We start from the raw sequence: 57671 nt of genomic DNA on the forward strand, positions 1-57671 counted from the left end.
TTATGACCATGTTGTTCCGTTTCGGGAGGGTGGTCGGACGTCGGCGGAGAATATTCAGGGGTTGTGCGAGGCCTGTAATCAGGCCAAGGAAGCACCGGGCTGGAACACTCGAACATCCATATGTCGGATGATGTGCCGGATGGCCTGCACCACGGCCCGGCCTCCGATCGAACACATTCGGCGAAACGAGGCGATCCCGGCAGGCACGCAGTCATCACCACTACGCCCACGGGCCATGTCTACCGATCCACCGCGCCTCCTCCACCAGCAATATGAGAGCTGAGCTGGCCGGATGAAGCCCAAGGTTGCAGGGAGAGGCGGAAAGCGAACGCAGGTCAGCTAGTTGGTTTTTACCGCCAGCAACAGGCCGTCGCCGGTGGGTAGAAGCGACGAGACAAGGGCTTCATTTTCACGAATCGCTTTCCCGACCTTCCGCATGGTGTTGGTGGTCGCGTCGCGGATGGCCGGGTCGGAAACTTTGCCGTTGTCCAGGGCATCATTGACCACCAACAGGCCGCCGCGCTTGAGGAGGCGAACGGCCTGCGTCACATAAAGCGGAAAAGAGGGCTTGTCGGCGTCGATGAACACCATGTCATAGGCGCCGTCTGTGAGCCGGGGAAGAACTTCGGCGGCCCGTCCGGAGATGGTGCGGGTCCGGTTCCCGGGAATGCCTGCTTCCCGGTACGCCTCCCTCGCTGCGCGAAGGTGGTCCACATCGGAATCAATGGTTGTCAGGACAGACTGGCGGCCCAAACCTCGCAGCAGACAGACACCCGAGACTCCGGCTCCGGTTCCTACTTCCACCACTGTCTGTGCCTTGGAAGCTGCAGAAAGGACAGTCAGGGCGGCTCCCACCCCGGTGGATATTGGTGAGACGCCCAGTTCATATGAGCGCTCCCGCGCACGCAGCAGCACTTCATCCTCGAAGGGCAGTCCCTCCGTGTAGGACCAGCTGGTCTGCTTGTCGGCGCTCATTCGTGTCACTTTCATTGGAAGGGGAGGCATGCTCAGTCCAGCTTAAGGCCAAGCGGCTGCGTCCCCGGCATACGGGTACGGCGGCGCTGACTGTACCGCCGTTCCAGCCCTTGTGCGCTGACGCCGGGTCGTGCTAACAGCGAATTCCCAGATTGATGCTGCACCATTATTATGCAGGATCGCACACCAAGGGATTCGTTTCGCCATGAGCGCGATGGCATTACCTCAGGGAAGGAGGACGACCTTGACGACAACGTCCTCAGCGGCAGCCGGCGGCCCGGCTGAGTCCGAGTGGGTACGGCCCACCTGGGAAGAGGTGGTGACGGCGCATTCAGCCAAAGTGTATCGGCTGGCCTACCGCCTGACCGGAAACCGGCATGATGCCGAGGACCTCACCCAGGAAGTGTTCGTGCGCGTCTTCCGTTCTCTGGAGAACTTCCAGCCCGGCACCCTTGACGGATGGCTGCACCGGATCACCACCAATCTTTTCCTTGATCAGGCACGCCGAAAGAGCCGGATTAGGTTTGACGGTATGACCGAGGAAGCCGAAAGTCGGCTACCCAGCAACGGTCCCGGACCTGAACGCAGCTTCGAGTTCAACAATCTTGACGTGGACATTGCCCGAGCACTGGATGAACTTCCCCCGGATTTCCGGGCCGCCGTGGTTCTCTGTGACCTCGAAGGCCTTTCTTATGACGAGGTAGCCCGTGCCCTGGGGGTCAAATTGGGCACCGTGCGTTCGCGGATCCACCGCGGCAGAACAATGCTCAAAGAGAAGCTGGCGCATCGCAATCCCCAGCTCCGGGCCCGGACCGGTCCCCGGCTCAAGCTCCCACGTGTGGCAGGCGCCAGCTGACTCCATGCGACATCCCAAACGCCTTCTACAGGAGTACCTGGCCAACCAAGCAAGTCCAGCCCGTGCTGCGACGGTCCAGACGCACCTCTCACGGTGTGCAGAGTGCCGTGCCGAAGCAGCCCGGCAACGCCGGCTTCAGAGCCGTCTGCGGTCGTTGAAAGTTCCCGAGCCAAGCACGGATTTGCGCGAGCGTATTGAACGCATCACACAGTCTGCCGGTGACGGGAATTCCGGTGGATATGCCGCTGAACCGGAACCGTCGGCAAACGGGCCCAGAAGGCATAAGCTGCTGAAGGCCACGGGCGCGGTTGCCGCTGCAGTGGGTCTGGTTCTTTCCACCGCCTATCTGCTGGGCGGCTATGTTCAGGCCCCGTCGCTGCAAAAGGCCCCGGGCCTGGCCGCCGTGTGGAGCGACGTGACCGGTGGAGTCGAGAGGGAACAGCTGGCTCCTGAACAACTTGCGCAATTGCGGGCCCGCGGCTGGGTCTGCCCCGAGCTGACTGCCGCGGGAATGTCCCTGACGGGAGCAAGAGCGGCACGGGTTGACGGGCAGCCGGCGGTTGTCATGACGCTGGAAGGCATGGGAAGTACCGTTACCGTCTATGAGACGCATCCAGACTCCGAAGATGCTGTGGTGGACGGTGTGACCGGGCGTCCCGTGACGGAGGAGGGATTTATCCTCCGGGAGCAGAACCCGGGACACCCGCAGGTTTGGGTTCATCCGCAGCGTCCCCATCAGGCGGTGCTGGCTTCGCGCCGGGTTACGTACACCGTTGACGCGGCGCCTCCCGGGGATATCCTGGACGAAGCCGTCAGCGAGATCTCCCTCACGGAATCCTCCCGGCTGGTGGTGCGCGCCCCGGATACGGCGCAGGGCGTCCTGGAACGAATCCAGCGTGGATTGTCGGTCATGACGGGCACCGGAGGACAGGGGTGACGGGCGGATGGGGTTTTCAGCGACGCCGGCCCTCAAGTGGCCCGCAACGCCGCAGAAAAGGTAGTCTTCACAAGTGATCGGAATCAACGGCTATGAGCTGCTCGTCCTGGCAATCCTTGCCGTGGCGGTGCTTGGGCCTGAGCGGCTCCCCGAATATGCCTCCCAGCTGGCACGGCTTGTTCGTGAAGTGCGGCGGATGGCCACCGGAGCCAGGGAACAGCTGCGCGAAGAGGTAGGCCCGGAAATCGATGAGGTGGACTGGCGCAAGCTTGATCCGCGGCAGTACGATCCGCGCCGGATTATCAAAGAAGCCCTGCTGGACGACTTCGAAGATGCCGTCAAACCGGTCAGCGCCCATCCAACCCCGGCCGCTCCCCGGGGAAGCACCCGGTCGCCGGGTGCCGAGAGCGCGGCCGCACCTTCCGCACCGCCCGCTGTGAAGCCGCTGATGCGGCTGCAGAAGGGCGAACGTGCGCCCTTTGACACCGAAGCGACCTAGACTACCGCGGGGTAACGCCCAGCTTCAGCCCGGACAGTCCCCGGGGGCGCTTGGCCAGGGACGCAGCGATGCGGCGCAGTTCAGCGCCCGCTGAACCGTCCACCAGCGCTGCCTCCGAGAGCACCACAGGTGCTCCTGAATCCCCACCGGTGCGAAGATCAACATCGAGCGGGATGCTGCCCAGCAGGGGAATCTCCTTGCCGAGCGCATCGCTGAGCCGTTTGGCAACAATCTCTCCGCCGCCCGAGCCGAACAGCTCCATCCGTTCCCCCGTGGGCAGCTGCAGCCAGGACATGTTCTCAATGACTCCGGCAACACTTTGACCTGTTTGCGACGCTACCGTTCCGGCCCGTTCCGCTACGTCTGCCGCCGCCGCCTGGGGCGTGGTCACCACCAGGATTTCCGATTGCGGCAGAAGCTGCGCCACGGAAATCGCGATGTCTCCGGTGCCCGGAGGCAGGTCGAGGAAAAGGACATCCAGATCTCCGAAGTAGACATCGGTCAGGAACTGTTCCAGGGCGCGGTGCAGCATGGGCCCGCGCCAGGCTACCGGTGCATTGCCCGCCACGAACATGCCGATGGAAATGGTCTTGATGCCGTAGGCCACCGGCGGCAGGATCATCTCATCCACTCGGGTGGGCGGCTGCGTGATGCCCAGCAGTCCGGGAACGGAGAACCCGTGCACATCGGCGTCGACAATACCCACGCGCAGGCCGGCGGCGGCCATGGCGGCGGCGAGGTTTACCGTGACGCTGGATTTGCCCACACCGCCTTTGCCGCTGGCCACAGCATAGACACGGGTCAGTGAACCGGGACGGTTGAAGGGAATGTCTTTGGTTCCGCCGGGGCCGCGGAGCTTTTCCTTGAGCGCCGCCCGCTGGTCAGCGGTCATCACGCCCAAATCCACGTGGACGCCGGTGACGCCGTCAACCCCGGCCAGGACGCGCTCGACGTCGGCCGTGATGGTCTGGTGGAGCGGGCAGCCGGCAATGGTGAGCAGAACGCCCACGGTGGCAACGCCGTCGTCGTCCACGGATACGCCGCTGACCATCCCCAGCTCGGTGATGGGGCGCCGAAGCTCGGGGTCCAGAACCGCATCAAGAGCGGCAAGGGCGCGGTCGGCTGTGTGGTGCAGTGATTCCACGCCTTAGTTTTCCCTTCCGCCGGGATTGAGTTTGGGCAGAGTTCCCGGCGCCGCGCTGGACCCTGAGGTGTCAGCACGACGGCGCTGATTGCGTCTGGCGGGTGCGTCGTCGGACGCTTCATGATTGGCTTCGAGCAGTTCCTCGAGGAGGCTGCGGAGTTCGGAGCGGACGTAATCACGGGTGGCCACTTCACGCAGGGCGATTCGCAGCTCGGCGATTTCCCGGGTCAGGTACTCCGTGTCCATCAGGTTCCGCTCTGCGCGTTCACGGTCCTGCCGCACGGAAACCCGGTCCCGGTCATCCTGCCGGTTCTGGGCCAGCAGCAGCAGCGGTGCAGCGTAGGAGGCCTGCAGGGACAGCATGAGGGTCAGCAGCGTAAAACCCAGGGCAATGTCGTCAAAGCGCAGCGGCTCCGGGCCCCAGGTGTTCCAGATCAGCCAGACAGCACAAAACACCGTCATATAGAGCAGGAACTGCGGGGTGCCCATGAACCGGGCAAAATTCTCGGTGGCGTGGCCAAAAGCGTCCGGGTTGGGAGACAGGCGCGGAAGCCACCGGGTGCGGGCGGTCCGGGGCGTATCCAGGCCGGTGGTCTGCGACTTTACTTTTTCAGCCATGGGTCCTTCCCTGCGTCATGTCAGTGGGTGCGTCGTCGGAGGCACGCCAGTCGTCGGGGAGCAGGTGGTCCAGGACGTCGTCCACTGTCACCGCCCCCACCAGACGGCCGCCGTCGTTGACGACGGGGAGCGAATTGAGGTTGTAGGTGGCCAGCATCCGGGAGACTTCGCTGATACTCGCGTAGTCCCTCACCGGCTCCAAATCCGTATCAAGGATATTTCCCAACGCCTCGGGAGGAGCCGAGCGCAGCAGCTGCTGGATGTGGACGACGCCGAGATACCGTCCCGTGGGTGTCTCAAGCGGCGGCCGGCACACATAAATCGAGGAGGCCAAGGCAGGGGTCAGCTCCTCGCGGCGCACATGGGCCAGGGCCTCGGCGACCGTTGCCTCGGGCGGCAGGATCACCGGGACCGGCGTCATCAGGGAACCGGCGGTGTCCTCCTCGTAGTTCAGCAGGCGCCGGACATCGCGCGCGTCCTCCGGTTCCATCAGCTGCAGGAGTTCTTCCTTCTGTTCCTCCGGCAGCTCGTTGAGCAGATCAGCGGCATCGTCGGGGTCCATCTCCTCCAGGACGTCGGCTGCACGCTCTACATCCAGGGACTGCAGGATTTGGACCTGGTCGTCGTCCGGCAGCTCCTGCAGGACGTCCGCGAGACGTTCGTCCTGGAGTTCGCTGGCCACTTCAATGCGGCGCTTGCCGCTCATCTCATGCAGGGCGTCGGCGAAATCCGCAGCTTTGAGGTCATCGTTCTGCGCCACGAAGGAGGTGGCCGCCTGGGGTCCGGAGGTATCCCAGTGGATGATGTCCTTCCAGTCCACAATCATCTGTTCCCCGCGCCGGCGCAGGGGACGCAGGCGTGATTCCGCACCGCTGCGGCGGACGAAGAGGTTGGAAACATGCCAGTCACCTGCACGGTTCTGTTCAATCGCAATGTCTTCGATGGTCGCTTCGCCGCTGCCGTCGCGCAGCTTTACCCGCCGGTCAAAGAGTTCCCCGACCACCAGCATCTCCGCGCCGCGCTGTTCAAAACGGCGCAGGTTGACCAGTCCGGTGCAGATGATCTGGCTCGGGTCCATGGAGGTAATGCGGGTCAACGGAACAAAAACGCGTTTCTTGCCCGGTACCTCCACCACAATGCCTACCGCCTGGGGAGGCCGTCCCGGCCCGCGGTCCAGTACGACGGCGTCACGCAGGCGGCCCAGACGGTCACCCAAGGGGTCAAAAACGTCGAGGCCGAGCAGGCGTGCGATGAAGACGCGGGTAGGATTTTTGCTCACATTCTTAGGCTACGTGGTGCCCGGCCCTTCCGCCGTATCGGGGCGCTGCTGCAGCGCGGGCGGACGGGAACGTGCCTCCGGTCCGTATCCCGGCACCGGCCTGAGTTCACTTCGAGCGATACAGCCACCATGGAAGCGGTAAGTGGGACAGAATGGAAGAATGTCTAACCTTTTCGGTTCAAAGCCGCCACGTGATGAAGGCCGCGCCCTGCCCCAAGGCGAAACGGTGGGCCGCTATACCGCCTACCTGGATGCCCAAAAAGCGGTGGACTATCTGGCGGACAGCAAGTTTCCGGTCCAGATGGTCTCAATTATCGGCAGCGAACTGAAATCGGTGGAGCGTGTTACCGGCAGGCTCTCCTACCCCAAGGTGGCGCTGTCCTCGGCCGCCACCGGTGCCTGGTTCGGGTTGTTCGTAGGACTCGCTCTGATGCTCTTCGCCGGCGGAGAGAGCTATATTTCGCTACTCCCGTCCATGGCGCTGGGTGCGGTCTTCTGGCTGCTCTTCGGTGTGCTTGCCTATGCCCTCCAGCGCGGCCGGCGGGACTTCACCTCCACAAGCCAGGTTATTGCCACCAGTTATGACGTGATCGTGGCCCCGCAGGCCGCCAATGATGCCCGGCGCCTGCTGCAGCAGCTGCCGATGATTGGCCAGCACGGCCACCCGCAGCCTCCGCAGAACCGCCCCCCGTACCAGGGCGCGCAGCAGGGACCATACCAGGGCACTGCGCCCTACCAGGGTGCTCCGCCGTACCAGGGCCAGCAGCAGGGCGGGCCGGCGGGAAGCGCACCGGAACGTCCGGCCAGCTGGGCCAACCCCTACGGAGCGGCCACCGGCGGGCAGTCAAACCAGCCGGCAGGCGCAGGGCAGGACCAGGGCCGGGGGCAGGACCAGAACCCAGCGGGGCAGCCGGCCGGCGGCTCACACAGCGCAGGACCCAACGGTCCCGGTGAGCAGACACCTCAGGGGACCGTGCCGCGCGGACAGTTCCCGGACCTTCCGGACGGCCGCCCGCAGTACGGCGTCCGGCTTCCTCCCGCACCGCAGGCATCAGGCCCGGACAACGGGCCCCAGGAACAGGGCAGCCAGCAGGCAGTTCCGCCCGCAGGTGCCGGCCAGCCGGGCAGCGAGGGACAGGAACGCCGCGACAGCAACAGCGACGGCGAAGGCACCCACAGCAGCGACGAGCGGTAGCTCATCACCGGGGGCTTCAACCCCTGACACGATCCAGACCGGGTCCACGATCCAGACCGGATTTACACAGAGCAAAGGCTCCGCCCCCAAGAGGTGCGGAGCCTTTGCTCTTTGCGTTAGCAGCCGTCGCCGGCAACTGAAGGCAGCCTGCAGTTACTCTGCGGCGTACAGTCCGGCCATCCAGTTTTCAACATCATCCGGATTGCGCGGGAGTGCTGCGCTGAGGTTAACCGCGCCGTCGGCGGTGATCAGGATGTCATCCTCGATCCGCACGCCGATGCCCCGGTATTCCTCAGGGACGGACAAGTCCTCGTTCTTGAAGTAAAGACCCGGTTCGATGGTGAAGACCATGCCCTCGGTGATGATGCCGTCCAGGTACAGGTCCTTGCGGGCCTGCGCGCAGTCATGGACATCCAGGCCCAGGTGATGGCTGGTGCCGTGCGGCATCCAGCGGCGGTGCTGCTGGCCGTTGTCTGAGAGTGCTTCCTCCAGGGACACCGGCAGCAGACCCCAGCCGGCCAGCCGCTCGGCCAGAACCCGTACGGCAGCCTCATGGACATCGCGGAACTTCGCGCCCGGCTTGGCAACGGCAAAGCCTGCATCGGCTGCGTCAAGGACCGCCTGATAGATCTTGCGCTGGATCGGGGAGTAGGTGCCGTTGACCGGCACCGTGCGGGTGACGTCTGCGGTGTACAGGCTGTCTGCCTCCACGCCGGCGTCCAGGAGCAGCAGTTCGCCGGCGTTGACGGTCCCGTTGTTCCGGATCCAGTGCAGCACGGTGGCGTTGTTGCCGGCGGCTGCGATGGTGTCGTAGCCGAGGTCGTTGCCCTCTTCCCGTGCTCGGGCAAAGAACGCGCCTTCAACAACGCGTTCCCCGCGAGGGTGGGAAATGGCGCGGGGCAGTTCCTTGATGACTTCGGTGAAGCCGTTGACGGTGGCGGCAACCGCCGCCTCCATCTGCTTCACTTCCCAGGCGTCCTTGATCAGACGCAGTTCGGACAGGGCCTCGGTGAGCTCGCCGTCCAGGGCGTCCAGCGCGCTGAGATCGACATTTTCCGGGTCCTTGGCAGTGTTGTAGCGGACGGTGTCCACCAGCGCATCCACCATTTCGTCCACCTTGCGCAGCAGGCGGACGGAGATGCCGCCGAACTGCGGGTCGCCCACGTTGGAGGTGATGGCGGTTTCCGCCTCGTCCAGGTGGCGGGTGGGCAGGTCCAGCAGTGCGCTGACCTGCTCCAGACCCAGGCGTGAGCCAATCCAGAAGGCGCCGTAGCGGGCGTTGGAGTAGAACTCTTCGCTGTCTGTTCCGGCCAGGGGACGGAAGTAGAGCACGGTGGTGTGGTTGCCGCCGTCGTCGCCGGTTCCAGGCTCTACCGGCTCCATGACGAGGATGGCGTCGGGTTCCCGGTCCAGGCCAAGGCCGGTCAGGTGCGCAAAGCCGGAGTGCGGCCGGTACCGGTAATCAGTGTCATTGGAGCGCACCTTGAGCGGTCCGGCGGGGATCACGAGGCGTTCGCCCGGGAACCGCTCGGACAGGGCCCGCCGGCGCTTGGCAGCGTACGGGGCAACTTCGGAGCGGGCGGGGAGCTCGGCGTCGTCGTCGGCCCAGCCCGAAGCCATAAAGGCTTTGTAGGCCGCGTTGGACGGTTTCTGCGAGCGGTTGTTTACGCGGTCATCCAGGGGCTGCCCTTCGGACAGCTCCCCGATTCCCGACGTGTCTTCGGAGGTCAATGAATTCGCATCAGTAGTCACCCTTCCATGGTCTCACTGCGCGGACGGGGCGGCCAATCATGCTGAATTTGTTCTACCCGTGCCGCCAGTCCGCAGGCAGTGCTGAAGCAAGTAGATTGAGGGGGTGAGAATCGACCTGCACACGCACTCAACAGTCTCCGACGGAACCCAGCCACCGGCGGAGGTGATGCGCTCCGCCAAGGCAGCCGGGCTGGACGCCGTGGCCCTGACCGACCATGACTCCACAGCCGGGTGGCGGGAAGCCGCAGAGACCGCTCGGGAATTGGGGCTGACTCTGGTGCCGGGAATGGAGGTTTCCTGCCGGAGCAGCGAGGGGATCAGCGTGCATGTCCTCTCCTATCTCCATGACCCGTCCCATCCGGAACTGCTGGCCGAGATCGGCAAATCCAGGACGGCGCGGGTTTCTCGGGCGGAAATGATGGTCCAGCGGCTGGCCGAGGACTTTCCCATCAGCTGGGACCTGGTGCAGGAGCATGTTGCCCCCGGGGCAACCATAGGTCGGCCGCACATTGCCGACGCTCTGGTCACGGCGGGTGTGGTGCCCAACCGCTCCGCCGCGTTCTCCGGCATCCTCACCGCGCGTTCACGCTACTTTGTTGCCCACTATGCCCCGGACCCGGCCCGCGCCGTCGAACTGATCCGGCAGGCCGGGGGAGTGCCGGTCTTCGCTCATCCGGTGGCCTCCTCGCGGGGGCGCGTGGTGGGCGAATCGACGTTCCACGACATGATCGACGCCGGCCTCCTGGGTGTGGAAGTTAACCACCGTGATAATCCGGAGGACGGCCGGGCCTGGCTTCGCGGCCTGGCAGCGGAGAACTCTCTGCTGGTGACCGGATCCAGCGACTATCACGGCACGGGTAAGCCAAACCTGCTCGGTGAGTTCACTACAGATCCCGAGGTCCTGGATACAATCCAGTCGCTGGCCACCGGTTCCTCCGTCATTCATCCCTAAAAGTCGTTTCGCGTGTTTGGATTACTTTTTCATTACTGAGTAATGCAATAAAATCTGCTAGCTTGGAATTAGTTCGAAGGTGTCCTTGGGGGGACATCATCGGGCGGGATGCCCACAGCATCCCCCGGGCAGCAGGCAGCTGCCCGCCGCGGTTTGAGCCACAGCTCACCGCATTCCGGCGGCGCTTTGCGCGTCGCTGCCCCGATGCGCAGGCCTGCCGTGGCGGATATTTGGTGAGTTCCAACTCCGTTCGAGCGCGCCTGCCTAGTTAACAGGCCCGCCGGTATGCGGTTGACGGCCTTTGTGCAGCAGCGACCCGCGGCATGTTCTTCGCCGCGGAGGAGAGGAAACTGTGCCGAACGACGGATTGGATTTTTATCAGCTGGGGGGATGGGCGGTAATAGCACTGTTTGTCCTTTTTTATGGCGGAACATTTCTTATGTCCACGCTTATTGGGAAAAAGAACGAAAATGCCGACGGATACATGACCGCGGGAAACAACGTCGGTTTCGGCGTCTCGGCCGCCAGCATGACGGCTACCTGGATTTGGGCGTCCTCGATGTATGCCTCTGCCACCTCCGGGTTTACCTACGGCATATCCGGGCCCATTCACTACGGGCTGTGGGGTGCCCTGATGATTCTGTTCATCTATCCCTTCGGCAAGCGGATCCGCCAAGTGGCGCCGAAAGCCCATACCCTGGCCGAGGTCATGCGAGCCCGGCATGGAAAGTCCAGCCAGTTGATGCTGGCCGGTTCCAATGTAGTGGGCAGCGTCATTTCGCTAACCTCGAACTTCATCGCCGGAGGGGCGCTTGTGGCGCTGCTGTCGCCCTTCAGCTTCCAACAGGGGATTGTGGCAGTTGCTGCGGGTGTGCTCCTGTACACATTGTGGTCCGGGTTCAGGGCCTCGGTGCTGACGGACTTCGCGCAGGTCCTCGCCATGCTCGGCGCGGTGGTCATCATTATTCCCGTGGTTTTCTTCGCCGCCGGCGGACCGTCCATGTTTGAGGCCGGAACAGCGAACCTGACGCCCCAGCAGTCGAACTTCTTCTCCTCCGATGCTTTCCTCAACCAGGGCGCCCCCTACATTGCGGCGGTCCTGGCCTACGCCATCGGCAACCAGACCATTGCGCAGCGCCTGTTCGCAGTGCGCGAGGACATGATCAAGAAAACCTTCATTACCGCCACGGTGGGCTACGGGGCCACCGTCATCGGCATCGGAATGCTCGGAGTGATGGCCCTGTACCTGGGAATCACCCCGATGGACAACGACGTCAACAATCTGATTCCGCAGATGGCGTCCACTTACCTCGGCCCGATCCTGCTGGGGGTCTTCTTCATCATGATTCTTGGTTCGCTGTCATCGACCGCGGACTCAGATTTGTCTGCGCTGTCCTCGATCATGATGGCCGATGTTTACGGTCAGAACATCGCCAAGCGGGGAGAAGCCAACCCCAAGACCATGCTGCTGGTCGGTCGCCTGTCCATGGTGGTCGCAACCGGAGCCGGTTTGTATTTCGCCAGCGGACAGATGAATATTCTTGACCTTCTGGTCTTTGTTGGTGCGCTGTGGGGTGCGCTGGTCTTTCCGGTGCTGGCCAGCTTCTACTGGAAGAAGGTCACCAATTCGGCGTTCACCGTCTCCGTGCTGGCCGCCCTGGCAGCCTTCATTCCGGTGCGCTTTGCATGGTTTTCCATGGACGGCGCCACCGGCTACGTTTTCGACGCCGTATCCGTGCTGGGGATCGGAATCGTCCTTGGCCTGATGGTCTTTGGATTCCTGGGACTCAAACCCGCGCTCTTCGCGGGCGCCGCAGCTGCAGTTGCAGCTGCGCCGTTTGTCATGGGGTTCCTGCATGACTATGAAGTCCTTACCGGTTCCCTCGTGGCCTACGCCGTCAGTACCGTCGTTTGCTATCTCATGTCCGCACGCAGTTCCTCGGACTTCGATTTTGACCTGATCCAGCAGCGCATCGGCGATTTTGATCAGCGGCCGGCTGCGGAATCCGCTGCCGTCCAGTCCTGAACCCGTACAGCTGATCCTAGGAGAGCACCGCATGACAACATTTTGGCTTACCGTCTACGTCCTCGTCTGGCCCATCATCGTGGCAGGAGTCCTGGTGCAGATTAGCCGTGCCTTTTTCCGTGACTGGAGGCAATCGCGGAAGGAAGGCCGGAGCATCATTTAGCGGGCAGGATCGCGCACGCTACCCTCCGCAGGCTGGTTGGACACCAAAAAGCGCCGCTGCCGCAGGAACTTCCTGCGGCAGCGGCGCTTTGTGCGGAGCTAACTCACGGCGTCGGCCGCCACATCAGCCGCTGATGTATCCGCCGCAGCGGACACACCCTCGACCGAAACGATGTCGGCCGCATGTCCGAGCCGCTTTGCCATCACCTCGATGGCCTGCGGGTTGGCATCCACGCAGACAAACTTCCGGTTCAGCTTGGCGGCAACCGCCCCCAGGGTGCCGGAACCGGCAAAGAAGTCCAGGACCCAGTCGCCCTCGCGGCTGCTGGCAGCAACGGTGCGTCGCAGAAGGCCTTCGGGCTTCTGAGTGGGGTAGCCGGTTTTCTCCTTGCCGGTGGGGGAGACGATGGTGTGCCACCACACGTCGGTGGGCAGTTTTCCCAGCGCCACCTTTTCCGGCGTGACCAGGCCCGGTGCCATGTACGGCTCCCGGTCCACCTCGGCGTTGTCGAAGTGGTAGGCCGCAGGGTTTTTGACGTATACCAAGATGTTGTCGTGCTTAGCCGGCCAGCGGTTCTTTGCCCGTCCACCGTAGTCATAGGCCCAGATGATCTCGTTGAGGAAACAGTCCCGCCCAAAGAGTGCGTCCAGCATGACCTTTGCGTAGTGCACCTCGCGGTAGTCCAGGTGCACGTAGAGCGTGCCGTCATCGGCCAGCAACCTCCATGCTTCGGCCAGCCGCGGCTCCAGGAACGCCCAGTAGTCCTCAAACGCATCGTCGTAGCTGGAGAGCAGGCCCTTGACCGTGCTGTAGCTGCGGCCCTTGAACCCGATACGATCGCCGCTGCCGTCTGCGCTGCGGACCATGGTGGTCTGCTGCCGGCGCTGGGACCGGCCGGTGTTGAACGGTGGATCCACGTAGATCATGGTGAAGGCGCCGTCCGGCAGGGTTGGCAGGAACACGGCGTTGTCCGCGTGTACCACCAGCGATCTGCCGTCCGGTGACCAAAGGGGAATGCTCATGGGCTGTGGTGCTGCCCGGCTATTCGGCTGTGGGCGTGGAGTTGCCGACCACTTCGCCGTTGCGGCGGCGTGTGCGGCTCCGGCTGCGACGGGGACGCTCAGCTGAGGTTTCTGCTGCTCCTGCTGCTGACGACCCCGCTGTCGCGGTGGGCTCGGCAGCGCGGGCCGGTGCGGGCTGCTGATCCGTGGAACGGCGAGACCCTTCACGTGTCTCGGGACGTGCGCGGTCGCTGCTGCGGGGCCGGTCCCCCCGGGTGCCGCCGGCGCGGGCGCGGTCACGGCCGCGGGAACTGTCCCGGGACGGACCTGCGGCGTTCTTCTTGCCGGTCTCGCCCAGGTCCTCGATCTTCTCGGCGCTAATGCCTGCGTGCGTGCGCTTGTTGCGCGGCAGGCGGCCCTTGGTGCCCTCGGGGATGTTCAGATCGGTGTAGAGGTGCGGGGAGGAAGAGTACGTCTCCACGGGCTCCGCCTGGTCCAGGCCAAGGGCCTTGTTGATGAGGCCCCAGCGGGGAACGTCGTCCCAGTCAACGAAGGTCACGGCCGTGCCCTTGTTGCCGGCGCGGCCGGTGCGGCCCACGCGGTGCAGGTAGGTCTTCTCGTCTTCGGGGCACTGGTAGTTGATGACGTGGGTGACGTCGTCGACGTCGATCCCGCGGGCCGCCACATCGGTGGCCACCAGCACATCCACCTTCTCGTTGCGGAAGGCACGCATCGCCTGTTCACGGGCGCCCTGACCCAGGTCGCCGTGCATGGCCGCAACGGCAAAGCCGCGGTCAGCAAGCTCCTCGGACAGCTTGGCGGCGGTGCGCTTGGTTTTGGTGAAGATGATGGTGCGGCCGCGGCCCTCGGACTGCAGGATGCGGGACACAACCTCACTCTTGTCCAAGTTGTGGGCGCGGTAGACCACCTGGCGGATGTCCTTCTTCGTCAGGCCCTCGTCATCCGGGTCCGCTGCCCGGATGTGGGTGGGCTTGGTCATGTACCGGCGGGCCATGGCGACGACGGCGCCGGGCATGGTGGCGGAGAACAGCAGCGTCTGGCGCACGGCCGGGGTGGCAGCCATCAGGGTTTCCACGTCGGGCAGGAAGCCCAGGTCCAGCATTTCATCGGCCTCATCCAGGACAACGATGCGGACGTTTTTCAGCGAGAGGTGCTTCTTGTTGTACAGGTCGATCAGGCGCCCGGGGGTGCCGACGACGATTTCCACGCCCGCGGTGAGCGCTTCGATCTGCGGCTCGTAGGCGCGGCCGCCGTAGATCGTGACAATTCGGGCACCGCGCCGCTTGGCAGCAGTGGAAAGGTCCCCGGCCACCTGCACCGCGAGTTCACGGGTGGGGACAACGATCAGGGCCTGCGGCGCACCGGGAACCGCGAGGGAGGCGTAGGCCTCGTCGTCGGGGGCAATCACACGCTGGATGGCGGGAATGCCGAAGCCCAGCGTCTTGCCGGTGCCGGTCTTGGCCTGGCCAATAATGTCGTGGCCGCCCAAGGCCACCGGCAGGGTCATCGACTGAATGGGGAAGGGATGCGTGATCCCGGCCTCGGCCAGGGACTGCACGATGTCGGAGCGGACGCCGAAATCAGCGAAGGTCAGTTCCGGAATTTCGGCCGCCGCCTGCGTAGTGGCAAGGGTTTCGGCCACGTTCAAAGCTTCATTGCTGTCATCAGCGGTGAGGTGACGATTCTCGTCTACCTGGGAGAGTTCAGTGTTCAATTAAATACCGTTCAGTTAGGCATCGCGGCGCCATGCTCGACGAGTGGCTGTAGAAGCCCATACCGGAGCGGATGGCGCGCGCATGATGCGTCCAGCGGAAGCCGATCGCGGGCTAACAACTGCAGGTCCGCCGCGGTGCATCGGGCACGGGCGGCGGCCAAAATATCAAGATCGCGTAGGTATTGCGGGTCTGGCTAAGGTCTATCAGAGGTGTACAAGACGACCGGGCATCCTTTTACTACCCTTCAAGTCTACCCGGTGGGTGCCTTAGGCCGCGCATTGGAGCAAGCGGCGCGCGGTTGGTTCGGTACGGAAGGGATGCGGACGAAGCATCGGGCCCGTGACTGCGGTTTCCTCCTGCGCCGGCGGTACGCTGGGGTCCATGACAAACCGGAGCAGCCCCGACCTAGATTCTGCCCAGAGCCCGGTACCGTCGGACCCCGAAGATATCTACCGGCGTTTCCTGTCGGACCTTTTTGGCGTCATGGCGTACGGCGAGCTCTCCGCCTTTGAACGTATGTCCTCGGACGCCCGTTTTTCACCGACGCTGCATGACCGCACGGTCCTGGCCCGCCTGGCGGTGCGTGAATACGAGCATTTTGAACGCGTGAGTGACCATCTGCGGACACTGGGACTGGATCCCGAGACTGCTATGCTTCCGTTCCAGCCGTCGGTGGATGCCTTCCACGATCGGACCAGACCCGCGGATTGGTTTGAGTCGCTGATGAAGTTCTACGTCACTGATGCCATCTCCGATGATTTCTACCAGTCGGTGGCTGCCCGGCTGGATCCGGTCACTGCCGAGCTGGTGCTGGGGCTGCAGGAAGCCGAGCCCGCAGGGGAGGTGCTCGAAGCGAGGCTGCAGCAGGCGCTCTCCGATGATCCACGGCTCGCCTCCCGACTGGCCTTGTGGGGCCGGCGGCTTGTCGGCGAGGCCCTGACCCAGGCCCAGCGCGTGGTGCTCGAACGGGCGGTTCTGGGAGGGTTGCTGCAGGATACGGATCAGGGAGCCTACGAAGACGAGCTCAAAGCACTGTTCGCTGCGCTCACCCGCAACCATTCCCGCCGGATGAGCCGGCTTGGCCTCACCGCCTAGGCGCGGCCGCTCAACACGTGATTGGGGCCCTGAGCCTGCTCCCACGGCCTGAAAGTGGGTCTTCCGCGCGGCGCCACCGGGCTATACGCTGGGCAGGCCGGGAGAACACCGGCCGCAGCACGGTCTCGTCAGCCGGAGTGAACCGCAGATGGTCCCTGTAAGGGCGCCGGAAAGTCGTTGGGGTGGCATGGCCGGCTTATCTGTACCAAGGCGCGCTCTGTTGTGGGCCTGTGCAGGAGCGCTTCTCTTGGCCTTGGGTTTCATCTGTGGCCCGCTATGGAACCTGCCCGAGGTGCAGGCTGCGCTGTTGCCCTCCCCGTCTGGCAGCGCCGCAGAGGAACCCTCCCCGCGGGTTTCCGCGCAAACCGCCGAACCCGTCCATTCCGCCGAACCCGTCCAAACCGCAGTGCCCGCCCCTGCATTAGACCCGGCGGCAGCTGCACAAGTAGTGTCCATGGCCCAGGTGTTGTCCCTGGGAGCGCCCTTGAGAACGGAATATCCGTTCATGAAAGCGTTCCGCACTGACTTTGAGCACGGTTCGCTGATCCGGGTGCCGGAACTGAACCGGATTATGACCCTGGACAATGCCGTCGCGGAATCCGCCGTCGTCGTTGGCGATTCCCAGACCGGACCGGATACCTGGGTGGACCAGGGCTTGAAAGCGCTCGGCTACCGGACCATCCTGCGGGGCGCCGGAGGCACCGGCTACACCGTGGGCAACGGGAACGTGGGCAGTTACCGCACAGCACTTCTCCATCAGCAGTGGCTGCTTCCGTGGGGAGATCCCGCGCTGGTGGTCCTGGAGGGCGGGGGGAACGACGCCGGCACGTCCACCGATGGTCAAATCGCAGCGGCAGCCGCGGACATGATTGACGAAATGCGGCGGACCTACCCTCAGTCGCGACTGGTGATGGTGGGCGTCATTTCCTCACCGCTGACCGACTACGGGAGCCAGCGGACCGCAGTGGACCATCTGCTGGCGGACACCGCGGCGAGCAAGGGAGTGCAGTTCCTGAGCGTGGGGGACTGGTGGGACCGTTATTCCCTGGGCACCCAGCTGGCGGACGGCAGGCATTTCACGGACGCCGGGCAGAAGGCGGCGGGTGCTGTGTTGGCGCGGGAACTTGGCGCCCTGTTGGCCGAACAGGAACCCGAAGCGCAGGGCAAAGAGGGCTAGAGCCGCAGGGCCCGTTCCAGAGCCGCAGTGTCCTTCGCTTCGCGCCGGGGCGCCAGTGCAAGCGCGGTGATGAGGGCACTGACGCCGCCGGCCACCGGAGGCAGGACCCAGATAAGCCAGTAAAGGTCCGGATCGGAGCCGATGCCTGCCAGCTGCAGGGCAACCCACAGCACCATGGCAACAGCCAATGACAATCCGGGCAGCAGCAAAACACCGTAGCGGGACCGTCGCTGGTCTGCGCCCCGGAGGATGAATCCGGCTGCCAGTGCGGCCAAGGCTGTCACAATGAGGCTGATCATCGTTTCGGCTCTCCGATTCGGACCTTACGTACTCGAGCCTAGAGTGCGCCGAAACCGACGCGTCGAACCTCTTCAGCCCCAATTTCCACGTAGCCGATGGCTCCGGCAGGAACCATGATGAGCCGGCCCTTGTCATCCTTCAGACGCAGTTCCTTCTGACCGTTCAGGGCCTCTGCCACAACGTCAGCAACGGCGTCGGCGGTCTGGCTCGATTCAAAGACAATTTCGCGGCCAACGTTCTGAATGCCGATTTTTACTTCCACCGTGGTGCCTCCTGTATTAATGAAACGTAGCTGCTTCGAAATCTACTCTAGATCTCCTTGGGGAACCGGCTGATTCCGCGCCAAGCTAAACGGTAGACAAGCTCAGATGCCGCATCGATGTCCAAGTCACCGTCAGTCTCCAGCCAAAAGCGCGCACTGACCTGGGCCATTCCGGCCAAAGCACGGCCGAGCAGGGTTGCCTCCACAGGGGAGAGCTTTGTGTCCTCGGCGATGACGCCGGCAATGCTGTTGGCAAACCGGGCGTTGAATTCCTCGATCAGGGCACTGACTTCCACATCATTTGTGAGATCGGATTCAAAAACCAGCCGGTGTCCTTGGCTATCCTGCGCCACGAAGAGGAAGTAGGCGCGCATGGTTTCCCGCACACGCAGCTTGTTGTCGGTGGTTGAGTTCAATGCGGTGGTGAGGAATTGGGTGAGAGTGCCCAAATGATCCTCAAGCAGCGCCAGGTACAGTTCACGCTTGCCGGGGAAGTGCTGGTAGAGGACCGGTTTGCTGACCCGCGCAGCTTCGGCGATGTCATCCATGGCCGCGCCATGAAAGCCGTTGCTGACGAAGACCTCCTGCGCGGCGCTCAACAGCTGGCGTCGCCGTTCCTCCCGCGGGAGCCTGGTCGGCTTGCCGGTTTGCTGGTTGCTCACGTGTACGGACCTCTCAACGACTCCGGGCCAAGGTGCCCGGACAACGGACTTCAGTTTACCCGCGGGTAATACGTCCAACCGGTTCTGCAGCACGTTTGGGTACTAGATTGGGAGCCATGACTGAGCTAATCGCGGCACTGCCGCCGCTGGTTGAACCCGCGATCGGGCTGACAGGCGAGGAAACGCTGCGGTATTCCCGGCACCTGATCATTCCTGAGTTCGGCATGCAGGCCCAGCAAAGGCTGAAGAATGCCCGGGTCCTTGTCATTGGCGCCGGTGGACTGGGGTCCCCGGCTCTGCTCTACCTGGCGGCAGCGGGCGTGGGAACGCTGGGAATAGTCGACGACGACACCGTGGACGCGTCCAACCTGCAGCGCCAGGTCATCCATGGAGTTTCGGACGTGGGTACGTCCAAAGCGGAGTCCGCACGCCGGAGCATTCGGGAGCTGAACCCCCTGATCAACGTCCAGCTGCATCCGGTACGACTAAACGCGGCCAATGCACTGGAGATCTTTCCCGGGTATGACCTGATTCTGGACGGGACGGACAACTTTGCCACCCGCTATCTGGTCAATGACGCTGCGGAAATCCTGGGCAAGCCGTATGTTTGGGGATCGATTCTGCGCTTCGACGGTCAGGTCAGCGTCTTTTGGGGAAAGCACGGGCCGACGTACCGCGATCTGTATCCCGAGGCCCCGCCGCCGGGGTCGGTTCCCTCCTGCGCCGAAGGGGGAGTGCTCGGTGTGCTGTGCGCCCAAATTGGCGCGGTCATGGTCAACGAGGCGGTAAAGCTGATTACCGGAACCGGTGTGACCCTGCTGGGCCGGGTCCTGGTGCTCAATGCCCTGGACATGTCGTGGCGGGAAATCCGGGTCCGTAAAGACCCCTCGGCGGTGGCTGTCACCGCGCTGGAAGAGGACTACGAGGCCTTCTGCGGAATGCCGGCTGCCGGCGGATCACAGGGTCGGGAGGTGCCGGCGGTTCCCAACATCGGCGTTCGTGAGCTGCAGCGGTTGCTGGCCGCACGCTCGTCAGGAGAGCGGGATTTTGACCTGCTGGATGTCCGCGAACCCGGGGAATACGCGATCGTGAACATTGACGGTGCGGTACTGATGCCGCGCGCCGGGATTCTCTCGGGGGATAACCTTCCCGAGCGGAGCAGGGAGCTCTACGTGCATTGCAAGTCCGGAGGGCGTTCAGCGGAAGTGGCAGCCTTCCTCCGGGGGCAGGGCTACCCGAGGGTGTTCAACGTGGCCGGTGGCATCCTGGAATGGGTTCGAGAGATCGAACCGGCCAAGAACGTTTACTGAGCAGTGTTTACTGAGCAGTGTTCACGGAACGCCGTAGCTGATCGGCAGCGCCTGTTGGGTCAGCCCGTTTCAGGCGGACGCTGCGGTGTCCGTGCCGTCCAGTGAGTCGTCGGAGGTTCCTGCCGGGGAGGCGTCGGGGTGTCCGGTTACTGTTCCGTGGGGCGCAGCGGCGGCGCGGCGGCGCTCCACCGGATGGTCAGGCGTAATTCCAAACAGGGCTTCGAGGCCCTTGATGTACTCATCCTGCTGACCGCTGGCGGCCAGTTCGCGTGCGCGGACGGTGGGTACGTGCAGCAGCTGCTTGACCATGCGGCGCATGGCAAACTCCACCTCTTCGGCAGCGCCGGTGCAGCCGTGCTGTGCACGGACTTTCTCCAGCTCGGAATCCAGGACGTTCAGCGTGTGCCGGCGAAGGGCCACGATCGCGGAATCCATCTGCCGGCTCAATTGCAGTTCCGAGAAGGCCTTGGCCGCGTCGGCCACAATGCCGCTGGCCTGCTTCAGGGATTCTGCCTGTTCTGCCGGTGCTGCCAGGCGTACCGATTCCAAGGTGATCAGGTCCACGCCGTTCACTTCCCGGACGTCGGGCTCAAAATCGTGGGTCAGGGCCAGATCGATGATGATCAGCGGCTTGTTGCTGGACGCCCGAACACGGCGGATATCATCTGCGCTGACCTGGCTCTCGCTTCCGCTGCAGCCGATCACCACGTCCGCTGCGGCGAGCGCAGCCGGCAGCGAGTCGCGGGTCAGGGGAGTGCCGCCGCGCGAAGCAGCGAAGGACTCAGCGCGGCCGGAGGAGGAATAGACGCTGACACGGGTGCAGCCGCGTTCCTTCAGCAGAGCCATGGTGGCTCCGGCGTAAGCGCCGGTGCCAAACACCACAACGTCCTTCCGGGACCAGTCCACGTCGAGGGAAAGATCCGAGGCCAGCTCCAGGGCCACAGACACAATGGACAGCCCCCGTTTGCCGAGGGCTGTCAGCGCTCCAACATCTTTAGATGTGCGGGAGGCCGTTTGGAAAAGTCTGGTGAGGCCGCCGCTGGCGGTGCCTTTTTCCTGGGCTTCGATCAGGGCACGCCGGACCTGGCCGGCAATTTCGCGTTCGCCCACGACGGCGGAATCCAGGCCTGCGCCCACGGCGAACAGGTGCTGGGCCACGGATTCACCGGTATTTGTGGCAAAGGAACGGGACACCAGGTCCTTGGTGAGGCCGGAGTGCCGGCTGATTTCTGCGACGACGGCGGAACGGGCGGCTTCGACGTCCGCCTCCGACTTGGCCTCGCAGTAAACCTCGAACCTGTTGCAGGTGGCCAGGACCACGGATCCGGTCACCGCCGAACCGGTTTCGAGCAGGGAGGAGGAGACCTGGGAGGCGCCGGCGCTGAGGCGGGCAACGGTTTCCAGGTCAACATCGGAGTGCGTCGCAATTAAGGAAAGTAGAACCACAGTGTCTCAATACTAGCCACCGACTCTGTGTTCACCCCAATAGGGCGCCCTAACCTTAGCCCCTTTAGGTGCGTGTTTCCCATCACCTCTGAGGCTCTCCGGGGTACCTCCCGGCGGCCCGGTTATCCTTCCCGGCGGATTTTGGAGAGAATCAGGGTATGACTCTTAGCGCCTCTCATCCGCTCATGGATGGCCGCACGGCCGATTCCCCCCTGATCACCGCCTACCGGGGTGGCACTCCGTCCCGCCGGCCGGTCTGGTTCATGCGCCAGGCCGGAAGGTCGCTGCCCGAATACCGCAAGCTGCGGCAGGGAATCGCGATGCTGGATTCCTGCCTGGATCCGGCGCTGGCTTCCGAAATCACCCTGCAGCCGGTTCGCCGGCACGACGTGGACGCCGGAATCTTCTTCTCCGACATTGTCATTCCCCTCAAGCTGGCCGGAGTGGACGTGGACATTGTCCCCGGCGTCGGACCCGTGCTGGGCACGCCGGTGCGCACCGCCGCCGATGTGGCGGCTCTGCCCGTCCTCACCGAGGACGCACTGGAACCGATCCGTGAGGCGGTCCGGTTGACCGTTGCCGAGCTCGGCAAGACACCGCTGATCGGTTTCGCCGGTGCACCGTTTACGCTGGCCGCCTACATGGTGGAGGGCAAGCCGTCCCGCGATCACCTCGGTCCGCGCACCATGATGCATGCCGACCCGGACGCCTGGAGCGCCCTGACGCAGTGGGCAGCGGACGCTTCCGGCATGTTCCTGCGTGCACAGCTCGAAGCTGGTGCCAGCGCCGGACAGCTCTTCGACTCCTGGGCGGGCTCACTGGGACTGGCAGATTACACCCGGCACGTGGCACCGGCCTCGGGCCGGGCACTGGACCACGTCCGCGACCTCGGTGCGCCGCTGGTGCACTTCGGTACGGGAACCTCCGAATTGCTTGGCGCCATGCGCGACGTGGGCGTGGATGTGGTGGGCGTTGACTACCGGCTGCCGCTGGACGAAGCCAACCGCCGGCTCGGCGGTAACACGCCGCTGCAGGGCAACATCGACCCGGCCTTGCTGAACGCCCCCTGGCCCGTCCTTGAAGCGCATGTCCGCGAGGTTCTGGCTGCCGGGGAAGCCGCTCCCGGGCATGTCGTCAACCTGGGCCACGGCGTTCCGCCGGAGACCGATCCGGACGTCCTGACGCGGGTGGTCGAGCTCATCCACTCGGTGGAGCCGTAACCATGCCGCACCGATCCGTTCTTCCCCATTTTCCGGCAGCACGTAAATCCAACCCGGAGACTGAACCGGCGGTGCCCGCAGAGACACCGCTCACCGCCGTTGTGGTGGGCGGTGGCATCTCAGGGCTGATCGCTGCCCGTGATTTGGCCAGCAGTGGGTTGTCCGTGACCCTGTTCGAAGCCGGACCCGAGCTGGGCGGCTGCGTAGGCACGCATCAGGTCGCCGGGCTGACCCTGGACAGCGGGGCGGAATCCTTCGCCACACGGTCGCGGGCCGTGCCCGACCTGGTGGGGGAACTGGGCCTGGAAGACGCTGTTGTCCAGCCCAACCGGAGCGGCGCATGGCTGCAGCTGGCCGGCGACGATGTTGCTGCCGCGGCCCAGCGGATGCCGCAGAGCGGGCTGCTCGGCATTCCCGCCGATCCCCGGGCGCCCGAAATTGTTCAGGCGATCGGACGCACGGGCTCAGCGCGCGCCGCACTGGATAAGGTACTGCCCGTGGGTGGTCTGGCCCGCCGTGAAACCGCGAGTCTGGGCGAAGTTGTCCGTGCCCGAATGGGTGACGCGGTGCTGCGCCGGCTGGTGGCGCCTGTAGTGGGCGGCGTGTATTCCTCGGATCCGGACGCCCTGGACGTGGACTCAGTGGCCCCGGGACTGCGTGCTGCGCTCGCTCACCACGGATCGCTGGCCGCTGCCGTGGCCTCCATGCGTGCGGCCGCACCTGCCGGTTCAGCGGTTGGCGGGCTCGTCGGCGGCATGGGCACGCTCACCCGCGCCCTGGAAAAGGACCTGCTGGCCCTGGGCGCAAGTCTGCACACAGCTACCCCTGTGCAATCGGTGGAACGCAGTGGCAGCGGCTGGCTGGTTTCCGCGTCGGCACTCACCGTTTCCTCGGAGGGAGCAGCGCCCGCGCAGGAGACAGTGTCCGCTGACGTGCTGGTCATCGCCACCGACGGCCCCGCCGCAGTTGATCTGCTGGCCGGCAGCGTTCCCGGACTGGCGGCGGCCCGCCCGGGTGCCGGACCCGGCGTCGCCCTGGTCACCCTGGTGGTGGACCAGCCGGACCTGGATGCCCATCCGCGCGGCACAGGTGTGCTCGTTGCCGCAGACGTCGACGCCGTGGATGCGAAAGCCCTGACCCACGCCACTGCGAAATGGCAGTGGCTAGCCGACTCCACCGGGCCGGGAACGCACGTGCTGCGGCTCTCCTACGGGCGGGCACTCAGCGCCGAAGACTCTGCTGCGGCGCCGCGGACAAGCCCCGTGGACCGGGAGGACGATGACCTCTTTGCCCAGGCTCTGGCGGACGCCTCGGTGCTGCTCCAGGTGCCGCTGGGGGTTGACGACGTGGTGGGCTGGGACGTGGTCCGGTGGGTTGGAGCCCTGCCGTCCGCCGCCGTCGGGCACCGTGACCGGGTAGCATCCGTACGCTCGGCCGTTGACGAGGTGCCCGGGCTGGAAATGGTGGGAGCGTGGCTTGCCGGCACCGGGCTGGCTGCCGTTACGGCTGATACCCGCGCCCGAATTGCCGGCCTGCTGGAGCAGCTGGACCGGTTGTGACATTGATCACTTTCTACAAGAAGTAGAAGTGGAGTATTTCGTCTAAGGCTGTCCAAAAGGGCAGACTGTTAATCATGAGTGAGCCCATGGGTCAGAGCACCGCAGAAACAGCCGTCACCGAAGAACAGTTCTTTACCCTCTGGACCGTCTTTAAGCGGTCCGCGGTGGGTGGAACATCGGGTGCGGCTGCCGATTCCGAGGAAAATGTCAGGGCGTTTGAGGCCCTCACCGAAAAACTGGCCGACCGCCATGTCACCCTTCGCGGGCTGTATGACGTCTCGGCAATGCGTGCCGACGCGGACGTCATGGTGTGGCTGCACGGCGGCCGCGCCGAAGACCTGCAGTCGGCCATCCGCGACATTCGCCGTTCCGGCCTGTTCACCGGCACCGAGATCGCCTGGTCCGCCATGGGCGTGCACCGCGATGCGGAGTTCTCCAAGAACCACTGGCCGTCCTATGCACGCGGCATCGATCCCGAAGCCTGGATCTGCGTGTACCCGTTTGTCCGCTCCTACGAGTGGTACCTGCTGCCAGCCGAGGAACGCGGCAAGATGCTGCGTGACCACGGCATGCTCGGCCGCGAATTCCCCCAGGTCCTGGCCAACACCGTGGCGTCCTTTGCCCTCGGTGACTGGGAATGGATCCTGGGCCTGGAAGCCCCCAACCTGGTGGATCTGGTGGACATGATGCGCCACCTGCGCTCCACCGAGGCACGCAACCACGTACGCGAAGAAATCCCCTTCTACACCGGTCGGCGCATCGCCGCCGCCGAAGTTGCCGAGGTACTGAAATGACCACTCCCACCACCAACGAGCCCGCTTCCTTCGACCCGCTTGACGGCGTCGACGAAAACGGGCGGATGGCCCCCAAGCACTATGACGCCATCCTGCTGGCCTCCTTTGGCGGCCCGGAAGGGCAGGAAGACGTCATCCCGTTCCTGCGCAACGTCACCCGCGGCCGCGGCATCCCCGATGAGCGGCTTGAGGAAGTAGCCACTCACTACCGCGCCAACGGCGGCATCAGCCCCATCAACGAGCAGAACCGGGCCCTCAAAGCTGCGCTGGAAGCCGAGCTGAAGCGCCGGGGCATCGACACCCCCGTGCTGTGGGGCAACCGAAACTGGGCGCCGTACATCAAAGACGTGCTGCAGGAAGCCTATGACACCGGCTACCGCCGGCTGCTGATGGTTACCACCAGCGTGTACTCCTCGTACTCCAGCTGCCGCCAGTACCGCGAAGATCTGGGCATGAACCTGCTGGCCACAGGCCTGGACAAGAAGCTGCAGGTGGACAAGGTTCGCCAGTACTTCGACCACCCCGGATTTGTGGAGCCCTTTGTGGAGGGCGTGCGCAACTCCCTCGCCAAGGTCCGTGAGCAGCTCGCAGAGCGCGGCGAGGAAGGCGGGACGATCGAAATCCTGTTCTCCACCCACTCCATTCCCACCGCCGACGCCGAAGCCTCCGGCCCGCGGGACCGCGAGTTTGAGGAGTCCAGCGCCTACGTGGCACAGCACCTCGCCAATGCCCGCGCCATTATGGACCGCATCCCCGAGGCCGCCGGCCTGGACTGGCAGCTGGTCTACCAGTCCCGCTCCGGATCTCCGCACACCCCGTGGCTGGAACCGGACATCAACGATGCCATCGCCGAACTGCCGGCCAAGGGTGTCAAGGGCGTGGTGATTGTTCCGCTGGGCTTTGTCAGCGACCACATGGAGGTTCTCTGGGATCTGGACACCGAAGCCATGGAGACCTGCCGGGACTTGGGGCTGGCGGCGCACCGCGCCCCCACCCCCGGGATCCATGAGACCTTCGTTTCCGGACTGGTTGATCTGCTCTGTGAGCGCACCGTCGAGCACAACATTGCCGAGCGCCCGGCCCTGACGAAGCTTGGGCCCTGGTACGACGTCTGTCGTCCCGGCTGCTGCGCCAACCTGCGCGGCGAGAAGCCAACCATCGCCGGCGCTGACTCCACAGTGGGTGTGGAGTAGTGGCGCATTCGCCCGTTCTGATCGGCACCCGGGGCAGTGCCCTTGCCGTCACCCAGACCACCACGGTGGCCAACGCACTCGCTGAGCTGGGCGGCTTCGAGGTTGAATTGGTCCGGGTCCGGACCGAGGGTGACATTAACCGGGCCGCGCTCTCACAGATCGGCGGCACCGGCGTCTTCGTGGCCGCGCTGCGCGATTCGCTGCTCCTCGGGGACTGCGACGTGGCCGTGCACTCGCTCAAGGATCTGCCCACAGGGGCAGCAGAAGGCCTCACCATCGGTGCCATTCCGGGCCGGGTGGACGTTCGGGATGCCCTGTGCGCCCGCGACGGCCTGACCCTAACCCAGCTGCCGGACGGTGCCCGCGTGGGCACCGGCTCTCCGCGACGGGCCGCACAGCTGCGCGCCGCACGTCCGGACCTGGACGTGGTGGACATCCGCGGCAACGTGGACACCCGCCTGGGCCGTGTGGCAGGGCTGATCGAGGGCGTTCCCGGCGACCTCGACGCCGTCGTCCTGGCAGCGGCCGGGCTGGCCCGTCTGGGCCGGCTGGAGATGGTGTCGGAATTCCTGGACCCCTCCGTCATGCTGCCTGCTCCCGGTCAGGGCGCGCTGGCCGTAGAGTGCCGGACAGCTGACGCAGCGGAAGGCCCGCTGAGCCGTGCCCTGGCTGCGTATGACAACAACGCCTCCCGCCTGACGGTCACTGCCGAGCGGGCGCTGCTGAACCGGCTGGAAGCCGGCTGCACGGCACCCATCGGTGCCCTGGCCACGCTGACCGAGGCCCGCCTGCACCTGGAGGCAGTGGTCTGCAGCGACGACGGAGCCAGGGTCATGCGGCGGTCCGCAGCCACCGCCGAGCTGGACGAAGACGGTGCCCGCGCCTTGGGCGTCCGTCTGGCCGAGGACCTTCTCGCTGCCGGTGCTGCGTCCCTGACGGACCTAGCGGTCAGCTAATGCACCGTTCCGGGAGCCGCTGAGGTGGGCAGGGATCGGGTCGTGCCGGATTTGGCCGGCCTGAACGTTGTGCTGCCGCGCACCCCCGACCGGGCGGCCGCGATGGCCGCCGAACTGGTGGGCCGCGGCGCCAAAGTGACGCTGATGCCCTTGATCGACTTCCAATTTCCGTCCGATACGAGCGAGCTCGACGCCGCGCTGAGGTCGCTGCGCTCAGGACGTTTTGCCTGGGTCATCTTCACCAGCGTGACCACGGTGCGTGCCATGGTGCGGCGCTGCGCTGCCCTCGGCGTTCCGGCTGCATCAGCCGTCCCCGCTGACACGCGTATTGCCGCCGTCGGAACCGGAACGCGGAAGGCCCTGGAAGAGATTGGGCTGGACGTTGACCTGATGCCCGACCGCGACCACTCCGCCCGCGGGCTCGCTGAATCCTGGCCGCACCCGGCGGACTCCGGCCCGGAAGGCGGGGCGCTGCGCATCCTGCTGCCGCAGGCGGACCTTGCGGATCCGGCGCTGCGCGAGGCCCTCACCACACTTGGCTGGGACGTCCGTGCGGTGACGGCGTACTGCACCGTGGACCACCCCGCCTCAGGGGTCCGTTTCACGCCCGCGGTCGAAGCCGGCACCGATGGACGGGAGATCCTGCTGACCCCGCGGGAATTCCTGGCGGGCGCACCCGCGGGCCCCCGCGCCGTCGTCCTCACCTCGCCGAGCATAGTCCGCCGTTTCCTGCGGCTCTGCGCGCCGTTACCGCCCGGCACACTGCTTGTTGCCATCGGTGACAGTACCGCCGCACAGATGGCTGAACTGGGAGGTCCCCCGGATGCCGTGGCGGACCAGCCTACGCCCGAGGGAATAGCGCAGGCTCTTTTTATTGCTATGTCTACGGGCCCTACAACCTAGTTTCCCCTCATTACCGGAAGGCAGATTTATCTCTATGAGCTTCCCCCAGCACCGTCCCCGCCGCCTGCGCACCACGCCGGCCATGCGCCGGCTGACCGCCGAATACCGGCTGGATCCGGCCGAGCTGATCCTCCCGGCCTTTGTCCGCGAGGGCATCAGCGAGCCCAACCCGCTCACCTCCATGCCCGGCGTTCTCCAGCACACCATGGATTCCCTGAAGAAGGCGGCCGCTGAAGCGGTTGAGTTGGGCGTGGGCGGCATCATGCTCTTTGGCATTCCCTCAGAGCGTGACGCCGTGGGCAGTGCCGGCACGGACCCGAACGGCATCCTCAACCGCGGCATCACCGCTGTCCGCGAAGAAGTGGGCGATGACCTGGTCATCATGAGCGATGTTTGCCTGGACGAATTCACCGACCACGGGCACTGCGGCGTGCTGGACGAAAACGGCGTGGTGGACAATGACGCCACGCTGGAAATATACGGCCGGATGGCTGTGGAGCAGGCCCGCGCGGGCGCCCATGTACTGGGTCCCTCCGGCATGATGGACGGTCAGATTGCCGTGATCCGCCAGGCACTGGACGAGGCCGGCCACACCGACGTTTCCCTTTTCGCCTACGCCGCCAAGTACGCGTCCGCGTTCTACGGCCCCTTCCGCGAAGCCGTGGATTCCCAGCTAAAGGGCGACCGCCGCACCTACCAGATGGAAGCAGCAAACCGCCGCGAAGCCCTGCTGGAAGTGGAGCTGGACCTGGAGGAAGGCGCGGACATGGTCATGGTCAAACCGGCCATGAGCTACCTGGACGTGCTGGCCGACGTTGCGGCCATGTCTCCGGTACCCGTGGGCGCTTACCAGATCTCCGGCGAGTACGCGATGATTGAAGCTGCCGCGGCCAACGGCTGGATTGACCGCCGTCGGGCCATTGAAGAGTCCGTGCTCGGCATCAAGCGGGCCGGCGCCAACATGATTCTCACCTACTGGGCCACCGAGCTGGCGGCCTGGCTGAAGGAAAGCAAGTAATGCCCTCACCTGCCACACCCACCTCTTCCAAAGAACTCTTCGACCGCGCCCGCGCCCTGATGCCCGGCGGCGTGAACTCGCCCGTGCGGGCCTTCGGCTCCGTGGGCGGTACACCCCGGTTCATGGTCTCCGCCAAGGGCCCGTACATTACCGACTCCGAGGGCCGCGAGTACGTGGACCTCGTCTGCTCGTGGGGCCCCGCCCTGGTGGGCCACTCCCACCCGGAGGTCCTCGCGGCGGTGCACACAGCCGTGGACAACGGTCTGTCCTTCGGTGCTTCCACTCCGGCTGAAGCCGAGCTGGCGCAGCTGGTCATGGACCGCGTGCCCGGCGTCAAGCGCCTGCGCATGGTCTCCACCGGCACCGAAGCCACCATGACGGCCATCCGGCTGGCCCGCGGCTACACCGGCCGGAACCTGGTCATCAAGTTTGCCGGCTGCTACCACGGCCATCTGGACGGCCTGCTGGCAGCCGCCGGCTCCGGCCTGGCCACGCTGGCACTGCCCGGCTCCGCCGGCGTCACGGCAGCCACCGCTGCCGAAACCCTGGTCCTGCCGTACAACGATGTTGCTGCCGTGGAGAAGGCATTCGCCGAGCACGGTGCGGACATTGCCGCCGTTATTACCGAAGCAGCGCCGGCCAACATGGGCGTGGTCACTCCGGAGCCCGGATTCAACGCAGCCCTGTCCCGGATCACCACCGAAAACGGTGCGCTGCTGATCCTGGATGAAGTCCTCACCGGCTTCCGCACCGGCCCGGCCGGCTACTGGGGCCTGACCGGCGCACATGAAGGCTGGACGCCGGACCTGTTCACCTTCGGCAAGGTCATTGGCGGCGGCATGCCCGTTGCAGCCCTGGGCGGGCGCGCCGATGTGATGGATTACCTCGCCCCGCTGGGCCCGGTCTACCAGGCCGGCACCCTCTCCGGAAATCCGATTGCCATGGCCGCCGGCGTCGCCACGCTCAAAGCCGCAACCCCGGAGGTCTACGCCACCGTGGATGCCCGCAGCACCGAGCTTTCTACTGCTGTATCTGCTGCACTGACCGAGGCCGGCGTGGACCACAGCATCCAGCGTGCCGGAAACCTCTTCAGCGTTGCGTTCGGCACCTCGGCCACCGGCGTGCACAACTACGATCAGGCCCAGGCGCAGGAGTCCTTCCGTTACAAGCCGTTCTTCCACTCCATGCTGGATTCCGGCGTGTACCTGCCGCCGTCGGTCTTTGAAGCATGGTTCCTGTCCGGCGCGCACGACGACGCCGCAATGGAGCGTATCTATGCCGCGCTGCCGGCGGCCGCCAAGGCTGCCGCAGACGCCCGGCCCTAGGGGCCCGGCACACAAAAAACCCCGCATCTTCCTTTCGGGAGGTGCGGGGTTCTTTGTTTTTGTGGCTGTTGACTGCTGCTAGAACGCGGCGGTCACGGCACCGTTGGGCCAGGTCTTTTCAATGTAAGCCTTGACCTCGGGGGAGTGCAGCAGCTCTTCGAGCTTATCGATCCGGGCATCCTTGGCGCCGGTCTTCCAGGCCAGGAAGTTGGCGTACGGGTTATCCTCGGCCGACTCCACCAGCAGGGCGTCATCGGTGCTCAGGCCGGCAGCCAGGATGTAGTTGCCGTTGAGGATGGCCAGGTCCACGGTGGGATCGCTGAGGTCGTTGACCAGCAGCTCCGGCTGGTTCTCCACGAAGTCCAGGCCCTTGGGGTTCTGCTCGTCCGTCAGGGCGAGCACCGAGGCCTCGGCGTCGATGTTCTCCAACAAGCCTGCTTCTTCCAGCAGCGTCAGGGCGCGCGCCTGGTTGGAGGGATCGTTGGTGATGGCCACGCGGGCACCGTCGGATACCTCGGAGATGTCCTTCAGCTTTTCCGAAAACACGGCGTACGGTTCAACGTGGACGCCTGCACCGTGCTCAAAGTCGTAGCCCTGGGACTGAACCTGGGATTCAAAGTACGGCAGGTGCTGATAGTAGTTCGCGTCCAGGGAGCCGTCATTCAGGGCGATGTTCGGAGTGACGTAGTCATCGAACTCCTTGATCTCCAGGTCCAGGCCGGCGTCGGCAGCGAAGTTGTCGGCCACGTACTCCAGGATCTGGCCCTGCGGCAGCGGGCTGGCGCCCACCGTCAGGGATACCGGGTTGGCCGGATCCAGGGTGTCGACGGATTCGCTGGAGGCATCGGAGCCTCCGCAGGCCGACAGGGCCAGGGCAGCGGCTACGCCGGTGGCAACGAGGGTCAGTGATTTACGCATCGGATGCGTTCCTTTCAAGTGACCCGGGCCGGGAGACTTCCGGACCGGACAGTGGGCAGCTAGCGGCTACTGGCTGCGGCCAACCCCGCACGCCCGCAGGTGCGGGGTTGTGGGGGCTGAAAATTTCAGGGCAAAGGCTTTTGCCGGGTTAGCGGGCGGAACGGATGACGTCCGCTGAGCCCAGGCTTTCAGGCTCGCCGTCCTTGGTTTCGCTGGGGCCCGGGGAGGCACTGCCGGTCACGGCAGCGGCCCCCGCGTTGGGGCCGGCGGCTGCGGTACGACGGCGGCGCTTGGCCCCGCCGTCCGCGGAGCGGTGATCCACTCGGCGGGCCACAATGTCTCCGGCGATCTGGATGATCTGGACAATCACCACGATCACAATGATCGTGACCAGCATGACCCCGCTGTCGAAGCGCTGGACTCCGTAGTTATAGGCCAGCTTGCCCAGGCCTCCGCCGCCCACGATGCCCGCCATGGCGGAGTAACCCACCAGTGTGACCATGGTGGTGGTCAGGGCAGCCACCAGACCCGGCATAGCTTCCGGAAGCAGGACCTTGGTGATGACCTGCGTCCTGGTGGAGCCCATGACCAGTGCGGCGTCGATCTTTCCACCCGAAACGTCCCGCAGCGCGGTTTCAACCAACCGGGCGAAGAACGGGATGGTGCCGATGCTCAGCGCTACGCACGCCGCGATCGGGCCAATTGAAGTGCCGGTGAGGAACCGTGCCAGCGGTATGAGGGTGACCATCAGGATCGCGAACGGGACCGACCGGGTGATGTTCACGATGATGTCGCTGACTATGCGGTTGGTGACGGGCATTGGCCGCAGCCCCCCGGGCGCACTGGTGTGCAGGAAAATACCCAGCGGAAGGCCAACCAGCACGGTCACGAGGCCGGAGAGCCCCACCATTTGCAGGGTTTCCACCAGAGCATCAGGCAGGGCCTTGGTGATTCCGGGATTGTTGAAGAGTTCTGTCAGGAAGTTCATGCGGCCACCTCCACGGCAACGCCCTGATTGGCGAGATAGTCGGTTACTGCAGTCATATCCGTGTGCACGTCCAGTTGGATCCGCAGGCGGCCAAACCGCCTGCCCGCCAGGGTTTCCACGCTGCCGGCCAGAACATTGACATCCGTGTCGAAGCGACGGGTCAGTGCGGAGAGGACGGGCTCGGTGGCGTTGCCGCCGGTGAGCAGCAGTTCCAGGACCGGTCCCGTGGGATCTCCGGGAAGAAACGGTGTGGGCGGCAGCGGAATCAGCTGCTTGGCCAGCCGGCCGCCCAGGTTTGAGGCAACCTCGCTCAGTGCGCCGTGCTCGGCCACGCGCCCGGCTTCGAGCAGCGAGACGGAGTCGCAGATGCGCTTCACCACGTTCATTTCGTGCGTGATGATCAGCACCGTCAGGCCCAGCCGGTGCGAGAGATCGGAGATCAGGTCCAGGATGTCATCAGTGGTGCCCGGGTCCAGCGCGGAGGTGGGCTCGTCGCAGAGCAGGATGTCCGGATCCGAGGCCAGGGCGCGGGCGATGCCCACGCGCTGCTTCTGTCCGCCGGAAAGCTGCGCCGGATAGGCGCCGGCGAAGCTTTCGAGTCCCACCAGGCGCAGAAGATCGGCAACCTTATCCTTGATGTCCTGTTTTTTTGCCCCCGCCAGCTCCAACGGGTGGGCGATGTTAGCTGCCGCTGTGCGCGAGTCCATCAGGTTGGCGTGCTGGAAGACCATGCCAATTCGGCGTCGGGCGGTGCGGATTTCGGAATCCTTGACCGCGGTCAGTTCCCGTCCGTCGATGGTGACCGAGCCCGACGTCGGCCGGTCCAGCAGCGTGAGGCATCTCACCAGGGTCGACTTGCCGGCGCCGGAATGCCCGATGATCCCGTGGATGGATCCCTTGGGTACGCTCAGGCTCACGCCGTCGAGCGCTGTGACGTCTCGGTCGCCCTGGCGGTATACCTTGCGCAGGTCGGTAACTGTGATCATTGATCCTCGTGGTCTATGTATCGGGGCTGGTCAGCGGGCAGTTACCTGGGCACGCGGAGGTGCCGGGCACGTCCGGGTGCCGGGGCCAACTGGAGGTGTCTGCCAATCACGTGGCACGAGACGCGGGTCCTCAGGAGGTACCCCGCCACGGGGTTCTCCAGGGCACGCCTGGGGCGCCATCAGCGCCTAACACAGCTAGAAGTATCTCATGCAGAGGCCTCAGGGCATGATTCCTGCCGATGTATGAAGCAGGCTTCCTTTTATGTTGCGTCCCGTGACGCGTTGTTGCTTCCCGGATGCGGGAACCCGCCCGGTACGGCGGGGCGCTTAGCTGCGGGCGGGCCAGGTTCCGTCCACGACGGCCGCCGGATCCTTGCGGCGCAGGTAGTCCTGGAAACTTGCGGCCTGTTCGCTGGCCCAGCCGATCTGCGCCTGGTGAAGCAGCTGCGCCTCACCGTGCAGCACGGGGAACTTCCCGGCCAGGGCCCGGGCAACCCCGAGTGTGGCCATCACATCCGCCGCTGAAGTGTGAGCATTCTCAAATCCGACGCCGTAATGTTCGGTCAGCGCCGTCAGCGTGCGCTTTCCTCGGCGGTACCGGTCCATTTGCTTGTCCAGGATGTAGGGATCGATCACGGGAGCGGGCGCCGGGGCGGTGAGGCCAAACCGTTCACATTCGCGGTTCAGGACGGTGAAGTCGTAGGAGGCGTTGAATGCCAGGACTGGAATGCCGGCGGAAAACATACTGCCGAGCACACCCGCAATTTCAGCGGTCACCTCCGCCGCGGGCCGACCTTCAGCGCGCGCCCGCTCCGTGCTGACACCGTGGATGGCAGCAGCTTCGGCGGGAATCTCCTCTTCCACAGCGGCGAGCCACTCATGGTGCTGCAGGACATCCCCCGCTCCGTCCACGAGGATGATGGATGCAGTCACAATGCGTGCTGTCTGCGGATCGCGGCCGGTGGTCTCAAGATCAAAGGCCGCGTGGGGAAGTTCATGCCAGCTGTTCATAAAATAAACGTACCTTTGGGCACTGACATTCAAAGATTCCCGCAGCCCGGAGCGTCCGGACTAAGCTGATGGCCATGCGCGATGACTACGTCGATGCCGTGCGTTCGGTGATCGGACTGATCCCGGCGGGCCGTGTTCTCTCCTATGGGGACGTGGCGGAAATCCTCACCTGCGGCGGGCCCCGGCAGGTGGGTGCTGTGCTGTCCCGCCACGGGTTCGGTTTGCCCTGGTGGCGCGTGATCCGGGCGGGCGGTGAACCTCCGCGCGGCCACGGCCGGCGCGCATGGGCCCAGTACCTCGCCGAGGGCACGCCGGTGAAGGGAGAGCCGGACGACGACGGCGATGGGTACCGCGTGCGGATCGCAGCGGCCCGCTGGTTCCCCTCGGAAACCGACTGGGCCGCGATCGAAACGGTAAAGATCCGGCTGGGCGATGCCGGTCAGGAAATGTCGGCGGGACATGATGAAGTAGAGGTATGAGCGTAAAACTGCAATTGGTGGGGCCTTCGGCGGCAACCGCACAGGCCCCGCAGCTGAGCCCGGACCAGCAGGCCGTTGTGGATCTGCCCGCCGGCAGCGGTCCGGTCCTGGTGCTGGGTGCTCCCGGCACCGGCAAGTCCACCGTGTTGGTGGAAGCCGCCGTCGCCCGGATCAGCCGTGGACTGGACCCGGCTGGGCTGCTCCTGCTGGCTCCCACCCGTTTGGCCGCAGCGGAGCTGCGCGACTCCCTCTCCGCCAGGCTGCAGGGCACGCTGAGTACGTCACCGGCGCGCACCTGGGCCTCGTATGCCTTCGACCTGATCCGGCGTGCCAAGGCGGAGGGCAGGCTGCCGTATCTCACCCGTGCACCGAAGCTGCTCTCGGGTGCCGAGCAGGACGTCATCATCAAGGAACTTCTCGAGGGACACGGCCAGCAGGGCATCCCTGCCCTGCCCTGGCCGGAATCCCTGGACCTGGCTTTGCCGACCCGCGGCTTCCGGCAGGAAATCCGTCAGCTGTTTGACCGCATCATCGAATACGGGATCTCCTCCGAGCAGGTTGCGGACCTGGGACGGCGGCACAACCGGCCCGACTGGGTGGCCGCAGCCGCCCTGTACGCGGAGTACCGGGACGTCCTGGACATCCGTATGCCGGAGGCCTTTGACCCGGCCGGCATCATCACCACCGCACTGCAGATCCTGGAATCGGATCCGGAGTTTCTCGAGGCTGAACGTGCCCGGCAGCAGCTCATCCTTGTAGATGACCTGCAGGAGGCCAACCCCGCCATCCACGCACTGCTGGGACTTTTGTCCGCGGGACGGGACGCTGTGGTCACCGCCTGCCCGGATACCGTGGTGCAGGGATTCCGCGGCGCCCGCCCCGACCTGCTCGGCAAACTGGCCGGAACCCTGGGCGAGGGCCTGCAGACCTTCGTGCTGTCCGCGCCGCACCGGCTCACGGGATCAATTGCCTCCGCCTGGCTGCGGACGGCTTCCCGGATCTCCGTGGTGGGGCAGCTGCCCCGCTATCGGGCTGCGGTCCTGCCTGCAGCGCCTGAGCTTTCGGACGGTCCTGAGCCTTCGGGCGGTGTCGAGCCTTCGGACACGGTTCCAGATGAAACAGACGTCCCTGCAGAGGCTCCCGGACGGGCCGAGGCTCATGTCGTTGATTCGCCCATGCATGAACTGCGCTACATTGCCCAGCGCATCCTTCAGGCTCAGCTGCTGGAGGGGCGGAGCCTGGAAGACATGGCCGTGATCGTGCGCACCGGCGGGCAGCTGGCCCGGATCCAGCGCTACCTCAGCGGCCAGGGCATTGAGGTGAAGGTTCCTGTTGCTGAAAAGGCGGTGCGGGATGAAGCTGCCGTTCGGCCGCTGCTGGACGCCTTCGCCGTGGTCCTGAACCCGGACCTGCTGACACCGGAGACAGCCGTCGCGCTGCTCACCTCACGGATCGGCGGTGCCAGCTCGATTGAACTGCGCCGGCTGCGCCAGGCACTCCGGCGGGAAGAAATGCGCGGGGGAGGCGGACGCACCAGCGATGCCCTGCTGGTGGAGGCACTGCTGGATCCGCTGTCGCCCAGCGGCTTGGCGCTCGCCGGGCTGTCATGGGAAGCGCGGGCGGCCCAGCGGCTGGCGGCCATGCTGCGGGCCGGGCGCACTGCGGCAGACCAGCCCGGCGCCACCGCCGAAACGGTGCTCTGGGCCCTCTGGTCAGTCTCCGGCTGGTCCAAGAAGTGGGCGGAAACTGCCTTGTCCGGCGGGCCTGCCGGCGCCCGCGCGGACCGTGATCTGGACGCCATCATGGCGCTGTTCCAGACAGCCGAGCGCTATGTTGACCAGCTACCCGGTTCCACACCCGCCCAGTTCCTGGACTACCTGACCAGCTCAGAGCTGCCGATGGACACCTTGGCTGCCCGCGCCCAGCGCCGGGAGGCCGTGGAACTGCTCACGCCCGCCAGCGCCGCCGGGCGGGAATGGCCCATGGTCATTGTTGCCGGTGTGCAGGACGGCGTCTGGCCCAACCTGCGCCTGCGCGGCGAACTGCTGGGCAGTGGAGACCTCGTCGCCGCCATCGAGCACGGCGACGGATTCGCCAGACACCGCAGCCCGCAAACCTTGATGCATGCCACCAGACATGATGAGCTGCGCAGCTTTTCCACCGCCGTCTCCCGTGCCCGGGACCTGTTGATCTGCACAGCGGTGTCCTCGGACGATGAGCAGCCCTCCCCGTTCCTGGACCTCGTGGAACCGCTTCCGCCGGAAGCCGTGAAGCGGGAGCGCACCGAAGTTCTGCGCCCGCTCACCCTGCGCTCGCTGGTGGCGGAGCTGCGCTCTTTCGCGCAGCAACCCGAGGAGAAGCCGGAACTTGCACGTGAGGCCGTGCACCATCTGGGCACCATGCTCAACCACTCGGTGCGCGTGCCCGGTGCTGCGCCGTCGCAATGGTGGGGGCTGGTGCCCCTGTCCACGGAGGCACCGGTGATCCCGGAGCAGACTCCCATTCCGGTATCGCCGTCCAAGGTCGACGCCGTGTTGAAGTCGCCGCTGAGCTGGTTCGTTTCCGCAGCAGGAGGTGAGCAGGCCACCGATTTTGCCCGTTCCCTGGGGACTCTGGTGCACCAGATTGCCCAGGACCTGCCGGACGCCTCCGGCAGCGAATACGTCTCCGAACTGCAGCGGCGCTGGCCGGCGCTGGGGATGAAGGACAACTGGGAAGGAAAAGTGGATTTCCAGCGCGCTGAAACCATGGTGCGGAAACTCGCTGAGTACGTCATCAAGATGCGGCAGGAGGGGCGTTCGCTGGTGGATGTGGAGCGGGACTTCGCGGCTGAAGTGCCAGTGGAGATCCGTGGACAGGACCGTACCGCCCTGCTGCGCGGACAGATTGACCGGTTGGAGATCGACGCAGAAGGCAGGCTGTTCATCGTTGACTTGAAGACGGGCAAATCGGCGCCCAAAAAAGATGACCTCGAAGGACATCCGCAGCTCGCCGCGTACCAGGAGGCGGTCCGGGAGGGTGCGGTGAATCGTGAGAAGCCGGCCGCTGATCAGGCCGGCTCCGCAGCTCAGCCGCAGGTGCCCTCATCCCTGCCCGGAGGTGCTGCGCTGGTTCAGCTGGGCACCACCAGTAAAGGGGTGGCGGTGCAGCAACAGCCGCCGCTGGACCCCGAAGACTCCCGGGCGCAGGACATGATCCGGACAGCGGCGGCGCTGATGTCCGATTCCACTTTTGAGACCGTGCATGATCCCACGCGCAGCGGATTCGGCGGCCATGGCTGCCGGCTGCCCGAAATCTGCCCGCTCTGCCCCGAAGGAAAGCAGGTCACCGAATGAGTGCCTCCCTGACCGAAGCCCTTCCCCCCGAGGTCCCCGATACCCCGCGCTATTCCGCCCGTGAGCTGGCTGAGCTGCTGCACACCGACCCTCACAGCCCGGTGCAATATCCCACGGCGGATCAGATTGGCATCATCGAAGCACCCCTGGAACCGCTGCTGGTCATTGCCGGTGCGGGCTCGGGCAAGACCAAAACCATGGCCGACCGGGTGGTGTGGCTGGTGGCCAACCAGTTGGTCCGTCCGGAGCAGATCCTGGGGGTGACCTTCACGCGCAAGGCGGCGGGAGAACTGGAAACCCGTATCCGGCAGCGTCTTGATCTGCTGCACCGGGTCCTTTCGGTGGGCACCGCGGATCCGGGCCTGATTCCGCCGGGAACCGATCCTGACGAGGCCGCCGACGCGCGGCTGGACCCCACCGTGTCCACCTATCATTCCTACGCGAACGGAATCGTCAACGACTACGGCCTGCGCCTGGGCGTGGAGCGAGATTCCGTGATGCTCGGCGGAGCCCAGTCCTGGCAGCTGGCCACGGAAGTCGTCGAAGCCTACGCCGGGGACTTTGAGCATTTCACCGCCGCCAAATCCACCTTGGTCAACGGGGTCCTGCAGATGGCCGGCGAATGCGCCGAGCATCTGCAAGACCCCGCCCATGTCCGGGAGCACCTTGCGGCGCACCTCTGTGCCGTCTCCGCCCTGCCGTACCAGTCCGGCAAAACCAAACCGGCAACCGCGGCGGTGCAGAAGCTGATGAACCGGCTGCGCACCCGGATTTCAGTCACCGAGCTGGTGGAGAACTACCGCAGGGCCAAGGCGGAGCGCCGGCAGCTGGACTTCGGGGACCTGGTGGAACTGGCTGCCCGGATCGCCGCCACCATCCCCGAGGCCGTGGAAATGGAACGGGCCAAGTTCAAGGTGGTCCTGCTGGACGAATTCCAGGACACCTCCCATGCCCAAATGGTGTTGTTTTCCCAGCTGTTCGGTGACGGTCGAGCCGTCACCGCCGTGGGCGATCCGCATCAGTCCATCTACGGTTTCCGCGGTGCATCCGCCGGACAGCTGGGAACCTTCCGGAACCAGTTCCCGCTGTTGCATGCCGACGGTTCCCGCTCGCTGGCACCGGTCGCGAACCTCTCCGTAGCCTGGCGCAATGCCACCTCCATCCTGGCCACCGCCAATACGGTGTCGGCGCCCCTGAACACCACCGCGCCCTGGCTGAAGCACCAGCGCCTGCCGCACGTTCCGGAGCTGCAGGCCAAACCCCGGGCGCCATTGGGAGAGGTATATCTGGGCCGCTACCTGAGCGATGTCTCCGTTGCCGCAACCGAAGCAGCGGGGGCCATCCTGGGGGAGGCCGACGCAGTGGCCGACCAGGTGCTGCGACACCGGCGGCGGCGGTTCGAGACCGACGACGCGGGCAGGGACCTGCAGCCCACCATGGCTGTCCTGTGCCGCGGACGCAAGCAGTTCGGCCCCATCCGGGAAGCCCTGGAGGCACGCGGGATCCCGGTGCAGATTGTGGGTCTGGGCGGGCTGCTCTCCACCCCGGAAGTAGTGGACGTCCTGGCCGTTCTGCGGGTCCTGGGCGATCCCGGCCGCTCGGATTCCATGCTGCGGATCCTGGCCGGAGCGCGCTGGAGGATCGGTCCTGCTGATCTGATGGCCCTGGCTGACTGGTCGCGGCACCTGGTCCGGGTCCGGGAGCGGGCCATGTCCGTAGCTGAGGCTGCGGATGTCCACCGTCCCGACGAGGCCCCGGATGGCACCGAAACCGTGGTGGAGGCGGACATGGCCGAAGCCGGTTCGCTGGTGGAGGCCGTCGATTCCCTGCCCCGGCCGGACTGGGTCTCCAACGCCGGGCGGTCCATCTCCACAGAAGGGCTGCGCAGACTCAAGCAGCTGCGCGATGAACTGCGGGACCTGCGCAGTTATGTCGGGGAAGACCTCACCACGCTGATCGGTGAAGTTGAACGCCGGATCCTGCTGGACATCGAAGTGGCGGCCAAACCCGGCATCTCGATTCACGAGTCGCGGCGGAATCTGGACGCCTTTGTTGACGCCGCTGCCACCTTCAGCTCCTCCAGTGACCGGGTGGACCTCATGGCCTTCCTGGCCTGGCTGGAGGTGGCCAACGAGGAAGAAAACGGCCTCCCGGTCACCCAGCTGGAAGCCAGCCGTGAAGCCGTGCAGTTGCTGACCGTTCATGCCTCGAAGGGACTGGAATGGGATGTAGTGGTCATTCCGGGACTGAACGAGGGCCAGTTCCCCAATGACCGTGATTCGCGCTGGAGCAGCGGGGAAGGGGCCATTCCCTGGCCGCTGCGCGGCGATGCCCCCGACCTTCCGCAGTGGGACTGGGAGCAGGAGGATCAGAAGGGCTGGGTCGAGAGCGAGAAATCCTTCAGCGAAGATGCGCGCGGGCATGCGGAGCGCGAGGAACGCCGTCTGGCCTACGTGGCCTTCACCCGGGCCAAGTACGTGCTGATCTGCACCTCCAGCGCATGGGGCGGCGGGCGGTCCAAGCCCACGGCGGTCTCCCGCTATCTGCAGGACCTCTACGACCTCGGGAAGGCCGGAGCCCAAGGCTTCCACCTTCTGGCATGGGTGGACGAGGGTGACGAAGGCGAGTCCAACCCGGCCAATGCCGATGTCCAGCGCCGGAGCTGGCCCATCGATCCTTTGGGAGACCGGCGCGGCAGCATGGAAGCAGCCGCGGTGTCCGTCCTGGCGGCAGCGGCCCGGCAAACCGGCAGAATTGGCCAGTCGGAGATAGACATCCTCGACGGCGATTCGGCAGAGCCGCATGAGTCCTCCGAAGGCGTGTTTGAGCCCACCCGATGGGCCAGGGAAGTGGAGCTTGTTTTGGCCCGGCACCGCCCGCCCAACCAGGTGGTGGAGGTGCAACTGCCCGCTCACATCTCGGCCTCCCTGCTGGTGGACCTCAAGGATGACCCAGATGAAGTCACCCGGCAGCTGCGGCGCCCCGTGCCGCGGGAACCGGGGATGGCCGCACGCAAGGGGACAGCCTTCCACGCCTGGGTGGAGGAGTTTTTCGGAACCAGCGGGATGCTGGACATCGACGAGCACCCCGGTGCGGCCGACTCCTATGTGGACGAGGCGTACCAGCTCGAAGACATGATCTCCACCTTCGAGGCTTCACCCTGGGCCCAGCGCACTCCGGCCTTTATCGAAGTTCCGGTGGAAACCCGGGTGGATACTGTGGTGGTCCGCGGACGGATCGACGCAGTTTTCCAGGATGCCGACGGCACCTGGGACCTGATCGACTGGAAAACAGGAGCACCACCGTCCAGGGACAAACTTGAGGTCCGGTCGGTGCAGTTGGCCGTATACCGGCTGGCCTGGTCGCGGTTGAAGGAAGTCCCGTTGGAGAAGGTCAACGCGGCGTTTTACTACGTGGCTGCGGATCAGCTGATTCGACCCTTCAATCTCTTGGGCGAGAAGGAACTTGAGGACATCATTCGGGCGGCCAATTCCCCGGGACGCGACTGATCCCGACAGAGAGGTGCTGCCGGCCCTGGTTGACCGAATGAGCCGCGCACCAGGGCGCTGGCGTTTCCCCTGGGATGCGGATGAGCTACTGCTGTAACCGGCCGTTTACTTCTTCTTCAGCGGGCTGGACTTCTTCTTCTCAAAACCGGGATGCTGCGGCTTGGCGGCGGCTGATTCCCCGCCCGCGGGACGCTCGGCCGCTTCTTTGCCCTTCTCCGGCACCTGGGACAGGACCGTGACCTTCGCGATGGCACCTGTGGGCGCGGCTGCTGCGCTGGTAGCAACGGCGGCAGTCTCGGCCGCGGGGGGTTCATCAGTGCCTGCCGGTTTGGCTGCCGAGGGGGCAGCCGAGTCACCTTCAATGGGGCTGACGCTGACACGGGAGGACCCGGCACTGACCGCACCGCTGACCGAGGGGCTCTGTGCCGGCGCCGGCACAGAAGCGGGCAGCACAACGGAAGGTGCGGCGGCTTCGGCGTCAGCTGCCGCAGACTTCTGTGCAGCGGCAGCTGATGCCGAGGCTGCACTTTCGGCGGCAACGGCAGCGGCCTCCGCTTCCTCGGCCTTTGCCGCGGCTTCCTGTTCCAGAATGTCCGCTTCGAGGGTGGCGAGCATTTCCTCGGCCTCGGCAACCATTCCGGGGTTTTCGGCTGCCACCCCACGGACCAGCCACTGGGCCAGAGCGAATTCGGCTGACAGGGCTGCCCTGCGGATCAGATGAGGGTCAGGTGTTTCCGAGCGGGCGGCGTTGTAGGCGGCATGCACGGCGTCGGTAAAGGTGGGATCGTTGGCTGCGATCAGCCAGGCGAAGTCATCTGCCGGATCGCCGATACGAAGATCCGTCCAACCGGTGACTGCACTGATGCGGCCGTTGGAGACCAGCAGGTTGTCTTCGTGCAGGTCGCCATGGACCACTGAGGGGTTGAAACGCCACAGGGTGACATCCTCCAGGGCGTGTTCCCAGCGTCGCAGCAGTACCGGAGGAATCTTGCCCGTAGTGGCGGCCTGGTCCAGTTCGTTGAGCTTGCGCTGCCGGAACTCGTTCGCCGAATAGCTGGGCAGGTCGGCGTCGTTCACCAGATCATGCGGAAGGCTGTGGATGGCGGCCATGGCGCGGCCCACTTCCCGGGGCAGCGCCCCACCCTCGGCCACGAGCGAATCGATGTCCCGGGTGGAGCCGGGCAGATGCGAGTAGACAAAAGTGCAAAGGTCGCCCTGGCGCACCGTGCCGGCCACGTAGGGCAGGGCAAAGGGCAGCTCCGCGCGGACGGCCGGCACGAAGGCCCGCAGTACCAGGAGCTCAGTTTCCAGTCTCATGCTGGCGTCAATGTGTTTGGGGGAACGAACCCGCCATTGCTTTCCGGCTTCGTCAACCAGGACGGCGGAGTCAAAGTCCGCGGCGTCGTCGAGGGAGCCGGCAACGCCGGTGGGGGCCAGCCCGGGGACGGCGGCGCTGGCCATTGCGGCCAATTCCATGGGGGTGCGTTTCACATCTTCAACCGTAGAGGTAGATGTGGTGCGAATAACCATAGGCTGGCGGCGAGTCGCCGGATGCGTGAGCAATAACTCATGCCGGGCAGGTACCGGAGTCCCAACTACAGGTTGGGGGGTGCAAGTCAGTACGGTAGAGACATGATCAGCCCAGCACCGGTAGCAGTTGTACCCCCTCTTGGATTATTGCCGCTGGCCCGCACCGCGGTGGACCGCGGTTCGGACCGCCGCGTCGCAGCGGACCTGTTCGAGCAGATCCGCGCAAACCCCGCCACTCGCGTCATGTACCTGGCCGGAGGCAAGACCCTGATCAGCGACACCGAGGTGGTGCTCGGGCCGGTTCCCGAGGCAGGCTTCGGGGAAGTCCCCGTCTACCTGGGCCGCACACTCGCGGATGCGCAGGAACCGGCCGGAACCGACGTCGTTCTGATCACCCTGGCCCAGGAGGATCCGGAGCTGGAGAACGACGGCGCCCGCTGGGCGTCGCTGCGTGAGGTCGCCGTGGCCCTGGGCGAGCTGGATGCGGCCCTGTTCGTGGAGGCTGCCGCCATTTCCAACTGGCACGCCGCCCATACCCACTGCCCGCGCTGCGGCGCCGGTACCGTTCCGGAACAGGGCGGCTGGGTCCGCCGGTGCCCGCAGGACAACAGTCAGCACTTCCCCCGCACCGATCCGGCCATCATCGTGGCCATTACTGACCCGCAGGACCGCATCCTGCTGGGCTCTGCGGCTGCCTGGAAGGGCAACCGCTACTCCACGCTGGCGGGATTCGTTGAGCCTGGGGAGTCGCTGGAAGCGGCCGTTATCCGGGAAATTGCCGAGGAATCGGGGCTGACGGTCCACTCGCCGCAGTACTTGGGTTCGCAGCCCTGGCCGTTCCCCTGCTCGCTGATGCTGGGCTTTACCGCCCGGACCGAGGAAGCCGAGGCCGCCATCGCTGACGGCGTCGAAATCTCCGACGTGCGTTGGTTCACCCGCGAGGAGCTGGGGACCGCCGTCGCCAGCGGCGAGATCACCATTGCCACCGGCATCTCCATTGCCCGCAACCTGATCGAACACTGGTACGGAGGGCCGATCAAGGAACCGGAGATCGAGGCTCGTCCATGAGCGGTGATTCAGTTGAAGCCCGCATCCTCGCGGGACTAGATGATGAACAACGTGAAGTAGCCACCTCCCTGACGGGGCCGCTGTGTGTTCTGGCCGGCGCCGGCACCGGTAAGACCCGGGCCATCACCCACCGGATGGCCTACGGTGTGCATACTGGGGTGTACAAGCCTCAGCGGGTGCTGGCCGTGACGTTCACCGCCCGTGCTGCGGCCGAAATGCGCACCCGGCTGCGGGACCTGGGCGCCGGCGGCGTCCAGGCCAAGACCTTCCACGCCGCCGCGCTGAAGCAGCTGCAGTACTTCTGGCCGCAGACCGTGGGCGGCCAGCTGCCTGACCTGCTCAGTCACAAGGCCCAGTTCATTGCCGAAGCAGCCCGCCGCCTGCGGCTCTCCACCGACCGCGCCGCCATCCGCGACGTTGCCGCCGAGATCGAGTGGGCCAAGGTCTCCATGCTCACCCCGGAGAGCTACGTCTCCGCCGCCAAGGGCCGCGATGCCCCGGCAGGATTTGACCTCATCACCATCTCCCGCATCTTCCAGGCCTACGAAGACGTCAAGGTGGACCGCAACGTCATCGACTTTGAGGACGTGCTGCTGATCACCGTGGGCATCCTGCAGGAGGATGAACGGGTGGCCGCCACGGTCCGGGACCAATACCGGCACTTTGTCGTGGATGAGTACCAGGACGTGTCCCCGCTCCAGCAGCGGCTGCTGGATCTGTGGCTGGGCGGACGCGACGAGCTGTGCGTGGTGGGCGACTCCAGTCAGACCATCTACTCCTTTACCGGCGCCACGTCCAAGCATCTGCTGGGCTTCCCGTCGCGCTTTCCCGACGCGCCCATCGTCAAACTCGTGCGGGACTACCGCTCCACGCCCCAGGTGGTGGGTCTGGCCAATCGGATCCTCGCTGCCCGCACCGCGGAGGGTGAGCGCTCGCGGTTCGCCCCGCCGTGGCCCAAGCCGCTGGAACTGATTGCACAGCGTCCGGCGGGCCCCGAGCCTACCTTCACGGAATGCGCCGACGACGACGCCGAGGCCGCCTCCGTGGCCGAACGTATCAAGGTGCTGATCAAGGACGGCGTGAAGCCTGCCGAGATCGCCATCCTGTTCCGCACCAACGGACAGTCCCAGGCCTATGAGCAGGCGCTGGCCACAGCCGGCATCGGCTATCAGCTGCGCGGGGGAGAGCGGTTCTTCGCCCGGCGTGAAGTGCGCGACGCGATGCTGCAGCTGCGGGCAGCCTCGCGCTCCGTCGGCAACGACCCGGTGCCCCAGCTGGTCCGCGACATCCTGGCTTCCCTGGGCTACACCCCCGAGGCTCCGGCCGGCGGCGGGGCGGTGCGGGAAAAGTGGGAATCGCTGGCGGCACTGGTGTCCCTGGCCGATGAACTCACTACCAACCGCACGCAGGACCCCGACGTGATCTTCACCCTGATGGACTTCGTCGCCGAGCTCGACGAACGTGCTGCCGCCCAGCATGCTCCCACGGTCCAGGGCGTCACCCTCGCGTCCCTGCACTCCGCCAAGGGCCTGGAATGGGACGCCGTGTTCCTGGTGGGGCTGAGCGAGGGGCTGATGCCGATCTCCTTCGCGGACACCCCCGAAGCCGTGGACGAGGAGCGGCGTCTGCTGTATGTGGGGATCACCCGTGCCCGTGAACATCTGAATCTCTCCTGGTCCACTGCGCGCACCCCCGGCGGCCGCGCAAATCGGAAGCCTTCCCGCTTCCTGGACGGGCTGCGGCCGCAGACAACGCGTGAGGCGCAGCGGCCCACCGCACCCAAGGCACCTGCACGGCGCAAGGCCAGCGGTCCTGCCAAGTGCCGCGTCTGTGGAAACCTGCTCACCACCGGTGCCGAACGCAAGGTGGGGCGCTGCGGCGAATGTCCGGTGACGTATGAGGAAAGCACGTTTGAGGCCCTGCGCGAATGGCGCCGGGAAGCAGCCTCGGAAGCCGGTATTCCGGCCTTTGTGGTCTTCACTGATGCCACGCTGGTGGCGATTGCCGAGGACCGTCCGCCATCCCTGAACCGCCTGGCAACCCTACCCGGCGTGGGCCCGTCCAAGCTGGAACGGTACGGCGAGGCCGTGTTGCGGGTGCTGGCGGACAATTAGCGGCGGCACACCGTTCTACGATGCCTGGGCGGGGAACCCTTTGCGCTGCAGGCGGCAGCCGCAGTCGGGATGGAAGGAGAGCTTCTTGAAGCTGAGATAGCCGTCGGCTGACCGCAGGACGAGCACAGCGGACCATACGGCGGGCTGGACCACCCCGTCCAGGAATGCGAGAGCTTGGCCGGCTGCGGCGCCGGCGGCTGCCAACGCGCCGGTGGATTCTTCTCCGGCAGGCGCGGCTTCCACCAACTGCCGGCTGAGGGCGTCAGCGGCCGAATACCAGGTGGTGTCGCCGTCGGCCAGCTGCCGTTCCAAACACTCCAGGCAAGGGGTCAGCCCGGGAATCACCAGCGGACCAACATCGATCCCGGTTTCGTGGAGGGTGACCGTGAGGTGCGGATGTTCGCGCACCTCGGCTCCCGTCGTCCGCGCGGCCATGGGCGGTTTCCCCACCCAAATGGCCAGATCCAGATGCGCAGGCTGCAGGCCCGGCCCCCGCACAGGGTTGCTCAGAACCTGAATCGTGGGATCGAGGCGGTAGATGTGACGTTTAACAGCTTGCGCACGGCTCATGCCCAGGTCTGAAAGCGAAAAGGCCGGTCCAAGGTCCGTGGGAAGCACGGGCCCCGGATCGGAGAGCAACAGAGTGCCCACCCCGCCTGCGGCCAGGGCCCGGGCCAGGAGCGAACCGGTGCGGCCCAGCCCGCTGACCTCCACAGCTGCACGTGCCCGTCGCCGGATGATCGCTGATCCATTTAGTCCGTAAGCTGCGCAGAGGTGGTCGATGTCACCGGCGAGGCGTTCCATGCGCAGAGCCGGCACCGCCGCTTCCCCCGATTGAGCCCTGTCCGGAAAGGGAAGCAGGGCCGGTGAAAGTGCCTGCGTCAAAGCGTGTGCCCGCTGTGGGTTAACAGAGCAGCGGCTGGCTTCAGCGGTTTCCTGGCCGTCATCAATTCCGGCGCGGAGGGCAGCGAGAAAAGCAAGATCGGGGTCCTGCAGCCCATGGAGGACCAGCGCATGGGGCCCCAATCCGTATTGGCGTGCCGACGCCGAGAGGGCCAACACATGAAGTCCGGGATTGATCCGCATGGAACCTCCAACACTGGATATATCCGGTCCGGCAGCAGACGGGAAGGGCCTGTAGCGCCATCTTGGCACGCCCTGAAAAGGGGTTGGAGGTTATCCACAGGTGCCCGGACACCGTGTCACCTCGCCTAGGGTTAAGGCATGCCTTCAGGAATTTCGCCCCGCTCACAGCACCGTCCCCTGCACTCCGGGACCTCTGCAGTGCCCTCCGTGACCAGCGCGGGAATTCCCATTGAAGTACGTCGTTCGGCCAAACGCCGGCGCACGGTGAACGCCGCTTTCCGGGACGGGAAAGCGGTCATCTCGATTCCCGGGCACTTTTCCCAAGCTCAGGAAGCGGAATGGGTCCAGCGGATGGTGACCCGGCTGGAGCAACGGACGGCGCCCCCGCTACGGGATACCCGGGACAGTGCGGATGAGCTCGCCGGCCGGGCAGCGGAGTTGTCCGGGAGCTATCTGGGCGGGGCTGCCCGGCCGGTGTCGGTCCGGTGGGTCAGCAACCAAAATTCACGGTGGGGGTCGGCCACTCCGGCCCGCGGAACCATTCGGCTGTCGCACAAACTGCAGGGCATGCCCGGCTGGGTGGTGGACTACGTGCTGCTGCACGAGCTGGCACATCTGATCGAGGCTTCCCACTCGGCAGCATTTTGGCGCCTGCTGGAGTCCTATCCCCACACCGACACGGCCAAGGCCTACCTGCAGGGCGCAGCCTTTGCCTCCGCGCGGGGGCTGGAAGGAGCGATGCAGGAAGACGAAGGTGTTGAAGACCCGGCAGGCTGACCGTCCGGCCCCTAGCTGGTACTCCTGGCCCGTAAGGGGTGGTCAGGCCTTTGGCGGTTCGCCATCTCCCTCAACGGAGCCGTTGCCGTCCTCGTCTTCGTCCGAGGCGTCGGCGTCGTTCTCTTCGGGGGAGTCCTCTGCCGGCGTATCAAAACCGCCGTCCAGCAGGCGCTGGAGAGCCGCATCGACGTCGGAATCCGAGGCCTCCAACAGCTCCCGCCGCTTGCTGAAGCCCTGCGGATCGTCCAGGTCCTTGGAGGTGGGCATCAGATCCGGGTGCTCCCACACGGCGTCGCGGCCTTCAATGCCGCGTTCTTCGCGCAGCTGCGACCACAGGGCAGCCGCGTCGCGCAGCCGGCGCGGCCGCAGCTCCAGGCCAACAAGCGAGGAGAAGGTGTGCTCTGCGGGACCGCCGCTGGCACGGCGCCGGCGGATCATTTCGCGCAGCGCGCCGGCCGAGGGCAGATTGACGGTGGCAGCTGCCGTGACCTCATCAACCCAGCCTTCCACCAGAGCCAGTGCTGTCTCGAGGCGCTCCAGCGCCGCGGCCTGAACAGGTGTCCTCTCCGGCTGGAACACTCCGCCGGAGAGGGCTTCCTGGATGGATTCAGGATTGGATGGATCCAGGTCGCGGGCTACTTCCTCGATCTTGGAAATATCGATGTGGATGCCGCGGGCATAACTTTCGATGGCGCCGAAAAGGTGTGCCGCCAGCCAGGGTGCGTGGGTGAAGAGGCGGGCATGGGCCGCTTCGCGGACTGCGAGGTACAGCCGAATCTCGGTCTCGGGGATGTCCAGGCCTTCGCCGAACTTGGCAACGTTTGCCGGCAGCAGGGCCATGGTTCCGCCGGCCAGGGGCAGACCAATGTCGGTTGAACTGACAACTTCCTTGGACAGTGCGCCGACGGCCTGGCCAAGCTGGATGCCAAACATCGCGCCGCCCATGTTGGCGAGCATTGATGAGGCTCCGCCCATCATGGTCTTCATTTCTTCGGGCATCTGAGTGCTGATGGCATTGGATAGTGCCTGCGAAATGCTGATGGCAACAGGCTCCGTGAGCCGCTTCCAGGAGTCCATGGTGGCTTCGACCCACTCTGCCCGGCTCCACGCCTGGCCGAGGGCGGACGTCGAAGCGAAGTCTGTAACGGGGTCCAGCCAGAGCTGGGCAAGATGCAGGGCTTCGTCAACTTCCTTGCGCTGTGCAGGGGAGACCGAGGGGTCGCTGTCCGTGGCTGCTACCCGCCGGGCGTTGTCTTTGGCCAGCTGCCAATTGACCGGGCCGTCCGAGGGGGCGCTGAACATGGCCTGGACCTGCTGGAAGATCATTGCCATGGCATTGGGGTCAGACGGCAGTCCGGCGGCTTTGGCCAGCTCGGAGGGATCCATGCCGCCGGCACCTGCTCCGCCGAAGAGCCGGGCGAGCATCTCGGAAAGCGGATCCTGGGGGGTGTCCCCGGAGTCGGAAGGGTTGGAGCTCATGGATACCACCGGTCCTGTGGAAGATTGACGTGCATTGCGCGGTGCAGGAGTCCGCCGGGCGTCGGCGGGCAGCTGCTCCGGACCATGAACCACTGAACAGGGTCCATGGTTTCCTTACGTTACCGGCCCGTCGGGACGCCTGTCCTGCATTCTCGGATACGTTCGCTGTTGGCAAAGCTGAAGTGCGCGCCACCGCCCGCGACTCCAGCCCCCGCGGGCGGTAGGCTGGGGGCAGTATTTCCCGTTTCGGTCTCAGTGGGCTGCCTCGGGTTCCCACCTCAGAAAAGGCTGGCCACTTGCGCGCCTCAGATCGTCCGCACGACCCCGCTGCTGCGAAGGCTCCGGAGCCGCAACAGTCCCCACCGCTGATTCACCGCACAGACCCACGGTCGCGCGGGCTGGTGATCTCCGGGGCGCTGACCCTGGGCCTGGGTGCCGCTGCAGTGTTCCTGCCGGCACCCTACGTAGTGGAATCTCCGGGTCCCACCTTTAACACCGTGGGGACCGTGAAAGCGGAAAACGGCGAGGAAACGCCCCTCATCGAGATCGAAGGAGCCACCACCTATCCGACCGGCGGCGAGCTGGACCTGACCACCGTGTACGTCGCTGGGGGTCCGGACACGGCCATGAGCTTCCTGGAAGCCGTGGGCGCTTGGGTGAACCCGGAAGACGCCGTCCTGCCCGAAGAATTTGTCTACCCGCGCGGAACCACAGGTGAGCAGGTGGATGAGCAGAACGCGGCAGCCATGAGCTCCTCGCAGGAAGCAGCCGTTGCGGCGGCGCTTCGTGAACTGGACATAGCCTTTACCGAGGAACTTGCTGTGGCGGATCTGGTGGCGGACTCGCCCGCCGCCGGCGTGCTGCAGGCCGGAGACACCCTGGTCCGGATCGGCAACACGAACATCGACGGAATCGAGACCCTCCGCGGGGAGCTGCAGGACAACGGCGGAAGCCCCGTGGAGGTCACCTACCGGCGGGACGGCGTGGAACGGACGGCTTCCATCACGCCCGTCCAGGGTGAGAACGGCTCCTACCAGCTGGGAATCTTCCTGGCCACCAGTTACCAGTTTCCCTTTGACATCAGCATTGCCCTGAACAATGTGGGCGGCCCTTCGGCCGGCATGATGTTTGCGTTGGGCATCGTTGACAGGCTGACCCCCGGGGAGCTGACCGGCGGCAAGCACTTTGCCGGAACCGGAACCATCGATTCTGCCGGAACGGTTGGGGCCATTGGCGGCATCCCCCAGAAGATGGTGGGCGCGACCGACTCCGGCGCCGAGTTTTTCCTCGCCCCGGCGGACAATTGCGGTGAAGTGGTCGGCAACATCCCGGAAGGGCTGGACGTGGTCAAGGTCGCCACACTGGACGAGGCACGCAGCGCCGTCGAGGCCCTGGCAGCCGGAGCCGATCCTGCCGGCCTGGCCCAGTGCACAGCGAATTAGGGGTCGAACATGCAGGACGGCCCATCACGATCGTGAAAAGGTTCTTCCTGAATGCAGGTCCAGGTGGCCCGGCGTAAGGAAGACAAGGCAGAATGAGACAGCACGGCAACTTGCAAAGGGGACGAGAAAATGTCCTGTAATACCCGTTGCAGGCGCCGTGGACCGACGCACCGAACGATGAGGTAACAGTGACTTCCGGACCAAATGGCCCATTTTCCCGACCCGACCCCAGCGGGGGCACCAGCACCGGCAAACGGCGCGGGCCCAGCCCCCTGATTGCCACCCTGATTGTGGTGGCAGTCCTCGTGATTGGCTTCGTGTACTTTTCCCAGGTTTACGCGGACGTCCTCTGGTACGACCAGCTGGGCTACCTCGAAGTCTTCGTCAAGGAAAACCTGACCCGGATCGCGATGTTCCTCAGTGCCTTCGTCGTGATGGCCGGGTGCGTCTTTCTGAGCATCAGGGCTGCCTACGCTTCACGCCCGGTCTACGCGCCGGACAGCGCCCTGCAGGACAACCTGAACCGCTACCAGGCCCAGCTTGAGCCAGTCCGCAAGCTCCTGATGATCGGTATCCCCATCGTCGTCGGCGGTTTTGCCGGCACCGCAGCCATGTCCATGTGGCAGCAGGCGCTGCTGTTCTTCAACAGCCGTAACTTCGGCCAGCAGGACCCCGAGTTCGGGCTGGACTTCAGCTTCTACCTCACCCAGCTGCCGTTCCTGGGATTCATCGTCGGCTTCCTCATCAGCGTCGTCGTCATCTCCGGGATCGCCGGCCTGCTGACCCACTACCTCTACGGCGGCATCCGCCTCGAGGAAAAGGGTATCTTCACCTCCCGCCAGGCACGGATCCACATTGCCGTGATCGCCACCAGCTTCCTGCTCCTGCAGGCTGCCAACTTCTGGCTGGACCGCTACGACACCCTGTTGAGCACCTCCGGAACCTGGACAGGTGCCCTGTACACGGACGTGCACGCCGTCATTCCCACCAAGACCATTCTCACCGTTGCTGCCGTAATCGTGGCACTGTTGTTCATCGTCTCCGCCTTCATCGGCCGGTGGCGCCTGCCGATCATCGGTACGGCCATGCTCATCATCACGGCCATCGTGGCCGGCGGAATCTACCCGTGGATCGTGCAGCAGTACCAGGTCAAGCCCTCCGAGCTGAGCAAGGAAGAGCCGTATATTCAGCGCAACATCGAACTGACGCGTCAGGCCTACGGCCTGGACCAGACTGAAGTCATTGACTACAAGGCCACGGTCGAAGCCAACGCAGGAGCCCTGGCAGCCGACTCCGGCACCACCTCCAACATCCGTCTGCTGGACCCGAACGTCGTTTCGCCGGCCTTCTCCCAGCTGCAGCAGTTCCGCCAGTACTACCAGTTCCCGGAAAATCTGAACGTTGACCGTTATGACGTGGACGGAGAAATCCAGGACACGGTTATTGCTGTTCGTGAACTGAACACCGACGGCGTTCCCCAGGGATGGGTCAACGAGCACATCCTCTACACCCACGGCTACGGCGTGGTTGCCGCGCGCGGTTCCACGGTTCAGGCCGACGGCAAGCCCAGCTTCATGGAATCGGGCATTCCCTCCAGCGGCGTGCTGGGGGATTACGAACCCCGGATCTACTTCGGCGAATCTTCACCGGATTACTCGGTGGTGGGCGCGCCCGAAGGAACGGCGCCGCAGGAAATCGACCGCCCGCAGACCGGCGACTCGGACACCGAGTCCCAGACCACCTTCAACGGAGAGGGCGGCCCCAGCGTCGGCAACCTCTTCAACCAGTTGGTCTACGCGATCAAGTTCCAGTCCACGGAACTGCTGCTCTCCAACGCCATCAACCCCGAGTCGCAGATCCTCTACGACCGGGACCCGCGCGAGCGCGTAGAAAAGGTTGCTCCCTACCTGACAGTTGACGGCAACGCCTACCCGGCCGTCGTGGACGGCCGCGTCAAGTGGATCGTGGACGGCTACACCACCAGCAAGTACTACCCGTACTCCACCCAGCAGGAGCTCCAGGCAGCAACAACGGACTCCCTCACCACCGGTGCTGCGGCACTGCCGGCGGACAAAGTGAACTACATCCGCAACGCTGTGAAGGCCACGGTGGATGCCTACGACGGTTCGGTCACCCTATACGCCTGGGATGACCAGGACCCGCTGCTGCAGTCCTGGCAGAGCGTCTTCCCGTCCACGCTGAAGCCGTACAGTGAGATGTCCGCGGATCTGATGGCACATGTTCGCTACCCCGAGGATCAGTTCAAGGTCCAGCGCGAGCTGATGGGCAAGTACCACGTCACCAACGCTGACTCGTTCTTCAAGAACGACGACGCCTGGAGCGTTCCGAACGATCCAACGGTGGCCAACGCAGAGGTCAAGCAGCCCCCGTACTACCTGTCCCTGCAGATGCCGGGCCAGGACGAGACAGCGTTCTCCCTGACGACGCCGTTCATTCCGTTCGTCTCGCCCAACGGTGAGGCCCGCAACGTGCTCTACGGATTCCTGTCCGCCGAGGCGGATGCGGGAACCGGTGAAGCGGGAGTCAAGAGCGAGGACTACGGCAAGCTCCGCCTGCTCTCGCTGCCTACCGACACGGTGGTTCCGGGTCCGGGCCAGGCCCAGAACCGGTTCAACTCGGACCCGACGGTCTCCAACGCGTTGAACCTGCTGCGCCAGGGTGCCTCCGAGGTCATCAACGGCAACCTTCTCTCCCTGCCCGTGGGCGGCGGCATGCTCTACGTGCAGCCGGTCTACGTACAGTCCTCCGGCGACGCGTCCTACCCGACACTGCAGCGCGTGCTGGTCAACTTCGGTGAGAAGGTCGGCTTCGCCCCCACCCTGGATGAAGCCCTGAACCAGGTCTTCGGCGGTGATTCCGGAGCCATCACCGGCGACTCGGAGAATGTTGGACAGACTCCAGACACGGTCCCCGGAGAGACACCGGGTACCACTACGGCTGAAGCGGATCTGGAAGCCGCACTGGCAGACGCCGGTGCAGCCATCCAAGAGGGCCAGACAGCACTGGCCGCCGGCGACTTCGCCGCTTACGGTGCCGCACAGGACAAGCTCAATGCAGCTATCCAGCGGGCCATCACTGCACAGGAGACCATGGCGGCAGCGGCGGGGAACGCCGAGAACGACGACGCCGGCGCCACAGACGGTGCAACTCCGGCACCCACCGAGGGGAACTAACGCATTGCTGCCCGGCTGCCGATTTGCAGCCGGGCCCCGCGGCGGGTAGAGTTAACTATCACGCCGCGGGGTGGAGCAGTTCGGTAGCTCGCTGGGCTCATAACCCAGAGGTCGCAAGTTCAAATCTTGCCCCCGCAACCACGTAGTGAGATAAACACCGGAAAGTCCCGATCGGCAGAAATGCTGACCGGGACTTTTCTGTTTTTCAGTGCAGGGCATGCCCACCGCAGCACCGGATGGTTAGACTCGCGGCATGGGCAAACGGGTACGGCCGGCTGGCTCCGGCGGCAACCGTGGGCCCGTGAAGCCTGACGAGGCGGCCCGCCCTTCCGGAACCGTGGTGAGGCAGGCAGGCGCCCATCCTGAAAGGGGGATGGAGCGCCGGGAAACTTCCTTGGAGAGAATTGACCGGAATTGGACTGACATCCTGCAGGAACTGCGGGTACTGCAAACCGGGATCCAGATCCTCACCGGGTTCCTGCTCACCCTGCCCTTCCAGCCGCGGTTCTCCGATCTTTCCCGCACACAGGTGTTGATCTACCTGTGCTTGGTTGTCCTCTCCGTACTGATCACCGCCCTGATCATGTCCATGGTCGTGATGCACCGGACCTTCTTCCAGCGCCGAATCAAGCCCGAACTCGTCCGCAACAGCGACATCCTGCTCCGCGTCACCATCATGCTGGTGGGCCTGACTCTCATTGGCACCCTGGGCCTGGTTTTCGATCTTGTGCTCGGCTCCGGAAAAGGAGCCATCGCCGGTGTCGGATTCGCTGTGATCCTTATTTTTCTTTGGGTTGTGCTGCCGTTCGGTATCCGGCGGCGCGCCCTTCTCCACCGCCGGAGGCGCTAACCCGGTAAACGGCACGGGCGGCACTCCGTAAGGGAATGCCGCCCGCTATCAGCAGCGCCGGGAAGCGCCGCCGTGATCCTAGTTCTGGCCGATGGCTGACTGCCCGGAGGCGGAGCTCTTCAAAGCCGCCAGGCGGGCCTCAACCTCAGTCTGCTCGCCCAAGTCTTCCAGGCTCTCAAACTGTGCATCCAGACTGGAAGCCGCCAGCTCATTAGCGCCGCGGACTCGAGCTTCCTCGCGACGGATCTTCTCTTCGAAACGGCCCACCTCCGAGGTGGAGTCCATAACGTCGATGCTCTTCATGGCCTCGTGCATCTGGGTCTGCGCGTGCGCATTGCGGGCCCGTGCAATCAGCTCGTCACGCTTGCTCTGCAGCTGGTTCAGCTTCCCCTTCATCTGGTCCAGCCCGGTCTTGAGGCGCTCCACAATCTCCTCCTGCGAGGCAATCGTGGGCTCGGCACCCTTGGCTTCATTCTCGGAGGCCATCTGCCGCTGGATCGCTACCTTGGCCAGATTGTCGAATTTCTGCGCGTCGGCGCTGTTGCCTGCGGCGCGGAACTCGTCCGCCTTGCGGGATGCAGCCAGCGCCTTGTTGCCCCAGTTCTGGGCGTTCTGGATGTCTTCGTTGTAGTCATCCTGAAGCATGCGCAGGTTTCCGATGGTCTGGGCAACGGCGCTCTCTGCCTCGGCAATGTTATTGCTGTAGTCCCGAACCATCTGGTCCAGCATTTTCTGCGGGTCCTCGGCCTGGTCCAGGATGGCGTTGATATTGGCTTTGGCCAGCTGGGTGATACGTCCAAAGATTGACTGCTTTACCACGGTGTCTGCCTTTCGGTTTTTGGTGATGAACCTGCTGAGAAAAACTTTTGTCATGTCTTTACTGAAGTTGTTCCCTGGTGTTGGAAAAACCACCGGTGCTGACGGCCCTAGAAGCTGCTTCCGCCGCCGCCAAAGCCGCCGCCTCCGCCGCCGCCAAAGCCGCCGAAACCTCCGCCGCCCCAGCCTCCGCCTCCGCCGCCGCCAAAGCCGCCTCCTCCGCCGCCGCGAAGGATGGAGTCGATGAGGATACCGCCCAGGATCGCCCCGCCGAGGCCTGAGCCGCCGCCCCGGCCACCGTACATGCCCCCGCCGCCGCCGCCGAAGCCGCCGCCGAATCCGTCGACATCCTGCTGGGCCATGTCCGCAGCCTGTGCAGCCAATGCGTTGGCCTGCTGCGCGTAGGCCAGAGCGCTGACCGGGTCCGAGGACGTCAGGGCAATGGCCTGCTGGAGATTACGCTCCGCCTCAGCCAGCCGGGTCCGTGCCTCTGCGCCCACTCCGCCGCGCCGGGCGCGGATATAGTCCGAGGTGCCGGAAATCTGGGCCTGGGCGGACATGATTGCGTGCTGCAGGGAGTCCCGTGCCCGCCGTTCCTGTTCCTGCCGGTCCCGGATGCCTTCCAGCGCACTGTCGAGCTGCGCATTGGCGGTCTCAAGACGGCGCAACAGGTCCACCGGGTCGTTCTTGACCGCTGATTCGCGCTCAATGGCGGTCAGCGCCGCTTCAACGCCAGCCACTGGTCCTGCCAATCCGGTGTTGGCGCCGTTGGCGGCAAAGGCCCGGGCCTGGGCCAGATCCTGCCGAGCATCTGCCACGGCACGCTGCAATTCGCTGCGGGCCGAGTCGAGCTCGTGTCCGGTCTTTTCAATGGCGTCCAGCAGCACGTTGGTCTGGTGAACACTTTCTTCGGCCGCGCGGACGGCGACGACGGCAGACGCCGTATCCCCCTCGTCGAGCTTTGCCTGGGCTGTCTCGGCGGCGTTATCAACAAACTCCAGCCGCTGACGTGCCTGTTCGATGTTGTCCGCGATCTGGGCAAGGGCCGAATCGGCATAGCGCTGGCGCAGCCCGGCGATGGAAACCTCGGCCGCATCCAAACGTCCGGCGGCCGACTCTGCGTTGGTTCGGGCCGTGGCCAGGGCCGCGGGTGCGTTCTTCTCCAGCTCCCGGAGCGAGTCAAAATCTTCCTTATGCTCCTGCAGCGACGAATTTACCGCCTCGCAGCGGCGGATGATGTCCTTGAGCCAGGTCCTCTGCTGGGCCTCGGTATCCGGGATGTGGTCATCCAGCTGCTGCTGCATCTTGAAAGACTCGCTCATATGGTTCTTCGCCGCGGCAAGGTCCTCGGTGAAGGTCTTCACTGCGTCGTCGCCGTAGGAAGCCATGGCGAAGGCCAGCTCCTGCTCGCTGGATTTGATGGCATCGTCCGCGGCTACCAGCAGGCTCCCTGCCCGCTTGCGCAGATCCTCCACACTCATTTCATCCAACGGGTCCACGGGTTCGTTCTCTGCGCTGCCCTGGCCGCCCGTGAGGGCACCCTTGCGCCGGCTGCGGACAAACAGGAACGCCGCGCCGCCGCCGAGCAGGATAATTCCGCCGATGAGCAGCACCGGGGCGAGGCTTGCGCCGGCCGACGACGAACCGTTCGACGACGAACCATTCGAAACTGCGCCCGGACCCGCCACGAGCACGTCGGCTGCGCTGACAGCGGCGTCAGCCCAGTCAGCCGAGGA

The 57671-nt window shown here is 65.2% G+C and carries 47 protein-coding genes, 1 tRNA gene and 2 pseudogenes (1 of these 50 running past the window's edge); 30 read left to right on the plus strand and 20 right to left on the minus strand.

Annotated elements, in window-relative coordinates; all coding sequences use genetic code 11:
* Nucleotides 1-283 (plus strand): HNH endonuclease (locus tag ABIB35_RS15040; protein WP_354182538.1); only part of this gene is annotated, 283 nt, incomplete at its 5' end.
* A 56-nt stretch (nucleotides 284-339) separates the two neighbouring features.
* On the opposite strand, the gene ABIB35_RS15045 is transcribed toward ABIB35_RS15040, so the two are convergent.
* Entirely contained in the window at nucleotides 340-975 is a 636-nt protein-coding gene (locus tag ABIB35_RS15045; RefSeq protein ID WP_354182539.1) for an O-methyltransferase, read from the minus strand.
* Between the two features lie 205 nt (nucleotides 976-1180).
* Between ABIB35_RS15045 and sigE the strand changes: the two genes are divergently transcribed.
* The 4 genes and pseudogenes from sigE to ABIB35_RS15065 all read left to right on the plus strand — a co-directional run bounded on the left by sigE (nucleotide 1181) and on the right by ABIB35_RS15065 (nucleotide 3267).
* On the plus strand, nucleotides 1181-1831 hold the full coding sequence (sigE, locus tag ABIB35_RS15050) for an RNA polymerase sigma factor SigE (protein WP_502915805.1): 651 nt from the start codon (nucleotides 1181-1183) through the stop codon (nucleotides 1829-1831).
* Between the two features lie 4 nt (nucleotides 1832-1835).
* Nucleotides 1836-1928: pseudogene (locus ABIB35_RS15055) on the plus strand (zf-HC2 domain-containing protein); the annotation flags it as partial.
* An 84-nt stretch (nucleotides 1929-2012) separates the two neighbouring features.
* Complete coding sequence (locus ABIB35_RS15060; protein ID WP_354182604.1) at nucleotides 2013-2768, plus strand: hypothetical protein; 756 nt, start codon at nucleotides 2013-2015, stop codon at nucleotides 2766-2768.
* 73 nt (nucleotides 2769-2841) lie between these two features.
* Complete coding sequence (locus tag ABIB35_RS15065; protein ID WP_354182541.1) at nucleotides 2842-3267, plus strand: twin-arginine translocase TatA/TatE family subunit; 426 nt, start codon at nucleotides 2842-2844, stop codon at nucleotides 3265-3267.
* 1 nt (nucleotide 3268) lies between these two features.
* Here ABIB35_RS15065 and ABIB35_RS15070 read toward each other — a convergent pair whose 3' ends face one another.
* The 3 genes from ABIB35_RS15070 to ABIB35_RS15080 are packed head-to-tail and all read right to left on the minus strand — an operon-like array spanning nucleotide 3269 to nucleotide 6308.
* Nucleotides 3269-4411: an Mrp/NBP35 family ATP-binding protein gene (locus ABIB35_RS15070; RefSeq protein ID WP_354182542.1), complete on the minus strand. Its 1143-nt coding sequence runs from the start codon at nucleotides 4409-4411 to the stop codon at nucleotides 3269-3271.
* Nucleotides 4412-4414: 3 nt separating this feature from the next.
* Nucleotides 4415-5029, minus strand: coding sequence for a DUF1003 domain-containing protein (locus ABIB35_RS15075; protein WP_354182543.1), 615 nt, complete (start codon nucleotides 5027-5029; stop codon nucleotides 4415-4417).
* Complete coding sequence (locus ABIB35_RS15080; protein ID WP_354182544.1) at nucleotides 5022-6308, minus strand: magnesium transporter; 1287 nt, start codon at nucleotides 6306-6308, stop codon at nucleotides 5022-5024. The genes ABIB35_RS15075 and ABIB35_RS15080 overlap by 8 nt, the downstream gene beginning before the upstream one ends.
* A 160-nt stretch (nucleotides 6309-6468) precedes the next feature.
* On the opposite strand from ABIB35_RS15080, the gene ABIB35_RS15085 reads away from it, so the two are divergent.
* Nucleotides 6469-7503 (plus strand): general stress protein, encoded by a 1035-nt coding sequence (locus ABIB35_RS15085; RefSeq protein WP_354182545.1) that lies wholly within the window; start codon nucleotides 6469-6471, stop codon nucleotides 7501-7503.
* 153 nt (nucleotides 7504-7656) lie between these two features.
* On the opposite strand, the gene ABIB35_RS15090 is transcribed toward ABIB35_RS15085, so the two are convergent.
* On the minus strand, nucleotides 7657-9255 hold the full coding sequence (locus ABIB35_RS15090; RefSeq protein ID WP_502915806.1) for an aminopeptidase P family protein: 1599 nt from the start codon (nucleotides 9253-9255) through the stop codon (nucleotides 7657-7659).
* Nucleotides 9256-9358: 103 nt separating this feature from the next.
* Here ABIB35_RS15090 and ABIB35_RS15095 point away from each other — a divergent pair, with 103 nt between their 5' ends.
* The 3 genes from ABIB35_RS15095 (at nucleotide 9359) to ABIB35_RS15105 (ending at nucleotide 12396) form a co-directional block, all read left to right on the plus strand.
* Entirely contained in the window at nucleotides 9359-10207 is an 849-nt protein-coding gene (locus ABIB35_RS15095) for a PHP domain-containing protein (protein ID WP_354182546.1), read from the plus strand.
* 439 nt (nucleotides 10208-10646) lie between these two features.
* A complete protein-coding gene (locus ABIB35_RS15100; protein WP_354182547.1) occupies nucleotides 10647-12233 on the plus strand; it encodes a sodium:solute symporter family protein in 1587 nt (528 codons plus the stop codon).
* Nucleotides 12234-12264: 31 nt separating this feature from the next.
* A complete protein-coding gene (locus ABIB35_RS15105) occupies nucleotides 12265-12396 on the plus strand; it encodes a putative transporter small subunit (protein WP_354182548.1) in 132 nt (43 codons plus the stop codon).
* 98 nt (nucleotides 12397-12494) lie between these two features.
* Here the strand turns inward: ABIB35_RS15105 and ABIB35_RS15110 are convergent, their stop codons facing one another.
* The gene (locus ABIB35_RS15110) at nucleotides 12495-13418 is read right to left on the minus strand and encodes a DNA-methyltransferase (protein WP_354182549.1); all 924 of its coding nucleotides are present in this window, start codon (nucleotides 13416-13418) and stop codon (nucleotides 12495-12497) included.
* 19 nt (nucleotides 13419-13437) lie between these two features.
* Nucleotides 13438-15060, minus strand: coding sequence for a DEAD/DEAH box helicase (locus ABIB35_RS15115; protein ID WP_354182606.1), 1623 nt, complete (start codon nucleotides 15058-15060; stop codon nucleotides 13438-13440).
* Between the two features lie 454 nt (nucleotides 15061-15514).
* On the opposite strand from ABIB35_RS15115, the gene ABIB35_RS15120 reads away from it, so the two are divergent.
* Nucleotides 15515-16228, plus strand: coding sequence for a ferritin-like fold-containing protein (locus tag ABIB35_RS15120; protein ID WP_354182550.1), 714 nt, complete (start codon nucleotides 15515-15517; stop codon nucleotides 16226-16228).
* A 505-nt stretch (nucleotides 16229-16733) separates the two neighbouring features.
* On the plus strand, nucleotides 16734-17405 hold the full coding sequence (locus ABIB35_RS15125; protein ID WP_354182551.1) for an SGNH/GDSL hydrolase family protein: 672 nt from the start codon (nucleotides 16734-16736) through the stop codon (nucleotides 17403-17405).
* On the opposite strand, the gene ABIB35_RS15130 is transcribed toward ABIB35_RS15125, so the two are convergent.
* The 3 genes from ABIB35_RS15130 to ABIB35_RS15140 are packed head-to-tail and all read right to left on the minus strand — an operon-like array spanning nucleotide 17402 to nucleotide 18629.
* Nucleotides 17402-17704, minus strand: a complete 303-nt coding sequence (locus tag ABIB35_RS15130; RefSeq protein WP_354182552.1) for a hypothetical protein — start codon at nucleotides 17702-17704, stop codon at nucleotides 17402-17404. The two genes, ABIB35_RS15125 and ABIB35_RS15130, sit on opposite strands and share 4 nt — an antisense overlap.
* 38 nt (nucleotides 17705-17742) lie before the next feature.
* Nucleotides 17743-17967, minus strand: a complete 225-nt coding sequence (locus ABIB35_RS15135) for a DUF3107 domain-containing protein (RefSeq protein WP_354182553.1) — start codon at nucleotides 17965-17967, stop codon at nucleotides 17743-17745.
* Between the two features lie 47 nt (nucleotides 17968-18014).
* Entirely contained in the window at nucleotides 18015-18629 is a 615-nt protein-coding gene (locus tag ABIB35_RS15140; RefSeq protein ID WP_354182554.1) for a TetR/AcrR family transcriptional regulator, read from the minus strand.
* A gap of 116 nt (nucleotides 18630-18745) precedes the next feature.
* On the opposite strand from ABIB35_RS15140, the gene moeB reads away from it, so the two are divergent.
* Nucleotides 18746-19939 carry a molybdopterin-synthase adenylyltransferase MoeB gene (gene moeB, locus ABIB35_RS15145; protein ID WP_354182555.1) on the plus strand — a complete coding sequence of 398 codons (1194 nt, stop codon included), beginning with the start codon at nucleotides 18746-18748 and terminating at the stop codon, nucleotides 19937-19939.
* 69 nt (nucleotides 19940-20008) lie between these two features.
* Here the strand turns inward: moeB and ABIB35_RS15150 are convergent, their stop codons facing one another.
* Nucleotides 20009-21385 (minus strand): glutamyl-tRNA reductase, encoded by a 1377-nt coding sequence (locus ABIB35_RS15150; RefSeq protein ID WP_354182556.1) that lies wholly within the window; start codon nucleotides 21383-21385, stop codon nucleotides 20009-20011.
* Between the two features lie 158 nt (nucleotides 21386-21543).
* On the opposite strand from ABIB35_RS15150, the gene hemE reads away from it, so the two are divergent.
* The 8 genes from hemE (at nucleotide 21544) to hemL (ending at nucleotide 30353) form a co-directional block, all read left to right on the plus strand.
* Complete coding sequence (hemE, locus tag ABIB35_RS15155) at nucleotides 21544-22605, plus strand: uroporphyrinogen decarboxylase (RefSeq protein WP_354182557.1); 1062 nt, start codon at nucleotides 21544-21546, stop codon at nucleotides 22603-22605.
* Between the two features lie 2 nt (nucleotides 22606-22607).
* The gene (hemG, locus tag ABIB35_RS15160; RefSeq protein WP_354182558.1) at nucleotides 22608-24164 is read left to right on the plus strand and encodes a protoporphyrinogen oxidase; all 1557 of its coding nucleotides are present in this window, start codon (nucleotides 22608-22610) and stop codon (nucleotides 24162-24164) included.
* Between the two features lie 74 nt (nucleotides 24165-24238).
* Nucleotides 24239-24958 carry a hydrogen peroxide-dependent heme synthase gene (hemQ, locus tag ABIB35_RS15165; RefSeq protein ID WP_354182559.1) on the plus strand — a complete coding sequence of 240 codons (720 nt, stop codon included), beginning with the start codon at nucleotides 24239-24241 and terminating at the stop codon, nucleotides 24956-24958.
* Nucleotides 24955-26151 carry a ferrochelatase gene (locus ABIB35_RS15170; RefSeq protein ID WP_502915807.1) on the plus strand — a complete coding sequence of 399 codons (1197 nt, stop codon included), beginning with the start codon at nucleotides 24955-24957 and terminating at the stop codon, nucleotides 26149-26151. Before hemQ ends, ABIB35_RS15170 begins: the two co-directional genes overlap by 4 nt.
* Nucleotides 26151-27107, plus strand: a complete 957-nt coding sequence (gene hemC / locus ABIB35_RS15175; RefSeq protein ID WP_354182560.1) for a hydroxymethylbilane synthase — start codon at nucleotides 26151-26153, stop codon at nucleotides 27105-27107. Before ABIB35_RS15170 ends, hemC begins: the two co-directional genes overlap by 1 nt.
* A gap of 42 nt (nucleotides 27108-27149) precedes the next feature.
* A complete protein-coding gene (locus ABIB35_RS15180) occupies nucleotides 27150-28010 on the plus strand; it encodes a uroporphyrinogen-III synthase (protein WP_354182561.1) in 861 nt (286 codons plus the stop codon).
* Nucleotides 28011-28044: 34 nt separating this feature from the next.
* The gene (gene hemB, locus ABIB35_RS15185; RefSeq protein WP_354182562.1) at nucleotides 28045-29028 is read left to right on the plus strand and encodes a porphobilinogen synthase; all 984 of its coding nucleotides are present in this window, start codon (nucleotides 28045-28047) and stop codon (nucleotides 29026-29028) included.
* Nucleotides 29028-30353 carry a glutamate-1-semialdehyde 2,1-aminomutase gene (hemL, locus tag ABIB35_RS15190; protein ID WP_354182563.1) on the plus strand — a complete coding sequence of 442 codons (1326 nt, stop codon included), beginning with the start codon at nucleotides 29028-29030 and terminating at the stop codon, nucleotides 30351-30353. Before hemB ends, hemL begins: the two co-directional genes overlap by 1 nt.
* A gap of 78 nt (nucleotides 30354-30431) precedes the next feature.
* On the opposite strand, the gene ABIB35_RS15195 is transcribed toward hemL, so the two are convergent.
* The 4 genes and pseudogenes from ABIB35_RS15195 to ABIB35_RS15210 form a co-directional block, all read right to left on the minus strand.
* A complete protein-coding gene (locus ABIB35_RS15195) occupies nucleotides 30432-31271 on the minus strand; it encodes a MetQ/NlpA family ABC transporter substrate-binding protein (protein ID WP_354182564.1) in 840 nt (279 codons plus the stop codon).
* Nucleotides 31272-31581: 310 nt separating this feature from the next.
* Nucleotides 31582-32259: pseudogene (locus tag ABIB35_RS15200) on the minus strand (methionine ABC transporter permease); the annotation flags it as partial.
* Nucleotides 32256-33245 carry a methionine ABC transporter ATP-binding protein gene (locus tag ABIB35_RS15205; protein ID WP_354182565.1) on the minus strand — a complete coding sequence of 330 codons (990 nt, stop codon included), beginning with the start codon at nucleotides 33243-33245 and terminating at the stop codon, nucleotides 32256-32258. The gene ABIB35_RS15205 and the pseudogene ABIB35_RS15200, both read right to left, overlap by 4 nt.
* 327 nt (nucleotides 33246-33572) lie before the next feature.
* Entirely contained in the window at nucleotides 33573-34256 is a 684-nt protein-coding gene (locus ABIB35_RS15210) for a 3'-5' exonuclease (protein WP_354182566.1), read from the minus strand.
* 74 nt (nucleotides 34257-34330) lie between these two features.
* On the opposite strand from ABIB35_RS15210, the gene ABIB35_RS15215 reads away from it, so the two are divergent.
* Genes ABIB35_RS15215 through ABIB35_RS15225 form a run of 3 tightly spaced genes read left to right on the plus strand, consistent with a single transcriptional unit; the run spans nucleotide 34331 to nucleotide 41579 of the window.
* Nucleotides 34331-34735 (plus strand): MGMT family protein, encoded by a 405-nt coding sequence (locus ABIB35_RS15215; RefSeq protein WP_354182567.1) that lies wholly within the window; start codon nucleotides 34331-34333, stop codon nucleotides 34733-34735.
* Nucleotides 34732-38070 (plus strand): ATP-dependent helicase, encoded by a 3339-nt coding sequence (locus tag ABIB35_RS15220; protein ID WP_354182568.1) that lies wholly within the window; start codon nucleotides 34732-34734, stop codon nucleotides 38068-38070. Before ABIB35_RS15215 ends, ABIB35_RS15220 begins: the two co-directional genes overlap by 4 nt.
* Nucleotides 38067-41579, plus strand: a complete 3513-nt coding sequence (locus tag ABIB35_RS15225) for an ATP-dependent helicase (RefSeq protein ID WP_354182569.1) — start codon at nucleotides 38067-38069, stop codon at nucleotides 41577-41579. Before ABIB35_RS15220 ends, ABIB35_RS15225 begins: the two co-directional genes overlap by 4 nt.
* A gap of 105 nt (nucleotides 41580-41684) precedes the next feature.
* On the opposite strand, the gene ABIB35_RS15230 is transcribed toward ABIB35_RS15225, so the two are convergent.
* Complete coding sequence (locus ABIB35_RS15230) at nucleotides 41685-43070, minus strand: macrolide 2'-phosphotransferase (RefSeq protein WP_354182570.1); 1386 nt, start codon at nucleotides 43068-43070, stop codon at nucleotides 41685-41687.
* Nucleotides 43071-43211: 141 nt separating this feature from the next.
* On the opposite strand from ABIB35_RS15230, the gene nudC reads away from it, so the two are divergent.
* Nucleotides 43212-44177, plus strand: coding sequence for an NAD(+) diphosphatase (gene nudC, locus ABIB35_RS15235; RefSeq protein ID WP_354182571.1), 966 nt, complete (start codon nucleotides 43212-43214; stop codon nucleotides 44175-44177).
* Nucleotides 44174-46291 (plus strand): ATP-dependent DNA helicase UvrD2, encoded by a 2118-nt coding sequence (locus ABIB35_RS15240; protein WP_354182572.1) that lies wholly within the window; start codon nucleotides 44174-44176, stop codon nucleotides 46289-46291. The genes nudC and ABIB35_RS15240 overlap by 4 nt, the downstream gene beginning before the upstream one ends.
* A 15-nt stretch (nucleotides 46292-46306) precedes the next feature.
* Here ABIB35_RS15240 and ABIB35_RS15245 read toward each other — a convergent pair whose 3' ends face one another.
* Complete coding sequence (locus tag ABIB35_RS15245) at nucleotides 46307-47377, minus strand: ThiF family adenylyltransferase (protein ID WP_354182573.1); 1071 nt, start codon at nucleotides 47375-47377, stop codon at nucleotides 46307-46309.
* 138 nt (nucleotides 47378-47515) lie between these two features.
* Here ABIB35_RS15245 and ABIB35_RS15250 point away from each other — a divergent pair, with 138 nt between their 5' ends.
* Nucleotides 47516-48154, plus strand: coding sequence for a M48 metallopeptidase family protein (locus tag ABIB35_RS15250; RefSeq protein ID WP_354182574.1), 639 nt, complete (start codon nucleotides 47516-47518; stop codon nucleotides 48152-48154).
* A 42-nt stretch (nucleotides 48155-48196) separates the two neighbouring features.
* On the opposite strand, the gene ABIB35_RS15255 is transcribed toward ABIB35_RS15250, so the two are convergent.
* Nucleotides 48197-49633 (minus strand): zinc-dependent metalloprotease, encoded by a 1437-nt coding sequence (locus ABIB35_RS15255; protein WP_354182575.1) that lies wholly within the window; start codon nucleotides 49631-49633, stop codon nucleotides 48197-48199.
* 296 nt (nucleotides 49634-49929) lie between these two features.
* On the opposite strand from ABIB35_RS15255, the gene ABIB35_RS15260 reads away from it, so the two are divergent.
* From ABIB35_RS15260 to ABIB35_RS15275, 4 genes are all read left to right on the plus strand, one after another.
* Nucleotides 49930-51075: a YlbL family protein gene (locus ABIB35_RS15260; protein ID WP_354182576.1), complete on the plus strand. Its 1146-nt coding sequence runs from the start codon at nucleotides 49930-49932 to the stop codon at nucleotides 51073-51075.
* Nucleotides 51076-51263: 188 nt separating this feature from the next.
* The gene (locus tag ABIB35_RS15265) at nucleotides 51264-54269 is read left to right on the plus strand and encodes a UPF0182 family membrane protein (RefSeq protein WP_502915808.1); all 3006 of its coding nucleotides are present in this window, start codon (nucleotides 51264-51266) and stop codon (nucleotides 54267-54269) included.
* A gap of 64 nt (nucleotides 54270-54333) precedes the next feature.
* Nucleotides 54334-54410, plus strand: a tRNA-Met gene (locus ABIB35_RS15270).
* Between the two features lie 253 nt (nucleotides 54411-54663).
* Complete coding sequence (locus tag ABIB35_RS15275; RefSeq protein WP_354182577.1) at nucleotides 54664-55119, plus strand: DUF6328 family protein; 456 nt, start codon at nucleotides 54664-54666, stop codon at nucleotides 55117-55119.
* Nucleotides 55120-55197: 78 nt separating this feature from the next.
* On the opposite strand, the gene ABIB35_RS15280 is transcribed toward ABIB35_RS15275, so the two are convergent.
* Entirely contained in the window at nucleotides 55198-55938 is a 741-nt protein-coding gene (locus ABIB35_RS15280) for a PspA/IM30 family protein (protein WP_354182609.1), read from the minus strand.
* Between the two features lie 107 nt (nucleotides 55939-56045).
* Nucleotides 56046-57671, minus strand: the 3' portion of a protein-coding gene (locus ABIB35_RS15285; protein WP_354182578.1) for a TPM domain-containing protein. 432 nt of this gene lie beyond the right edge of the window; 1626 of the gene's 2058 nt are visible here — the last part of the coding sequence; the start codon falls outside the window, past its right edge; its stop codon occupies nucleotides 56046-56048.

Source organism: Arthrobacter sp. UYP6 (genome assembly GCF_040547315.1).
Taxonomy (GTDB): Bacteria; Actinomycetota; Actinomycetes; order Actinomycetales; family Micrococcaceae; genus Arthrobacter_B.

Excerpts from the sequence above, each read along its gene's own strand:
- ABIB35_RS15045 (WP_354182539.1), bottom strand. The coding sequence starts at position 975 with ATGAGCGCCGACAAGCAGACCAGCTGGTCCTACACGGAGGGACTGCCC.
- sigE (WP_502915805.1), top strand. The coding sequence starts at position 1,181 with ATGAGCGCGATGGCATTACCTCAGGGAAGGAGGACGACCTTGACGACA.
- ABIB35_RS15075 (WP_354182543.1), bottom strand. The coding sequence starts at position 5,029 with ATGGCTGAAAAAGTAAAGTCGCAGACCACCGGCCTGGATACGCCCCGG.
- ABIB35_RS15085 (WP_354182545.1), top strand. The coding sequence starts at position 6,469 with ATGTCTAACCTTTTCGGTTCAAAGCCGCCACGTGATGAAGGCCGCGCC.
- ABIB35_RS15100 (WP_354182547.1), top strand. The coding sequence starts at position 10,647 with ATGTCCACGCTTATTGGGAAAAAGAACGAAAATGCCGACGGATACATG.
- ABIB35_RS15105 (WP_354182548.1), top strand. The coding sequence starts at position 12,265 with ATGACAACATTTTGGCTTACCGTCTACGTCCTCGTCTGGCCCATCATC.
- ABIB35_RS15110 (WP_354182549.1), bottom strand. The coding sequence starts at position 13,418 with ATGAGCATTCCCCTTTGGTCACCGGACGGCAGATCGCTGGTGGTACAC.
- ABIB35_RS15120 (WP_354182550.1), top strand. The coding sequence starts at position 15,515 with ATGACAAACCGGAGCAGCCCCGACCTAGATTCTGCCCAGAGCCCGGTA.
- ABIB35_RS15125 (WP_354182551.1), top strand. The coding sequence starts at position 16,734 with ATGAAAGCGTTCCGCACTGACTTTGAGCACGGTTCGCTGATCCGGGTG.
- ABIB35_RS15130 (WP_354182552.1), bottom strand. The coding sequence starts at position 17,704 with ATGATCAGCCTCATTGTGACAGCCTTGGCCGCACTGGCAGCCGGATTC.
- moeB (WP_354182555.1), top strand. The coding sequence starts at position 18,746 with ATGACTGAGCTAATCGCGGCACTGCCGCCGCTGGTTGAACCCGCGATC.
- hemE (WP_354182557.1), top strand. The coding sequence starts at position 21,544 with ATGACTCTTAGCGCCTCTCATCCGCTCATGGATGGCCGCACGGCCGAT.
- hemG (WP_354182558.1), top strand. The coding sequence starts at position 22,608 with ATGCCGCACCGATCCGTTCTTCCCCATTTTCCGGCAGCACGTAAATCC.
- hemQ (WP_354182559.1), top strand. The coding sequence starts at position 24,239 with ATGAGTGAGCCCATGGGTCAGAGCACCGCAGAAACAGCCGTCACCGAA.
- ABIB35_RS15170 (WP_502915807.1), top strand. The coding sequence starts at position 24,955 with ATGACCACTCCCACCACCAACGAGCCCGCTTCCTTCGACCCGCTTGAC.
- hemB (WP_354182562.1), top strand. The coding sequence starts at position 28,045 with ATGAGCTTCCCCCAGCACCGTCCCCGCCGCCTGCGCACCACGCCGGCC.
- hemL (WP_354182563.1), top strand. The coding sequence starts at position 29,028 with ATGCCCTCACCTGCCACACCCACCTCTTCCAAAGAACTCTTCGACCGC.
- ABIB35_RS15195 (WP_354182564.1), bottom strand. The coding sequence starts at position 31,271 with ATGCGTAAATCACTGACCCTCGTTGCCACCGGCGTAGCCGCTGCCCTG.
- ABIB35_RS15205 (WP_354182565.1), bottom strand. The coding sequence starts at position 33,245 with ATGATCACAGTTACCGACCTGCGCAAGGTATACCGCCAGGGCGACCGA.
- ABIB35_RS15210 (WP_354182566.1), bottom strand. The coding sequence starts at position 34,256 with ATGAACAGCTGGCATGAACTTCCCCACGCGGCCTTTGATCTTGAGACC.
- ABIB35_RS15215 (WP_354182567.1), top strand. The coding sequence starts at position 34,331 with ATGCGCGATGACTACGTCGATGCCGTGCGTTCGGTGATCGGACTGATC.
- ABIB35_RS15220 (WP_354182568.1), top strand. The coding sequence starts at position 34,732 with ATGAGCGTAAAACTGCAATTGGTGGGGCCTTCGGCGGCAACCGCACAG.
- ABIB35_RS15225 (WP_354182569.1), top strand. The coding sequence starts at position 38,067 with ATGAGTGCCTCCCTGACCGAAGCCCTTCCCCCCGAGGTCCCCGATACC.
- nudC (WP_354182571.1), top strand. The coding sequence starts at position 43,212 with ATGATCAGCCCAGCACCGGTAGCAGTTGTACCCCCTCTTGGATTATTG.
- ABIB35_RS15240 (WP_354182572.1), top strand. The coding sequence starts at position 44,174 with ATGAGCGGTGATTCAGTTGAAGCCCGCATCCTCGCGGGACTAGATGAT.
- ABIB35_RS15245 (WP_354182573.1), bottom strand. The coding sequence starts at position 47,377 with ATGCGGATCAATCCCGGACTTCATGTGTTGGCCCTCTCGGCGTCGGCA.
- ABIB35_RS15250 (WP_354182574.1), top strand. The coding sequence starts at position 47,516 with ATGCCTTCAGGAATTTCGCCCCGCTCACAGCACCGTCCCCTGCACTCC.
- ABIB35_RS15255 (WP_354182575.1), bottom strand. The coding sequence starts at position 49,633 with ATGAGCTCCAACCCTTCCGACTCCGGGGACACCCCCCAGGATCCGCTT.